The sequence below is a fragment of the Xanthomonas albilineans genome (assembly GCF_009931595.1).
GTDB classification, from domain to species: domain Bacteria; phylum Pseudomonadota; class Gammaproteobacteria; order Xanthomonadales; family Xanthomonadaceae; genus Xanthomonas_A; species Xanthomonas_A albilineans.
In genome coordinates this window covers 1-57671 of sequence record NZ_CP046570.1, presented here as the reverse complement: position 1 = coordinate 57671, position 57671 = coordinate 1, and the positions used below count along the sequence as shown (strand labels likewise).

General features: G+C 63.3%; 44 protein-coding genes, 1 other RNA gene and 1 pseudogene (1 of these 46 running past the window's edge). 21 read left to right on the top strand and 25 right to left on the bottom strand.

Going from position 1 to position 57671, the window contains the following annotated elements; all coding sequences use genetic code 11:
- On the bottom strand, window positions 1–598 hold the beginning of the coding sequence (locus XaFJ1_RS00230) for a TonB-dependent receptor (protein ID WP_012914610.1). Its footprint begins 2459 nt before the window's first position; the window shows 598 of its 3057 coding nt (coding positions 1–598); its start codon is at window positions 596–598; its stop codon lies beyond the left edge, outside the window.
- A 95-nt stretch (window positions 599–693) separates the two neighbouring features.
- The gene (locus XaFJ1_RS00225; RefSeq protein WP_012914609.1) at window positions 694–1752 is read right to left on the bottom strand and encodes a LacI family DNA-binding transcriptional regulator; all 1059 of its coding nucleotides are present in this window, start codon (window positions 1750–1752) and stop codon (window positions 694–696) included.
- Window positions 1753–2279: 527 nt separating this feature from the next.
- Between XaFJ1_RS00225 and XaFJ1_RS00220 the strand changes: the two genes are divergently transcribed.
- Both XaFJ1_RS00220 and plsB read left to right on the top strand, forming a co-directional pair.
- The gene (locus tag XaFJ1_RS00220) at window positions 2280–3215 is read left to right on the top strand and encodes a hypothetical protein (RefSeq protein ID WP_012914608.1); all 936 of its coding nucleotides are present in this window, start codon (window positions 2280–2282) and stop codon (window positions 3213–3215) included.
- A gap of 161 nt (window positions 3216–3376) precedes the next feature.
- Window positions 3377–5863, top strand: a pseudogene (plsB, locus tag XaFJ1_RS00215) (glycerol-3-phosphate 1-O-acyltransferase PlsB); the annotation flags it as partial.
- A gap of 268 nt (window positions 5864–6131) precedes the next feature.
- Here plsB and XaFJ1_RS00210 read toward each other — a convergent pair.
- From XaFJ1_RS00210 to XaFJ1_RS00195, 4 genes are all read right to left on the bottom strand, one after another.
- Window positions 6132–6335 carry a YdcH family protein gene (locus XaFJ1_RS00210; protein WP_045757125.1) on the bottom strand — a complete coding sequence of 68 codons (204 nt, stop codon included), beginning with the start codon at window positions 6333–6335 and terminating at the stop codon, window positions 6132–6134.
- A 91-nt stretch (window positions 6336–6426) separates the two neighbouring features.
- Window positions 6427–7440, bottom strand: a complete 1014-nt coding sequence (locus XaFJ1_RS00205) for a glycoside hydrolase family 43 protein (RefSeq protein ID WP_012914605.1) — start codon at window positions 7438–7440, stop codon at window positions 6427–6429.
- A 27-nt stretch (window positions 7441–7467) separates the two neighbouring features.
- Complete coding sequence (locus XaFJ1_RS00200) at window positions 7468–8949, bottom strand: MFS transporter (RefSeq protein ID WP_012914604.1); 1482 nt, start codon at window positions 8947–8949, stop codon at window positions 7468–7470.
- An 80-nt stretch (window positions 8950–9029) separates the two neighbouring features.
- The gene (locus XaFJ1_RS00195) at window positions 9030–11891 is read right to left on the bottom strand and encodes a TonB-dependent receptor (RefSeq protein WP_301272194.1); all 2862 of its coding nucleotides are present in this window, start codon (window positions 11889–11891) and stop codon (window positions 9030–9032) included.
- Between the two features lie 562 nt (window positions 11892–12453).
- Here XaFJ1_RS00195 and XaFJ1_RS00190 point away from each other — a divergent pair.
- The 6 genes from XaFJ1_RS00190 to XaFJ1_RS00165 all read left to right on the top strand — a co-directional run bounded on the left by XaFJ1_RS00190 (window position 12454) and on the right by XaFJ1_RS00165 (window position 18871).
- Complete coding sequence (locus tag XaFJ1_RS00190; protein ID WP_012914602.1) at window positions 12454–13749, top strand: MFS transporter; 1296 nt, start codon at window positions 12454–12456, stop codon at window positions 13747–13749.
- Window positions 13750–13848: 99 nt separating this feature from the next.
- On the top strand, window positions 13849–14832 hold the full coding sequence (locus XaFJ1_RS00185; protein WP_012914601.1) for an endo-1,4-beta-xylanase: 984 nt from the start codon (window positions 13849–13851) through the stop codon (window positions 14830–14832).
- Between the two features lie 41 nt (window positions 14833–14873).
- Window positions 14874–16292 carry a glucuronate isomerase gene (gene uxaC, locus XaFJ1_RS00180; RefSeq protein ID WP_012914600.1) on the top strand — a complete coding sequence of 473 codons (1419 nt, stop codon included), beginning with the start codon at window positions 14874–14876 and terminating at the stop codon, window positions 16290–16292.
- Window positions 16293–16471: 179 nt separating this feature from the next.
- Window positions 16472–18061: a DNA recombination protein RmuC gene (locus XaFJ1_RS00175; protein WP_045757123.1), complete on the top strand. Its 1590-nt coding sequence runs from the start codon at window positions 16472–16474 to the stop codon at window positions 18059–18061.
- Window positions 18062–18122: 61 nt separating this feature from the next.
- Window positions 18123–18200, top strand: a non-coding RNA gene (locus XaFJ1_RS00170) — sX9 sRNA.
- Window positions 18201–18328: 128 nt separating this feature from the next.
- Entirely contained in the window at window positions 18329–18871 is a 543-nt protein-coding gene (locus tag XaFJ1_RS00165; protein WP_012914598.1) for a glutathione peroxidase, read from the top strand.
- 248 nt (window positions 18872–19119) lie between these two features.
- On the opposite strand, the gene XaFJ1_RS00160 is transcribed toward XaFJ1_RS00165, so the two are convergent.
- From XaFJ1_RS00160 to XaFJ1_RS00135, 6 genes are all read right to left on the bottom strand, one after another.
- Entirely contained in the window at window positions 19120–20184 is a 1065-nt protein-coding gene (locus XaFJ1_RS00160) for an MlaA family lipoprotein (RefSeq protein ID WP_012914597.1), read from the bottom strand.
- A 3-nt stretch (window positions 20185–20187) separates the two neighbouring features.
- Window positions 20188–20502, bottom strand: coding sequence for an STAS domain-containing protein (locus tag XaFJ1_RS00155; RefSeq protein ID WP_012914596.1), 315 nt, complete (start codon window positions 20500–20502; stop codon window positions 20188–20190).
- A complete protein-coding gene (locus XaFJ1_RS00150) occupies window positions 20492–21154 on the bottom strand; it encodes an MlaC/ttg2D family ABC transporter substrate-binding protein (protein ID WP_012914595.1) in 663 nt (220 codons plus the stop codon). Before XaFJ1_RS00150 ends, XaFJ1_RS00155 begins: the two co-directional genes overlap by 11 nt.
- Complete coding sequence (gene mlaD / locus XaFJ1_RS00145) at window positions 21151–21693, bottom strand: outer membrane lipid asymmetry maintenance protein MlaD (RefSeq protein ID WP_012914594.1); 543 nt, start codon at window positions 21691–21693, stop codon at window positions 21151–21153. Before mlaD ends, XaFJ1_RS00150 begins: the two co-directional genes overlap by 4 nt.
- Before the next feature lie 69 nt (window positions 21694–21762).
- Window positions 21763–22512 (bottom strand): MlaE family lipid ABC transporter permease subunit, encoded by a 750-nt coding sequence (locus XaFJ1_RS00140; RefSeq protein ID WP_012914593.1) that lies wholly within the window; start codon window positions 22510–22512, stop codon window positions 21763–21765.
- Entirely contained in the window at window positions 22512–23303 is a 792-nt protein-coding gene (locus XaFJ1_RS00135) for an ABC transporter ATP-binding protein (RefSeq protein ID WP_012914592.1), read from the bottom strand. Before XaFJ1_RS00135 ends, XaFJ1_RS00140 begins: the two co-directional genes overlap by 1 nt.
- A 218-nt stretch (window positions 23304–23521) precedes the next feature.
- On the opposite strand from XaFJ1_RS00135, the gene recC reads away from it, so the two are divergent.
- The 5 genes from recC to XaFJ1_RS00110 all read left to right on the top strand — a co-directional run bounded on the left by recC (window position 23522) and on the right by XaFJ1_RS00110 (window position 34705).
- Window positions 23522–26932 carry an exodeoxyribonuclease V subunit gamma gene (gene recC / locus XaFJ1_RS00130; protein WP_045757122.1) on the top strand — a complete coding sequence of 1137 codons (3411 nt, stop codon included), beginning with the start codon at window positions 23522–23524 and terminating at the stop codon, window positions 26930–26932.
- The gene (recB, locus tag XaFJ1_RS00125) at window positions 26929–30594 is read left to right on the top strand and encodes an exodeoxyribonuclease V subunit beta (RefSeq protein WP_012914590.1); all 3666 of its coding nucleotides are present in this window, start codon (window positions 26929–26931) and stop codon (window positions 30592–30594) included. The genes recC and recB overlap by 4 nt, the downstream gene beginning before the upstream one ends.
- The gene (gene recD / locus XaFJ1_RS00120; protein ID WP_012914589.1) at window positions 30591–32534 is read left to right on the top strand and encodes an exodeoxyribonuclease V subunit alpha; all 1944 of its coding nucleotides are present in this window, start codon (window positions 30591–30593) and stop codon (window positions 32532–32534) included. The genes recB and recD overlap by 4 nt, the downstream gene beginning before the upstream one ends.
- Before the next feature lie 70 nt (window positions 32535–32604).
- Window positions 32605–33270: a hypothetical protein gene (locus tag XaFJ1_RS00115; protein WP_155393844.1), complete on the top strand. Its 666-nt coding sequence runs from the start codon at window positions 32605–32607 to the stop codon at window positions 33268–33270.
- Between the two features lie 412 nt (window positions 33271–33682).
- Window positions 33683–34705 carry a sugar kinase gene (locus tag XaFJ1_RS00110; RefSeq protein ID WP_045756637.1) on the top strand — a complete coding sequence of 341 codons (1023 nt, stop codon included), beginning with the start codon at window positions 33683–33685 and terminating at the stop codon, window positions 34703–34705.
- A 119-nt stretch (window positions 34706–34824) separates the two neighbouring features.
- Here XaFJ1_RS00110 and fabV read toward each other — a convergent pair whose 3' ends face one another.
- On the bottom strand, window positions 34825–36030 hold the full coding sequence (fabV, locus tag XaFJ1_RS00105) for an enoyl-ACP reductase FabV (RefSeq protein WP_012914586.1): 1206 nt from the start codon (window positions 36028–36030) through the stop codon (window positions 34825–34827).
- 249 nt (window positions 36031–36279) lie between these two features.
- Here fabV and XaFJ1_RS00100 point away from each other — a divergent pair, with 249 nt between their 5' ends.
- The 4 genes from XaFJ1_RS00100 (at window position 36280) to XaFJ1_RS00085 (ending at window position 40563) form a co-directional block, all read left to right on the top strand.
- Window positions 36280–36861 carry a methyltransferase family protein gene (locus XaFJ1_RS00100; RefSeq protein WP_012914585.1) on the top strand — a complete coding sequence of 194 codons (582 nt, stop codon included), beginning with the start codon at window positions 36280–36282 and terminating at the stop codon, window positions 36859–36861.
- A gap of 224 nt (window positions 36862–37085) precedes the next feature.
- Window positions 37086–38246, top strand: coding sequence for an FMN-dependent L-lactate dehydrogenase LldD (gene lldD / locus XaFJ1_RS00095; protein WP_045757121.1), 1161 nt, complete (start codon window positions 37086–37088; stop codon window positions 38244–38246).
- A 251-nt stretch (window positions 38247–38497) separates the two neighbouring features.
- Window positions 38498–39700 carry an amino acid aminotransferase gene (locus tag XaFJ1_RS00090; protein WP_012914583.1) on the top strand — a complete coding sequence of 401 codons (1203 nt, stop codon included), beginning with the start codon at window positions 38498–38500 and terminating at the stop codon, window positions 39698–39700.
- Between the two features lie 155 nt (window positions 39701–39855).
- The gene (locus XaFJ1_RS00085) at window positions 39856–40563 is read left to right on the top strand and encodes a 2OG-Fe(II) oxygenase (protein WP_012914582.1); all 708 of its coding nucleotides are present in this window, start codon (window positions 39856–39858) and stop codon (window positions 40561–40563) included.
- Between the two features lie 131 nt (window positions 40564–40694).
- Here XaFJ1_RS00085 and XaFJ1_RS00080 read toward each other — a convergent pair whose 3' ends face one another.
- A complete protein-coding gene (locus XaFJ1_RS00080) occupies window positions 40695–41780 on the bottom strand; it encodes a PA0069 family radical SAM protein (RefSeq protein ID WP_012914581.1) in 1086 nt (361 codons plus the stop codon).
- 107 nt (window positions 41781–41887) lie between these two features.
- On the opposite strand from XaFJ1_RS00080, the gene cls reads away from it, so the two are divergent.
- From cls to XaFJ1_RS00060, 4 genes are all read left to right on the top strand, one after another.
- Window positions 41888–43357, top strand: a complete 1470-nt coding sequence (gene cls, locus XaFJ1_RS00075) for a cardiolipin synthase (protein WP_012914580.1) — start codon at window positions 41888–41890, stop codon at window positions 43355–43357.
- Window positions 43358–43481: 124 nt separating this feature from the next.
- Window positions 43482–43751 carry a hypothetical protein gene (locus XaFJ1_RS00070; RefSeq protein ID WP_045756635.1) on the top strand — a complete coding sequence of 90 codons (270 nt, stop codon included), beginning with the start codon at window positions 43482–43484 and terminating at the stop codon, window positions 43749–43751.
- Window positions 43752–43764: 13 nt separating this feature from the next.
- Window positions 43765–44532 carry a pyridoxine 5'-phosphate synthase gene (locus tag XaFJ1_RS00065; protein ID WP_012914578.1) on the top strand — a complete coding sequence of 256 codons (768 nt, stop codon included), beginning with the start codon at window positions 43765–43767 and terminating at the stop codon, window positions 44530–44532.
- Between the two features lie 152 nt (window positions 44533–44684).
- Window positions 44685–45110, top strand: coding sequence for a response regulator (locus tag XaFJ1_RS00060; RefSeq protein WP_012914577.1), 426 nt, complete (start codon window positions 44685–44687; stop codon window positions 45108–45110).
- 186 nt (window positions 45111–45296) lie between these two features.
- Here the strand turns inward: XaFJ1_RS00060 and XaFJ1_RS00055 are convergent, their stop codons facing one another.
- The 11 genes from XaFJ1_RS00055 to dnaA form a co-directional block, all read right to left on the bottom strand.
- A complete protein-coding gene (locus XaFJ1_RS00055; RefSeq protein ID WP_012914576.1) occupies window positions 45297–45710 on the bottom strand; it encodes an ExbD/TolR family protein in 414 nt (137 codons plus the stop codon).
- Window positions 45711–45713: 3 nt separating this feature from the next.
- Window positions 45714–46139, bottom strand: coding sequence for an ExbD/TolR family protein (locus tag XaFJ1_RS00050; RefSeq protein ID WP_012914575.1), 426 nt, complete (start codon window positions 46137–46139; stop codon window positions 45714–45716).
- Between the two features lie 42 nt (window positions 46140–46181).
- On the bottom strand, window positions 46182–46943 hold the full coding sequence (gene exbB, locus XaFJ1_RS00045) for a TonB-system energizer ExbB (protein WP_012914574.1): 762 nt from the start codon (window positions 46941–46943) through the stop codon (window positions 46182–46184).
- Window positions 46944–47042: 99 nt separating this feature from the next.
- Window positions 47043–47717: an energy transducer TonB gene (locus XaFJ1_RS00040; protein ID WP_012914573.1), complete on the bottom strand. Its 675-nt coding sequence runs from the start codon at window positions 47715–47717 to the stop codon at window positions 47043–47045.
- Between the two features lie 150 nt (window positions 47718–47867).
- Window positions 47868–49061 (bottom strand): heme biosynthesis protein HemY, encoded by a 1194-nt coding sequence (locus XaFJ1_RS00035; RefSeq protein ID WP_012914572.1) that lies wholly within the window; start codon window positions 49059–49061, stop codon window positions 47868–47870.
- Window positions 49062–49219: 158 nt separating this feature from the next.
- Window positions 49220–50026: a M48 family metallopeptidase gene (locus tag XaFJ1_RS00030; RefSeq protein ID WP_012914571.1), complete on the bottom strand. Its 807-nt coding sequence runs from the start codon at window positions 50024–50026 to the stop codon at window positions 49220–49222.
- Window positions 50027–50093: 67 nt separating this feature from the next.
- Window positions 50094–50936, bottom strand: coding sequence for a CPBP family intramembrane glutamic endopeptidase (locus XaFJ1_RS00025; RefSeq protein ID WP_012914570.1), 843 nt, complete (start codon window positions 50934–50936; stop codon window positions 50094–50096).
- An 84-nt stretch (window positions 50937–51020) separates the two neighbouring features.
- Window positions 51021–53483 carry a DNA topoisomerase (ATP-hydrolyzing) subunit B gene (gene gyrB / locus XaFJ1_RS00020; RefSeq protein ID WP_012914569.1) on the bottom strand — a complete coding sequence of 821 codons (2463 nt, stop codon included), beginning with the start codon at window positions 53481–53483 and terminating at the stop codon, window positions 51021–51023.
- A 113-nt stretch (window positions 53484–53596) separates the two neighbouring features.
- Window positions 53597–54697, bottom strand: coding sequence for a DNA replication/repair protein RecF (recF, locus tag XaFJ1_RS00015; RefSeq protein ID WP_012914568.1), 1101 nt, complete (start codon window positions 54695–54697; stop codon window positions 53597–53599).
- Window positions 54698–54970: 273 nt separating this feature from the next.
- Window positions 54971–56071, bottom strand: coding sequence for a DNA polymerase III subunit beta (gene dnaN / locus XaFJ1_RS00010; protein ID WP_012914567.1), 1101 nt, complete (start codon window positions 56069–56071; stop codon window positions 54971–54973).
- Window positions 56072–56333: 262 nt separating this feature from the next.
- Window positions 56334–57671 carry a chromosomal replication initiator protein DnaA gene (gene dnaA, locus XaFJ1_RS00005; protein ID WP_012914566.1) on the bottom strand — a complete coding sequence of 446 codons (1338 nt, stop codon included), beginning with the start codon at window positions 57669–57671 and terminating at the stop codon, window positions 56334–56336.

Below are 57671 nucleotides of genomic sequence, written 5' to 3'. Positions count from 1 at the left end.
TCTGGCCAACACCGTCGATGTACAAGTTGCCCGCGCTGGCATTGGAAGCACCGCCGCGCAGCTTGGTATTACCGTTGCCATCCACTTGGAACACCATGCCCGGCACGGTGTCGGCGAACTCGAGGAAGTTGCGCGTGGCCTGCGGCAATTGCTCGATCTGGTGCAGCGACACCACGTTGCCCACTTCCGAGGTCTTGACGTCCTTGAGCATCGGCGCGCTGACGTTGATGGTGTCCAGCGTTTTGGCGTTGCCAGCGCCAGCCGGCTGGGTGCCGGCGTCCAGGTCCACGGTGGAGGAGGACGCCACCTGCAAGGTCACCATGCGACTGATGCCGTTGGCCTCGACCTTATAGGTCCCCGGCGGCAGGCCGACCACGGTGTAGTTGCCGTTGGCGGCGACCGGCGCGCGGCGCACCGCGCCGGTGGCGATGTTGGTGACGGTGACTTCGCTGCCAGCCTGAGCCGCCGCGACTTGACCGCGCAGTGTCGCGTTGCTGGATTGCGCCAACGCCGGCAACGCGACGAACAGACAGGTCGCCAGCGCGCAGCACAGCATGCTGCGTGCGGGCAGGGTAGAAGTAGAACGCATTTTGCTCATGACAAAAGCCCCTCCAAGGGCGGTCAACGGAATCGTGCGACGTGGTTCTTTTAGTATTCAGGCAAGAACGTGATCGATACCGCGTGACGTTCATGTCAATCCATCGCGACTCCTCCCCGCGCACAGGACGCACGCACGATGAGTTGCGGGACAATCGCTGCGTCCGCTGGAGTTGGAGCGGGCATGCCATGCGGCTCCAGCGCGGCGAGCAGCAATTGCATCGCGCGTGCGCCGAAACCGACGATGTCCACGCGCATGGTGGTCAATGCCGGATGCACGTAACGCGCCATCGGCAGGTCGTCGAAACCGGCCAGCGCAATGTCCTCGGGCACGCGCACGCCGGCATGGGTGAAGGCAAACAGGCAACCCAGCGCCATCATGTCGTTGGCCGCAAACACCACATCCGGACGCTGGCCCTGCAATAGCGCCTCCCCGGCCCGATAACCGGACGCCTCATCGAACGCGCCCTGCACCACCTGCGCCGATACCTGCGGGCAATGGGCCTGCAATTCGTCGCGGTAACCACGCAGGCGCTCGCTCGCATCGAAGTTGTCCTGCGGCCCGGCGATGAAGGCGATGCGGCGGTGACCAAGGCCCAACAGGTGGCGCGTCATCACTCGCGCACCGCCATAGTTGTCGATGTTGAGCGCTGGCGCATCGCCCAGCCGCTCGGCGGAGTTCATCAACACCGCCGGTAACCCGCCGAGCGGTATCTCGTCAGGGTCCCCGGCAACACCGGCTAGGTACGGTGCCATGATCAACAGCCCGTCCACGCGCCCAGGCATGCGCTGCACCGCGCGCCGCTGTTCTTCCTGCGCGCCACGGTAGCTGGACACCAACAGATGCAGGCCACGCGTGTGCGCCACCATATCGATGCCGCGGATCACCTCGGAGAAGAACTCGCCGTGCAGGTCCGGCAGCACCACGCCGATGGTGTGAGTACGGCGGCTGCTGAGACTGCGCGCGGCATGATGCGGTACGTAGTGCAGGCTGCGCGCGGCCTCCAGCACGCGCGCGCGCACCGGCTCGGCCACATGCTGATGGCCATTCATGGTGCGCGAGACCGTCGCCACCGAGACATTGGCCAGGCGTGCCACATCCTTGATGGTGATGTTGGCGCGCTGTTCCGGAGCGGATACGAAACGAGGCCTCACCAGCGTGTCCCCAGGAAACCGGATGGTTTGCGCAACGAGGGACCAGCTGCGGCATACGCGATCCAGCACGCATCTGCGATTCCCTGCGTGGGCCGTACACGCAGGCGGCAGACCATGGGCGTCACGCGGTCGATCGGCACCGCGACCGCTTGCACCTGGACATGCCAGGGCTTGGCACATCGGCACAGAACAACGAACCGCCAGCAGAGCCAGCGGCAAGCGCCAACGTCACCGAACACCCGGACGATGTCAGACCAATAGCGCATCAGGCCTCCCCGGCCAACCCGCGCCTCAATCGAGGTGGGCGGACGGTAACAGCAACTGCAAGCGGTTACATGATGCATTGCAACACGGTGAAATTGACCACGTGTCCATCGATGCGCCGTCATCACTATCGCCCTACCATGGCAACCGCGATATGGAATATCCTGGATCGAAACCGCGACAAGCGACACAGACGGACCGCTTGCCGGAATCGTCCGCGCCCAGCAAGATGCAGGACGTTTTGGGGAACGAGCCCGTCGCTAATGTCGTCCTACCCGACCCGGGGCTTCTCCTCGCGCGCCTTGTCATCGCTGCTGCTGGCGGCGCTTGCCCTGTCCGTCTCTGGGTGCAAACCCACGCCTACCGAACTACCGGGCGCCCGTGCCGAACCACCCACCGCGGTGCGCGCCTTGGCGCATGCGTTGCAGCGCAACGACCTCGTCGGCTATGCCCGCACCGCCGTGCCCCCGGCCCAGTACCGAGGCCTGCAACAGGCCTGGAGCAAGGACCGAAGCCGATGGCCGCTGACCGAGTTGCCACTGGCCAAACGCCTACCCGAAGTGCTCGCCACGCTGGCCGCACCGGACGCCGAGCGCCAGTTGCAACACGCCTTCGACACCCAATTCGGTGGCCAGGCGGAGAGCCTGAAACAGGCGGCGCATTCGCTGGGCCTGTTCGGCGTGCAATATCTGCGCAACGAAAATGACTACACCCCCGAGCAGCGCGATCATTACGTCCAGTTGGTACAGGCGCTTAGCGCCTGGGCCGCACGGGCACCGCTGTCCGAGCGCAACCGCGCGCATGCAGCAATCGCCCGATTGTGCGCGGCGGCGCGGCGCACCGGAATACGCAGCGATGCCGATCTGCACACCCTGGGCATGGACGAGAGCCTGGGCCGGCTTGGGCCATTCCTGGCCGACCTCAAAGCGGTACTGGCCGACTACGGGCTGGACCTGGGCGCCACTGCCGGCGCGCTGCGCACCGGCCTGGTCAGTCAGCAGGGCGACCTGGCCGTAGTGCGGATCCAGTATCCGCTGGACGGCGAACAGATCGACACCAGCGCCGTGCTGGTGAACCGTGAAGGGCACTGGTACCTGCGCAACATCCTGGATCAGGTGCAGACGCTGCTGGCCGCCACGGCAGGCCCCCAAGCCGCCACAGCCGCAGCCCCTCATCACGCGACACCAGCTAAGCGATAATGGCGCCGATGCCAGAACACAATCCTCTCCCCTTTCCCGAGGACACCGCCGCCGCAGGCGGCGCGTTCCCCCCAGGGCATACGCCTACCACCGCCCAGACGTCCAATGCCGGCGAGCGCCCGGCTTCGGCACCCACTACGGCGACCCCGTCCATGGCACACGCAGGCGCGCGACAAGCCAAACGGCCGCTGTGGGCACGCCTGCTCGGCCGTCTGGCCGATCCCTGGCTGGGCCTGAAGATCGAGCCGGACGAACCCGGCCAATACGACGACGGCCGCCCCGTGGTTTACGTGCTGGAGGACTACGGCCTGTCCAACGCGCTGATCCTGGACAAGGCCTGTCGGGAATCCGGTTTGCCCTCGCCGCTGGTACCGCTGCCGGGCGACCCGCTGGGCCGCAAACGGGCCTACCTGGCGCTGTCCAGGCGCAGCAGCAACCACGCCTTGATCCCGGAGCAGCGCGGCGCCAAGACCCACTCCGATTCGCTGGCTAAGCTACTGCACGCGCATCGCGTGCGCGCAGAGCTGGACATCCATCTGGTGCCCGTGTCGATCTTCGTCGGCCGCGCCCCGGATAAACAGAGCGGTTGGTTCGCGGTGCTGTTCTCCGAGAACTGGGCGCTGGTGGGCAGTTTCCGCCGCCTGCTCGGCGTGCTGCTCAACGGTCGCAGCACCATCGTGCGCTTCGCCACACCGGTATCGATACGGCAAACGCTGCAAGAGGGCCTGCCGCCCGAACGCACCGTGCGCAAGCTGCAACGGGTGCTGCGTACCCATTTTCGCCGCATCCGCGAAACGGTGATCGGCCCGGATCTGTCGACCCGACGCCTGCTGGTGGATCAGGTCCTGGCCGTCGATCCGGTGCGCGAGGCCATCGCGGTGCAGGCCAAGCGCGACAACAGCAAGATCTTGGACGCCTGGCGCAAGGCTCACTCCTACGCCTGGGAGATCGCGGCCGATTACTCCAGCCCAGTGGTGCGCTCGGCCGGTGTCCTGCTCACCCACGTATGGAACCGGATCTATGCCGGCGTGCTGGTGCACCACCTGGACAAGCTCAAGGATGCCGCGCCAGGGCACGAGGTGATCTACGTCCCCAGCCATCGCAGCCACATGGACTACCTGTTGCTGTCCTATGTGCTGTACGAACGCGGCATCGTGCCACCGCATATCGTGGCCGGTATCAATCTCGACTTGCCGGTGGTCGGTACGCTGCTGCGCAAGTGCGGCGCGTTCTTCATCCGCCGCTCGATCAAGGGCAACGCGCTGTATTCGGCGGTACTCAGCGAATACGTGGCGCAACTGGTGGCCGGCGGCTATTCGATCGAGTACTTTGTCGAAGGCGGACGCTCGCGCACCGGCCGACTGCTGCAACCCAAAGGCGGCATGATCGCGATGACGTTGCGCGCGTTCTTGCGCCAGCCGCGCAAGCCGGTGCTGTTCCAGCCCGTCTACATCGGCTACGAAAAGCTGATGGAGGGCAACAGCTATCTGGACGAACTCAGCGGCCGGCAGAAGGAAAAAGAATCGATCTGGGCCCTGTTGTGGGGCATCCCCAAAGTGCTCAAGCAGAACTTCGGCCAGGTCGTGGTGAACTTCGGCGAACCGATCGCGTTGAGCCAAATGCTGGCGCAGCGCGCACCGGAATGGGACGGCCAGCCACTGAGCGAGGACGAGAAACCGGCCTGGTTGAGCGGCACCGTCGATGCGTTGGCACAGCAGATCCAAGTCCACATCAACGCCGCCGCCGACGTCAATCCGATCAACCTGCTGGCGCTGGCGCTGCTGTCCACGCCCAAGCATGCGATGGGCGAAGCCGACCTGATCGCGCAGATCGAACTGTGCAAAAAACTACTGGCCGAATTGCCATATTCGGACCGGGTCACCGTGACCCCGCATTCGCCCGAGCGGATCATCGCCCATGCCGAGGACATCAACGTCCTCACGCGTATCCCGCATCCGCTGGGCGACGTACTCAGCGTCAACGGCGATAACGCGGTGTTGCTGAGTTACTTCCGCAACAATGTGCTGCATCTGTTCACCGCCTCCTCGTGGGTGGCGTGCTGCTTCCAGAACAACCGCCGCATGAGCCGTGCCGGCCTGCTGCGGCTAGGCCGTACCGTGTATCCATTCCTGCAGAGCGAACTGTTCCTGCCATGGAGCGAAGACCAGTTCGCCGAGCGCATCGAGCGCACGATCGAAGTCTTCGTGCGCGAGGGCTTGCTGCAGCAGATCGACGAGGACGAAGGCAGCGTCGTGCTGGCGCGCAATACCGGGCAGACCGACGAAGTCTTCCGCCTGCGCGCGATCGGCCATTCGTTGCAACAAGCATTCGAGCGCTACTACATCGCCATCTCGGTGCTGGTGAAGAACGGCCCCGGCAAGCTCGGTGCCGGCGAGCTGGAAAGCCTGTGCCAGCAGGCCGCACAGCGCCTGAGCCTGCTGTACGCGCCAGCCGCGCCCGAGTTCTTCGACAAGGCCCTGTTCCGCGGCTTCATCCAGAAACTGCGCGAACTGAAACTGGTGTGGCCGGACGACAACGGCAAATTGCTGTTCGATGAGCATTTGGATGTCTGGGCCAAGGACGCCAAATTCATCCTCGGCCGCGAACTACGCCACACCATCGAGCGGATCAGTCCCGAAGCGATCTAAGGCTGGGGGGACACTCCTGGCACAAGAGTAAGTCCGTCGCTCACAGCGATGCGGCAATATCTGGGCGCGTGGCGACGCGCCCGATACCACGGCGCCGACAGGTCATCGCGGTGCGGGCCAAGGAAGCGACATTCATCCTCGGCCACGAACTGCGACATACCATCGGGCGGATCAGCCGAGGGACGACTAAAGCTGAAGAAGCACTGGTTTTTGAATGAAACCGCGCGCACTGGCAACATCAAAGGCACCACGAAAACCGTGGTCGCGCTCAGGCCGGCTCGTCGGGGATCAACAGCTGCTCCAGGTGCAGGATGCAATCTTTCAACTGCAGCTTGCGCTTCTTCAGCCGCTTGGCTTCCAACTCGTCTTCGAAATTAGCCGGGATACGCTGCAATTGTTCGTCGAGCGCACGGTGTTCGCGACGCAGGGCGTCGATGCGCAGGGAAATTTCGGCGGGCGTCAGAGTGTCCACGTGCTTGAGCATACACAGACGGTAGGGCCGCCGTCACGGGGCGCGGCAGCGTTGTGCCTGCTTCGGGCAGCAGTAAATGCCACGCGTATGCTCAATCGCCGTATGGATGCACCTGCACGATGTGACCCTGCGCATCGTGATGCAGTTCGGTGACCTTGATCGAGCGTAGATGGGTGACCCCGCCCGAAAGCAGGGCATCGTGGTAGAACAGATACCAGCGGTCCTGGAACGCGCAGATCGAATGATGCGTGGTCCATCCCACCACCGGGCTCAGCAACGGCCCCTGGTAGGTGAACGGGCCATAGGGCGAATCGCCGATCGCATAGCACAGCAGATGGGTATCGCCAGTCGAGTACGACAGATAGTAACGGCCAGCATGGACGTGCAGCCATGGCGCTTCGAAATAGCGGCGTGCGTGGTCGCCGGCAAGCAACGGGTGGCCATCGGCATCGACAATGGCGATCTCGCGCGGGGCTTCGGCCAGACTCAGCATGTCCGTGCACAATCGCGCCACCCGTGGCCCCAACGCCGGCGCATAGTCGGCGGGCTCGCCGTTGTCGGCCGCGTAGACGTTGTCGCGGTAGCGTTCCAGTTGCCCGCCCCACAGTCCACCGAAATACAGATAGTGGCTGCCGTCGCGGTCGGCGAACACCGCCGGATCGATCGAGTAAGCGCCGTCGATCGGCTGCGGCTGCGCGACGAACGGGCCGTGCGGACGTTCGCCGACCGCGACGCCGATCTGAAACAGGCCATCGGCACGCTTGGCCGGAAAATACAGGTAATAGCGACCGTCGCGGCAGGCCGCATCCGGCGCCCATAATTGACGCTCGGCCCAGGGAATATCCTGCAAATGCAGCGCTAAACCACAATCGACGGCGGGACCATCCGGTGTCTGCATGCGGAACACATGGTAGTCCTGCATGCCGAAATGATCGCCGTTGTCGTTGAACGCCACGCCGGTCTCGATGTCGTGCGAGGTGTAGATGTACAGGGCTTCCTCGAAGACATGCGCCGACGGATCGGCGGTGTACATGTGGGTCACCAGCGGCGGCGAGATAGCCTTGCAGGCCAGCGCCTGCAGATCTGCGGGGGAATCGACGGACATGGCGGACCTGTGAGCGGGAAGGAAACGTCAGTGGGTGGAGGCGATTTGCAGGCGGCGCGCGTCCAGCTCGCGCTCGATACGAGATTCCAGTGACTTATCGATCGCGTAACAGCGCAACAGCAGCACACCGAGCAAGAACGGAATCGCGCTGTACACGCTGATGGTCAAACGAATCCCATTGCTCACCGCTGCGCTCTGCTGCGGCGCAGCCGCGTCGTAGCCATAGAAGGCGAGCAGGCCGGCGACCAGCGCCCCACCAATGCTCAAGCCGACCTTGAGCCCGCATAGCATCGCCGAGAACACGATGGCGGTGGCGCGGCGATGGTTCTTCCATTCGGAGTAATCGGCGACATCGGCAATCATCGCCCACAGCAATGGAATGGTCATGCCGTAGAAGAACCCGTGCAGCACGTAGGAGCCGAACACCAGACCGATGGCCTGCGGTGGATACATCGAAAATGCTAGCAGAAACAAGGTGGACGCCAGTAGCGCGGCACCGAACGCATTGCGCTTGCCGTAGCGGTCGGCCAGGCGTTTGGAGAAGGTAATGCCGATGATCATCGCCAGAATGCCACCCGCACTGAACATACTGAAAGCGGAGGTCGGCGCATCCTGCGGCCAATGCAGCACGCCCAATCCGGTACTGGCCAGTAGCCGGTTGAGTATCGCGATCAACGTATTGAAGCCGCTGCGATCGAGAAACCCGGTCAGTGCCTGCGCATCCAGATAATTCTTGAAGTAGTACACATACATGCCGCCCTTCAACGCCAGGTTGACGAATACCAAGATGGTCACCGCCAGCATCACCAGCCACGGCGTATTGCGAACCAGGTCGCCCAGGTCCTGACGCACACTCGATGGTTGTGCGGCGATCGGCAACACGCGCTCGCGGGTAGTGGCGAAAGCGATCAAAAAACACAGCGTACCGACGCCGGCAAACAGACCCATGGCGGTCTGGAAACCGCGCGCCTTATCGCCATCGCCGAGCATCAGCACCAACGGCAGCAATAGCACTTGGATCACGAACTGCGCCAGCGTCACCGCAAAGAAGCGATAGGCCGAGAGACTGTTGCGTTGCTCCATGCTGCCGGTGAGCACCCCGCTGAGCGCCGAGTAAGGCAGGTTATTGGCGACATAAATCAGCATCAGCAAGGCGTAGGTCGCAAACGCGTAGACGATCTTGCCCTGCTCGCTCAGCATCGGGGTGCTGAAGGCCAGGAGCGAGAACCCGCCGAAGGGCAGCGCCGTCCACAGGATCCAGGGCCGGAACTTGCCCCAGCGCGAGCGCGTGCGATCGGCCAGCACGCCCACCAAAGGCGTGAACACGAACGCGCCAAGCAGGCCGACCACAAAGATCAACGTGGCGGCAACGCCAGCCGGGATCCGGTAGACGTCGGTATAGAAGAACGCCAAGAAACTGACCAGGGTCTGGAAAATCAGATTCGCGGCGAGGTCGCCCAGGCTGTAGCCGATCTTTTCGCCGAGCGAGAGGGAATGCGTAGAGGTCATGGGCGACGATCGTAAGGAAGAAGGGAGTATCGCGCGGCAAGGCCGCCAGTGCAGTGCAAGATCGCACGTCGCCGTGCGGCTCAGAACGTACCGCGAATGCCCAGCATGATGGTCCGCCCAGGCTTGTATAGATCGTAGGTGGCGTTGGGATATTCGAAGGTGGTGCGCAACGGTGCGTTGGTGAGGTTGGTGATGTTGAGGGTGATCTGTGGCGCCGAGGGCAAATGCGCCAACGTATAGCTGGCCGACAGATCCAGTTGCCCGCGCGCATCGGCCATCAGCCGCGCGTCGGGAATGCCGTTCTGATTGGCGCCGGAGATGATCATGTCGTCATTCCAGGCATAGGACAAGCGCACCGATGTGTTGTTTTTCTCCCAGTACACGGTGCCGTTCCACAGGTTCGGCGCCACACCCACAGCGACTGCCGGCACGCCACCGCCATTGGACTGCTGCGCGACGTGGGTGTAATTAAGGCTGAAACCGAGGCCGTCCAGCAAGCGGTCCAGCGGTTGCACCCAGATCGCTTCCAGGCCACGGATGTCGAGCACACCATCGGCGTTGACCTGGGTCTGCACGTCCACCGTGGCCACGTTGGGGCCGCCGCGCTGTTGAAGCGCAGCCTGCTGGGTTGCGCTCAACGTCGCGTAGTCGACGCCCAGGTCGAGGAAGGGAATGCGGCGCACGCCGTTGACGGTGAAGCCATCGATCCGCTTGCCAAACAGAGTCAAGCCAACGAATCCTTCGCCGCCGGTGTACCACTCGCCGCCGATGTCCAGGTTGGTGGATCGATACGGCGCGAGCTTGGAATTGCCCTGGGTCGCGGTCTGCGCCGATGGGTCGCTGAAGTTGGTGTTGGGCAACATCGCGCTGGGATCGGGCCGGGTCAGGGTGCGCGAAGCGGACAGCCGCACCACCACATCCTTGGCGATGTCCCAGGCCAGGTTGAACGAAGGCAGCAATTCGCTGTAATTCGAATTCAGCACTTGGTAGCGGCGCACGCCACCGACCGTGACCGGACCGCTGATAGTTTGGTCGGTGGTCACATAGCGCACGCCGGCGTTGAAACGCAGCGTGCGGTTCCATACATCGGTTTCGGCATTGGTTTCGACGTAGAAACCCCAGTTTTTCTCCAGAATGCCGCCGGTCGCAGCGCCGGTATTGGCCGCATTGGTCTCCGGCGCCGCATCGCGTAGGGCGTAGTAACCGCTATCGCGCAGGAAGCGGTTGAAGTCCACGGTAATGAAACCGCCAGGACCAGGCTTCAAATACGAGGCCAACGCCGCCTGCGGAATCAACGAACCAGGGCCCCCGGTGCAGGTATTACCACCACCGCGGCAGACCAAGGTTTCCCACGCAGCACTGTTGTCGAAGCCGCGGATGCGCCGCTCGGCCTGATCATAGGCGACACCGACCTTGATATTGCGACGGTCTTCGCCGAATTGCAGATCGGCGTGCGCGCCACGAGTTTCGGTGTCGCGCTTTTCGTTGGCGATGTTGAGCCGGCCGCCGGTCCAGCTCCAACCCAGGTTGGGATTGTCCAGATCCAGCGGACTGGAAATCGACGGAATGTCCCCGCCGGCGTTGCGATAATCCACGGTGGTGAATGGCGATGTTACCAACACGCTCGGCGATTCGCGGAACATCCAGCTACGCGTAGCGTTGGCTTGTACGTTGAGCTTGATGTCCTGTGCCTGGCCGAACAACAATTCGGCGCCCGGATTCACGCTCCAGAACTTGACCTGCTCGCGATACGGACGTGCTTCGAGAAAATACTGCGCATTGGCGAACGTCGCCGCGGTGACCACGTTGTTGGCATCGAGCTGCATGTTCAACGGAATCATGTTTCCGTTGCGCCCGATCAGGTTCATGCTGGTCCGGTCGGTGGTGCGTTTGGCCTTGGAAAACAGGCTATCCAGGTAGAAATGGGCACTGTCGCTGGGTCGCCATTCCAACGACAGCACCGAGGCGTCGCGATCGCGATCGCCCTGCATCTGCACGCGCCGGCCCAGGCGCGGAATCAGCGCTTCGGTGATCTGCGCGGTGCTCAGTCCGGGGTTATGCGCCAGCAACCATGCCGCGTCGATGCTCTGGCCTGGAGTCAGGCCGGCACCGGCGGTGACCGGCACAGTATCGGGAATCCGCCAGTTACCGCCGCCGTTGGCATTGCATGCCACCGGCTGGTTGGTCGACGGGACACCGGCCGGCGGGGTCAGACCGCACTGTGCGTAGGTCAGACCGGGATTAGTCCAGCCGATGCTCTCGAACCCATCCACTCCGATCTTGCTGCGCACCGAGGACACACCGAACAGCGCACCGAAGGTACCGGCTTGATTGGTCCAACTGCCCATCAATGCCCCACGCGGGGTGGTCTTTTTGCTGGTGCTGTTCCAGTCGCCCTGCAATTGGTAGGTCACATGCGTCCCCGGGTGATCGAACGGACGCGCACTACGCATGTCGACCACGCCGGACACACCACCTTCGAGCATGCTCGCGGTCGGCGTCTTGTTCACCGTCAGCTGGGTGAAGAACTCGGTCGGGAACAGGTTGAGGTCCACCTCGCGGTTCTGATTCTGCGCATTGAGGCCAATCGAGGCGGTGGCGATGTTGGCGCCATTCAAGGTGGTCTTGGTGAAGCTGCTGCCCAGGCCGCGAATGGCGATATTCAGTCCTTCGCCATTCACGTCGCGCGCCAGCTGCACGCCGGGAATGCGATTGAGCGATTCGGCGATGTTCATGTCCGGAAACTTACCGATATCTTCGGCGAAGACGGTATCGCTGAATGTCACCGCATCGCGTTTGGCATCGGTCGAGAATTGAATACTGTGGCGGTAACCGGAAACGTTCACGGCATCCAACTGCTTCACCTTCTCGCCGCTGGCGGCAAGCGCAGCTTGCGCATCCGCTGGAGGCGCAGCTTGCGCTCGAACCGTTTCTGCGCTCATCCCGGATAACACCAGAGCCAGTGCATATGCCAACGTGGTACGCGCATAACCGTTGTTCACCGTAATCCTCTCACGAAGCAGATATCCCGCATCCCGCACTTTGCGGGACAATGGCTGGCCAACGAATCACTGGCCGACGAATAACTTGAATGACGGAAAAACTGCAGCGAACGCTCACCCCATCCACTGGCCATGGTCGCGGATGGTAGCGCTATCAACCACACTGTCACGCTGCATGGCACCATAGCCTGCCTGTCGCTAACGCATGCATGTGCAGTAATGCATGTAAAGGCACACGCTCTGCGCATGCGACTGCTTTGCGCCGTGGCATCGTGTATTTGCAGCATGTTGCTATGCACGATGGAAGCCGGGCAGCTGACATGCTATTGATAGCGCTATCAGGGTTGCATACGTCATGCACTGAAGGAGCCGAAGGCATGCACCAAACCGGGAAGCCTCCTGGCTGCGTAATGTGCTTTCTCCATGCATTCGATACGCCCGCTGTCGTGTTCCACTACCGAGTGCAACGCGGCAAAGCCGGCGTGGGCAGGAAATTGCTCGCATGATGTTGCCTACCCGCACGCAGAACACGACAGCTATCGCATCCCTGGGCCGCCTGCGATGGCGCATCTGCGCACTGCTGCTGGCCGCCACCACCATCAACTATGTCGATCGCCAGGTGCTGGGGGTGCTGGCACCGTTTCTACAAGAGCACATCGGCTGGAACGAAATCGAATACGGTTATATCGTCACCGCATTTCAGGCCGCGTATGCGCTGGGCTTGTTGTGCAGCGGTGCGGTCATCGACCGCTTCGGCACCCGGGTCGGTTACGCACTGGCGATCGGAGTGTGGAGTCTGGCATCGATGGGCCATGCACTGACCAGCGGGGTGATCGGTTTCGCGGTAGCACGCTTCTTCCTTGGCCTGGGCGAATCGGGCAATTTTCCCGCCGCAATCAAAACTGTCGCCGAATGGTTTCCGCGTCGCGAGCGGGCGTTGGCGACTGGCATTTTCAATTCCGGGTCCAACATCGGCGCCATCGTCGCGCCGTTGTCTGTACCGTTCATCGCCAACGCCTGGGGCTGGCAGTGGGCCTTTATATTCACTGGCGTGCTCGGCGCGATCTGGCTGACCGTGTGGTGGTTGAGCTACCGCCCACCGGAACACCATCCGCATCTGAGCGCTGCGGAACTGACGCATATCCGCAGCGATCCCTCGGAATCGATCCGGCCACTGTCCTGGACGCAGTTGCTGCGCCACCGCCAGGCGTGGGCGTTCGTGGTGGGAAAGTTCCTGACCGATCCGGTCTGGTGGTTCTTTCTGTTCTGGCTGCCTAAGTTCCTGCACGATAAATACGGGCTGGGATTGCTGCAACTGGGTGCACCATTGATCGTGATTTTCCTGCTCGCCGACGTCGGCAGCATCGCCGGCGGCTGGCTGGCCGGGCGTTTGCTCGCGCGTGGCTGGAGCGTCAACCGCGCGCGCAAGGTCGCGATGCTGGTCTGTGCCCTGGCCGTGATGCCAATCGTGCTCGCCGCACGCGCCGATCACCTATGGCTGGCGGTGGCGCTGATCGGCCTGGCGACAGCCGCACACCAAGGCTGGTCGGCGAACTTATTCACGTTGACATCGGACATGTTCCCGCGCCACGCGGTGGCTAGTCTGGTCGGCATCGGCGGTTTTGCCGGCGCGGTCGGCGGCATGTTGATCGCCAACTTCATTGGATTTTTGCTGCAGTCCACCGGAAGCTATCTACCGGTATTCCTGCTGGCCGGTTCAGCCTACGTGCTAGCGCTCGGCATGGTGCATTTACTGACACCGAGATTGCAGCCGGCACAGATGCAAGGAAATGCTTAGCACGTCACAACCATGGCTTGGTTGATTTGGCTGGTTCATGACAAACACCATGCGTATGCTCGTATGCCTGCATTACTCAATTGCACATGGGGAAACGTCATGAAAACCATCGCATCGCTTTTATTTGCATTATTGCTGATCTCTTCCACCGCCAGCGTCGATGCCGCACCGCTAGCCGCCGGCAAAAAACGTTTCCTGGGCTGCGCCTATAGCGCGCCGCAGATGCTGGATTTCGGCAAGTACTGGAACAAGCTCACGTCAGAAAACGGCGGCAAGTGGGCCAGCGTGGAAGCGGTGCGCGGACAAATGGACTGGAGTGAGTTCGATAAAGCTTACAATTTTGCCCAAGACAACAACATAATAATGTTTGACCATGTCATGGCATGGGGTAGCCAGCAACCGGAGTGGATGCGGACACTGCCACCGGCCGAGCAGCTCGCCGCCATCAGACATTGGTTCGCCGCAGTGGCCGAGCGTTACCCCAATATCGCCATGTTGGAAGTCGCCAACGAAACGTTGCCCAATCACAATCAACCGGACAATCGCTACAGCGACAGCGGCAACTACATGCAAGCACTGGGAGGTCCCGGCGTCACTGGGGTGGATTGGGTCATTAATTTATTCCGCCTGGCCCGGCAGTATTTCCCGAATACCAAGCTAATGATCAACGACTACGGCATCACCGCCAGCGACGACGCCACGAAACAGTATTTGAGAACCATCCAATTGTTGCAGCGTGAAAATCTGATCGACGCGATCGGCTTGCAGGAGCATGCCTTCGAAACCTCATCGGCGTCCTGGTGGACACATTTCTTCAACCTCAACACGTTGGGCTCCACCACAGGCTTACCGATCTACATCACCGAGTTCGACATCGACGGCCCGACCGATGCCCAGCAGTTGGATGGCTACAAGAAATTCTTTCCACTGTTCTGGGAAAATCAATACGTAAAGGGCGTGACGCTTTGGGGCTTCCGCCCTGGCCTGTGGCGCGACCAGGAGGGCGCCTACTTGGTCAATAAAGACGGCAGCGAACGTCCGGCATTAAAATGGTTGCGCGATTTCGTGGCGATTACACCATAACCGGCAGACTGCCCTGCCAACTGCTACGCACGGTCTCAGCCATGCCCTCCACCACGCTCTTTCTGCATCCTAACCGCTTGTTTCCCGCGGATCCGACCATCCAGGCGATCGCACGTCGCCTGTATGCTCAGATCGCGGCTCTGCCGATCATCAGCCCGCATGGGCACACCGATCCGGCCTGGTTTGCCGAGGATGCGCCATTCGCCAACGCCACCGAACTGCTGTTGATCCCGGATCACTACGTGTTCCGCATGCTCTACAGCCAAGGCGTGGATCTGGACACGCTGGGCATCCCGCGCGCCGATGGCAGCCGCGCCGCAGTGAACCCGCGCAGCGCCTGGCGGATGTTCGCCGAACACTTTCACCTGCTGCGCGGCACGCCCTCGGCGCTGTGGCTGAACCATGTCTTCCACGCGGTCTTCGGTTTGCGTGTGCGGCTGGACGCGGACAGTGCAGATCTGTACTACGACTGTATCGGCGAAGCACTGCAGACCCCTGCATTTCAGCCGCGCGCGTTGTTCGAACGCTTCGGTATCGAAGTGATCGCCACCACCGAATCGCCGTTGGATCCGCTACACCATCACGCCACGATTCGCGCCAGCGGCTGGGGCGGGCGGGTCATCACCACCTACCGGCCCGACCCGGTGATCGACCCGGAGCACGAACAGTTCCCTGCGGCGCTGCGGCGCTTCGGCGAATTGACCGGCGAGGACGTCTACACCTGGGACGGCTATCTGCGCGCGCACCGCCAACGCCGCGCGTTCTTCGCGCAGATGGGCGCGACGTCTACCGATCACGGTCATCCCAGCGCCGCCACAGCCAATCTGCCGGCTGTCGAGGCGGCACGCCTGTTCGCACGCGTGGTCGGTGGCACCGCCAGTGCTGCCGATGCGGAACTGTTCCGCGCACATATGCTGACCGAGATGGCGGCCATGAGCGTGGACGATGGCCTGGTCATGCAATTGCACCCAGGCTGCTTCCGCAACCACAACCGCACACTGTTCGCGCGCTACGGCCGCGACAAAGGCGCCGACTTGCCTCTGCGCACCGACTACGTCCACGCACTCAAACCGCTGCTGGACCGCTTCGGCAACACACCAGGCTTCACCCTGATCCTGTTCACTCTGGACGAGAGTACCTATGCGCGCGAACTGGCGCCCTTGGCCGGGCACTATCCGGCGTTGCTGCTCGGACCGGCATGGTGGTTTCACGATGCGCCAGAGGGGATGTGGCGTTTCCGCGAGCAGACCCTGAGCAGCGCTGGCTTCTACAACACGGTCGGCTTCAACGACGACACCCGCGCATTCTTGTCGATCCCCGCCCGGCACGACGTCGCTCGCCGCATCGACTGCGCATTCCTGGCCAAACTGGTCGCCGAGCACCGACTCGACGAGGACGAAGCGGTGGAAGTCGGCATCGACCTGGCCTACCGGCTGCCGAAGCGGGCCTATCGGCTGTGAATATCGCTATACAGGTCCGGAATTCTCAGCGTCTGGACACTGAGCGATGAACTAGCAAGGCAAAGCGAAAGCGTTTACTGCGCATGCGCCACCGGCGCATCCTATCGTTCGTGTCGTCATCGTAGCGCCACGCACGCGGAGAGCGCCGTCTTTGCGATGTGGCCGGCTACACTGCCGACATGCAAAACGATGCCCATTTCTTGATCCTCGCCGGCCTGCTGTGTGCCGCCATCGCCTTACTGTTGGTTGTGTTGTTGCGCCGGAGCACGCATACCGGACTGGAAGCAACCCTGCGCGAAGAACAGCGCAATGGTCGCAGCGAACTGCGCGAGCAACTCGACAGCCTGGCGCGGCAGCAGGACGCACGCAGCGAGGGCTTCGCGCGTCATCTGGCCGAGCTTTCCACCCGCACCGACCAGCGCCTGGACCTGCTGCGCGAAACCCTGACCGAAGAGGCGCGGCGTGGCCGCGTCGAGGCGGGCGAAGCGCAGCAGCGCCTGGCCGAATCGCTCAACCAACGTCTGATGGAGATGCGCAGCCAGCTCGATGGATTCGGCCAACAGCAGGATGCACGGATGCAACAATTCGGCCAGCAGCAAGCCGAGCTGATCGCCCGCATCGACACGCACCTGACCGCGCTGCGCGAGACCCTGATCGATGAGGCGCGCAAGGGCCGCCAGGAGGGCGCGGATGCACAGCAACGTTTTGCCGACGCGCTGGGCCTGCGCCTAGGTGAACTGGTCCAACGCAACGAGCAACGCCTGGGCGAGATGCGCGGCACCCTGGAGGAACGGCTGAAGGAACTGCAGGCAGACAACGCCCTCAAGCTGGAGCAGATGCGCGGCACCGTCGACGAAAAACTACAGACCACCCTCAACACCCGCCTGGATGCCTCGTTCAAGCTGGTTTCCGAGCGGCTGGAGCAGGTCCAGCGCGGGCTCGGCGAGATGCAGCAATTGGCCACCGGCGTCGGCGACCTCAAGCGCGTGCTGAGCAACGTCAAAGACCGTGGCGGCTGGGGCGAGGTGCAACTGGACAACATCCTCGAGCAAACCCTGACCCAGGAACAATACGCGCGCAACGTGCGGATCCGGCCCGAGCGCAACGAAGCAGTCGACTTCGCCGTGCGCCTGCCCGGCCGTGGGCACGAGGACACGCCGGTGTGGTTACCGATGGACGCGAAGTTTCCGCGCGAGGACTATGAGCGGCTGCTCGATGCGCAAGAACGCGGCGACGCGGAACAGGCGCAACTGATGGGCGCGCAACTGGAACGCGCGATCCGGGTGCAGGCCAAGTCAATTGGCGACAAGTACATCGCGCCGCCACATACCACCGATTTCGCGGTGATGTTCCTGCCGACCGAGGGCCTGTATGCGGAAACCCTGCGCCGGCCCGGGCTAGCCGATGCGTTACAGCGCGAGCACCGCATCGTCATCGCCGGTCCGACCACGGTGACCGCACTGCTCAACAGCCTGCAGATGGGCTTTCGCACACTGGCCATCGAGAAGCGCTCCAGCGAAGTCTGGGGAGTGCTGGCGGCGGTCAAGAGCGAGTTCGGGAAGTTCGCCGGCATCCTGGAAAAAGCCGAGAAGCAGATCAACACCGTCGGCAAGAGCCTGGGCGAAGCCAGCCGCAAGACCCGCACCATCGAGCGTCGCCTGCGCGGTGTGGAGACGCTGAGCGACGCGCAGGCCACGTCGTTGCTGGAGCTGTCCCTGCCGCTGGACGAGACCGATGCGGAGGAGGCCGCACCCGACGCGCCGGAGTAAGAGTCGCTAACAAAACAACTGCATCGCCGCCGGACGGGCGCGGGCAGCGCTGGGAATCCTGATTTACCGCCTCTGTACACTGCGGTTCCTGCGCGGTGTCCGCACCCGCCCGACAGCGACTGGCGACGTTTTGTTGGCCACTCTAAGCCACCGCCGCAGTTTGCCCGGATCGGATGCGAGGGTTGCCGCCAGATCGGTAGGAGCGACCCGACACGCCCGCCACTGGCAGCGACTATGCTGGCGCTCCCTATCGCCCGAGGCGTTCCCATGTCTTTCTCGCTCTACGACATCCCGCTGATCCGCATCGATGGCCAACCCACCACGCTCGCCGAGCATCGCGGCAAGGTGCTGCTGATCGTCAACGTCGCTTCCAAATGCGGGTTGACCCCGCAGTACGCCGGCCTGGAAGCGCTGTACCGCGACAAGCGCGCCGCCGGCCTGGAAGTCCTCGGCTTCCCGGCCAATGACTTCAAGGGCCAGGAACCGGGCGATGAAGCGCAGATCCAGCAGTTCTGCCAGCTCACCTACGACGTCACCTTTCCGATGTTCGCCAAGATCACCGTCACCGGCGAGGCCACGCATCCGTTGTATCGCGCGTTGATCCAGGCGCAACCGCAAGCCGAAGGCGAAGGTCCGATGCGCGAGAAACTGGCCGGCTACGGCATCGAACCGAATCCGGCGCCGGGCGTGCTGTGGAACTTTGAAAAATTCCTGGTCGGGCGTGATGGTCAGGTCTGCGCGCGTTTCGCCCCCGATGTAACCGCCGACGCTCCACGCCTGGGTGCGGCGATCGACGCGGCATTGTCATAGCACGGCGCGTGCTGCCTCGAATCAGGGCAGGGGAGACGAGCGCGTCGGGTAGTCGGAAGGTGAGTGCGGCAATATCCGGAACGATTGCAACCACTACGCAGCGGGATTGAACACGACGCCCAAGCAGGTCCACGGATCGCACCCCTGCCGATTTGGCAAGCACCCCATCGGCGCGGGAAAACCGTTCTATTGCATGCATAAAACCCCAGGCGAACCTGGGGTTTTATGCTGGCGCACTTGCGCTGAAGTCAGCGGGTGCCGCCGCGCCATTGCAACATCGGCATCGCATCCGCCGGCACCGTCGGATTCGCGTCTTCCTCGCGCAGGTAGTTGGGCAGATCCTTGTCCTCGCCCTGGTGACCACGACGCAGGTTGTTTTCGATCTGATAGTTGCGGCGCTGCAACCAGGCGTCGCGGGTGAGCTGATACTCGTCCGGAGCCTGATCGCGCATGCTGTCGAACGGCAGCAATTGCGCCCGGATGTCAACCAGTTGCAGACCCTGCAATCCGATCCGCACGCGGTCGTCTTCGATCTGCTGCAATGGCGACAGCGACGTGTCAGCAGCCAGGCCGAGGACGTCGCGCACCGTGCGCGGGCCGAAAAAGGGCAACTCCACGTAACGCGAACGGCGCCAGCCCCAGACGCCAAGCGTCTTGCCGAAATCCTCGGTACGGCGCGGCAACTTGGCGTCGGTGGCCGGATCGAGAACGCCGCCGATACCCAACGTGCTGTTGATGACGAACCGGCTCAGGGTCTGCCCAGCTTGTAGCGGATGTCCTTGTAGCACCTGGTTGACCATGGTCAGCGGCGAGCCAAGGTTGTTGAAGAAGTTGGTCACGCCCAAGCGCGCCGGGCGTGGCACCACATTCACGTATGTCCGCGCCAGCGGCCGCGCCAGCGCGTGGTCCACCACGTTGTTGAACGCATGCACCTTGCGGTTGAACTTTTCCCACGGATCGTAGCTTTGCGGCACGGATACGCCAGCGGGCAGGGTCGCGTCGGCTCCCAGATTGTTGGGATCGCTGGCATACAACGCAGCGTAGTCGTCCTCGGCGGACGTGGGCGCACTCCTCTGCGTGCCCGTCGAAACACCACCGCTGGCAACGGCCCCGGGACGGGCTGCTGCCGTGCTATCCGGCGCCGCTGGCATGGTGGACGCCGCAGTGCTGCTATCCGTGGCCATGGGGGGCGTGGATGGGTCCGGCGATGCGGCGACCGGTGGCGTCGCCGGGGGCTTGGGAGTGCTGGCGTAGGCACTGAGCGCAACAACCAGGGTCAGTATCAAAGAAGTGAGGATACGCAGCACGTTCATGTGTCAGCTTGCAGCCGGTGGTGAATGGAAATCCAGGGTCGAAGCCAGCCGGTAGGCCGCGCTTAGTTCGGTCAGGCCGGCAGGGTCGCCGTGGATGGCGACCTCGGCCTGACCTTGGGTGCGGATGCACGCGGCGAGTTCGGCCAATAGCGCCAGGCCGGCGCTATCCACCCGCGACACGGCGCGCAGATCCAGCGCACGCACGCCAGCGAGCTGGCGCAACGCGGCCGGCCACAGCGTGGTGGCCGCGGCGCGGTCGAGCACGCCGCTCAACGCGAGCGTATCGCCGTCGCGCCGCAGTTGCGGCTCACTTGCCACTGCTGCTCGCCGGGGCCGCCTGCAGCGTGCCGTTGCGCAGTTCGGCTGCGACTTCGGCGATCGACTTGTTACTCAGCGGAGTATCGAATTGGTTGCGGAAGGTTTGCACGTAGGACACACCTTCCACCATCACATCGAAGATCTTCCAAGTGCCGCCCGTATTGCGCATCAGATAGTCCACCGGCACCGGATCGCCGCTGCTGCGCACCAGTTCGGTGGAGACTTTGACGCCACGACCCCCCGGCAGCGGCGCTTCGGACTTGACATGCACCTGCGGTTTGCCTTCGAAGGTCAGCAGCGCGCTACCGTAGCGCTGCATCAGGTTGTCGGCCATCGCATCGGCGAACAGCTTGACGTCGGCATCGGAGGCGCCGCGGCCATGCACGCCCAACACCAGGCGTGCGGCGTAATCGCGATCGAAGGACTTGTTCAATTCGCTGTCGATGAACTGGCGCAGCGCGCTGCTGTTGCTTTTGAACTCGGCACGGCGCTGTTCCAGCGTACTCAGGATGCGAGTGCTGTTCTCGAGCACGACCTTGCTGGCGGTCGAGGCGCTCGGGGCGGTGGCACCGGCTGTCTGGGCCAGCACGGCGGTCGGCACGGCCAGGGCAAGCGCGGTGGCGAGAGCGACGGGAAGCAGTTTGATCGTCATGGCTTGTGTGGTTCCTTAGAGGGCGGGACGGGGCCGGCAGCGGAGGATGCGGCAGCGGGCGTCACGGTCTTGTCTCCGCCACTGCCACCGCCGAACATGTATTTACCCACCAATTGAATCAGGTCCACCGCCGGCTGGGTGAAGGCGATTTCCTGGCCAGGCTTGAGCGTGTCCGGGTCGCCACCGGGTTGCAAGCCGACGTAGCTCTCGCCCAGCAGGCCGCTGGTGAGAATGGCGGCGGAGGTATCGGCAGGCAGATCCTTGTACTTGCCGTCGATGGACAGGGTCACCACCGAGTCGAACTTGGTCGGGTCCAGATCGATCTTGGCAACCTGACCGATGATGACACCACCGATCTTCACTGGCGCCTGCGCGCGCAGTTGGCCGATCTGGGAGAAGCGGGCGATCAGCGCATAGCGGTCGCCGCCGAACCCCCATTGCCGGTTGGTGGAGGCGATCGCCAGCACCAGCAGCGAGGCCAGGCCCAGCAGCAGGAAGGCGCCGACGGCGAACTCGAGACGGGGACCACGCAGAGCCATAACGTATCTACCTCATTGATTCGATCTGACCGCGACGACAGTGCCGCGACCGGTGGACTGCCGCGCCGCCTAACGGAACAGCAGCGCCGACATGACGAAATTGAACATCAGCACCAGCAGCGAGGCGTTGACCACCGCACGGGTGGTGGCCACCGAAGTGCCTTCGATGGTCGGCTCCGCATGGAACCCCACGTAGGCCGCCACCAGCGCCGCCGTGCCGCCGAATACCGCCGACTTGAGCATCGCCACGCCGAAGTCGGCCCAGAAATCCACACTGCTCGACAGCGCCGACCAGAACGTGCCGCGATCCAGCCCGAGCGCCCCGATCGCCTCGAAGTAGCTGGCGCTGATCGCCAGCGAGCAGAAGATGCCCGTCAACAGCGGTACCGTCAGCACCGCCGCCCAGAAGCGCGGCGCCACCGCCTTGGCCACCGGGTCGATCGCCATCAGCTCCAGCGCCTTGATCTGGTCGGTGGCGCGCATCAGCCCCAATTCCGCGGCAATCGAACTGCCGGCACGGCCGATGAACAGCAGCGCGGTGAGCACCGGCGCCAGTTCGCGGTAGAGCGACAGCCCGAGCAAGGTGGACAAGGCATCGGAGGCGCCATAGGTGGTCAGGGTGCGGTAACCCTGCAGCGTCAGCACCAAGCCGACGAAGGCACCGCCGACGGCGATGATCGGCAACGAGCGCGCGCCGACCTTGTAGATTTCGCGAATCAACTCGGCGAGCAGATCGCGGCTCGGCAGCGAGCCGCGCAGCACGGTCAGGAAGAACAGCCCGGCACGGCCCAGGGCGCGGATCGAGGCGGCCATGGCCATCAGGCGGCACTCCGCGCACGCTGCGGCGCATCGAACGGGATCGGGCCATCGGGGCGACCGTGCAGGAACTGTTGCAACAGCGGATCGGCGCTGGCCTGCAACGCCTGTGGCGTGCCGGCGAAGACCACGCCGCCATTGGCGATGGCCACCGCCTGGTCGCAGATCGGCAGGGTCTCGTGGACGTGATGGCTGACGATAATGCTGGTCAGGCCGAGCGTGGCATTGAGCCGCTGGATCAGGCTCATGATGACACCGGAGGCGATCGGGTCCAGCCCGGTCAGTGGTTCGTCGTAGATCATCAGCGGCGGGTCCAGCGCCAGCGCCCGCGCCAACGCCACGCGTCGCGCCATGCCCCCGGACAACTCGCGCGGCCACGCCTCGGCGGCGGCACGCAGGCCCACCGCATGCAGCTTCAACGCCACTAGGCGTTGCAGGACCGGCTCGGGCAGGCGGGTGTGGGCGCGCAACGGCAGCGCCACGTTCTCGGCCACGCTGAGGTCGCTCAGCAGGCCGTTGCCCTGGAGCAGCACGCCGATGCTTTTTCGCGTTTCGCGCAGCGCGCGGCTGCCGCGCGGCAGGGGGCGACCGAATACCTGGAGCGTCCCGGCCATCGGCACCAATTCACCGGTCAGCGCCGCCAGCAGGGTCGACTTGCCGCTGCCCGACGGGCCCAGCACAGCAGTGATGCTGCCCTGCGGCACCGTGAGCGATACGTCACGCAGGATCGCCCGACCACCGCGGTCGATCCGCACGCCCGACAACTGCACCAGATTGGGTTCGGAAGACGCCATCGCAACCTTTAACGAAAATACAACGTAGGATTGATCCGCTCGGCTGAACTTAACCGGACTGGCGCGTGCAGTATTGTGGCATCGCCTACACTCGGCGCGGCGCGGCAGCCCTGTACATGCGGCAGCAGGGATCGGCCCAGCTGACCGCGATGGATCTGTCGCCACCGCTGCGGTCGCACGCGGCGTTGCCGCAACGCATCCGGCACAATGCCGGGAACATGCACGTGACGTCCGCGCCCGATTTCCGGCTGTATCCCTCCAACGCGCTGGATACCCTGGCCGCTCTGCTCGCCGAAGAGCTGCGTCGGCCACTGCCAGAGCAACCGCTACTGGCGCCTGAAGTGGTGTTGATCCCGCAGGTGGCGATGCGGCGTTGGCTGCAGTCCACGCTGGCCGCCACACACGGGGTCGCGGCGAATCTGCAATTCCTGACACCCGGCGAGTTCGTCGCGCACGCGCTGGAGCGCAATCTCGGCGCCGCAGACGACGACCTGGACATGACCAGCCTGCACTGGCGCCTGTATGCGGCGCTGCGCAGCGATCTCGGCGCCGACCCGACGCTGGCACCGCTGGCCGCTTACTTGGCCGACGACGATCCGCTCAAACCATGGACCCTGGCCGGCGAACTGGGCAACGTATTCGAGAAATACCAGGCTTGGCGCCGCGACTGGTTGCTGCGCTGGGAAGCCGGTGCCGATCCGGACGACGTACAGGCACGACTGTGGCGCCGCATCGCCAGCGGCCGCGCCTACCGCGCACGGCGTATCGGCCACTATCTGGACCGCTACGCACGGCCCGACGGTCCGCTGCCGCAGGGCTTGCCACCACGGCTGTTCGCCTTCGCCGTGCTCAATATCTCTCCCGACGTGCTGCGCGTGCTGGCCACCCAGGCTCGGGTCGGCACACTGCACTTCTATCTGCCGACACCGACGCAGGGTTACTGGGGCGACCTGCAAACACTGTGGCAGCGCCGCCGCGCGGGCACCGCGGTGGACCTGTTCGCCGAACAAATACAGGAAAATCCGCTGCTGCAAGCCTGGGGCGCCGCCGGGCGCGACTTCATGGCCTTGATCGGCGACTACGAGGTGGTGCATCCGCTGGCCGAGATCGCGGTCTACGCCGATCCGCTCGAATCGGGCCAGCGTCCGCTCGCCGACGGCGGCCTCGGCGACAGCCTGCTGCGGCGGATGCAAAGCGACCTGTTCCAGCGCCGCGCACCGAGATCACCGGCCGCGTTGCCGACGGTGGACAAGCACGATCCAAGCCTGCAGGTGCACGCCTGCCATACCCGTCTGCGCGAACTGCAGGTGCTGCACGACCAATTGCGCGCATTGCTGGACGACCCGCGCTTGGATCCCCCGCTGCAACCGCGCGAAATCGCGGTGCTTTCCCCGAACATCGATCCATACGTCCCATACCTGGACGCGGTGTTCGGCAGCCACGGCAACGACGACGCCTTGCCCTACGCCCTGGCCGACGCCAGCCCGCTGGCCAGCGAGCCGCTGGCCGAGGTATTCCTGGCCTTGCTCGGCTTGCCGATCGCGCGCTTCGGCCTGCACGAAATCCTCGACCTGATCGCCAGCGCGCCAATCGCCGAAGCCGCCGGGCTGGACACCGCCGGATTGGACCGCCTGCGCGGCTGGCTGCACGCGGCCGGCGCGCGTTGGGGCCTGGACGCGGCACACCGGCGCCAACACCAGGCGCCGGCCGACGACGCCTACACCTGGCGCTTCGCCCTGGACCGGCTGCTGCTCGGCCACGCCAGCGGCGCCGAGGACGACATCGACGGCGTCGCCCCATGGCCACAGTTGGAAGGCAGCGCACTCGCAGCGCTGGACACGCTGCTGCGGCTGCTGCGCGTCCTCGACCGCCACCAGGCCGCGCTGGCCGAGCCGATGCCGCCGGCGCAATGGCGCGAATGCCTGCTCGCCCTGCTCGACGCCTTACTGCCGCAAACGCCATCGGCGCCACGCGCGCAGCGCGCCCTGGAACGGCTGCGCACACTGATCGACCAGTTCGCGCGCGACGCAGCGCGCGCCGAGTACACCGCCGCAGTGCCAGCCGAGGTGGTGCGCGCGCATTTCACCGCCGTGCTGGGCGAGTCGGACACCCGCGCACCGTTGCTCACTGGCGGCATCAGCTTCGGGCGTATGGTGCCGATGCGATTGCTGCCGTTCCGCGCGATCTGCCTGCTCGGCATGAACGACGGCGATTTCCCGCGCCGCGATCCAGCCGCCGGGCTCAACCGGCTCACCGCCGAACTGGGAACCGCACGCCGCCGCCACGGCGACCGCTCCACCCGCGAAGACGACCGTTTCCTGTTCCTGCAATTGTTCGCCTCGGCGCAGGACGTGTTCTATCTGAGCTATCTCGGTGCCGATGCGCGCGATGGCAGCGTCCGTGAACCTTCGCCGCTGGTCGGCGAACTGCTGGCCTGCGCAGCGCAGTACCACGCCGAACCGGCGGCAGCCACCACGCTGGTGGTGCGCCATCCACTGCAACCCTTCGCCGCGGCCGCCTTCGGCGCCATCGGTGCGGAAGCGGCCGACCCACGCCGTTTCAGCTATCGTCGGCAATGGCGACCAGCGGTGGACAGCCTGATCGGGCAGCGCCAGCCGCTGCCACCGTGGATTCCCGAAACACTGCCCGCCATGGCCGATGACGCGCTGCCGACGTCACTGTCCATCGACGAACTGCGGCGTTTCTTGCTCGATCCCGCCGAACAGTTCCTGCGCCAGCGCCTGGGCTTGCGCCTGCCCGATCCGGCGCAGGCCGACAGCGACCTGGAACCGCTGGTGGCTCCGACGCGCGGGCTGGACAAGTATGGTTTGCAGCAACAAGTGTTCGAGGCGCTACTGCGCGAAGAAACCGACGGCTTGTACGAACGCTTGCGTGCCCGCGCGTTGCTGCCATCCGGGCCACTGGGGCGGCACCAGCTCGATCAGCACCTGCGCCAGTTGCGCCCCTATGCGGACGCGTTCGGACACTGGTGCGGCGCGACACCGGCACCGCCAGCGGCGCGTCTGCACGTCCACATCGACGGCACCGAACTGCATGGCCGCCTCTCGGATTGGTACGCCGCAGGGGTGGGGCGGGTCAAGATCGGCGCATTGAGCGGGCGCAGCGCGATCCGCCACGGCCTGGAGTGGCTGTTGCTGCGTGCCGCCGGCGAAGGCGCGCCATTCGTGCGTTTCTTCGAGCACGAGGACGGTCTCGGCCCGCATCCGCTGGACCCCGAACGGTTGTCGTCAACGCAGGCGCAACAGGCACTGACCGACTTATTGCGACTGTATCGCCAAGGCCAGCAGACACCGCTGGCGTTCGTGCCTTACAGCAGTTGGGCGTATTACCAGGCCGCACGCGGCGGCGATCTGGATAAAGCGATCAAGAACGCCGCCGCGCAATGGCAGGCAGGCTTCAGCTGGAGGGAGGCGGATCGCCCACAATTGCGCCTGGTCTGTCGTGGTCGCGATCCGTTCGCCGACCCGCAGCGCTTCGCCGCCTTCGCCAGCACCAGCCAGCACATCTTCGGCCTGCTCGAACGCGGCGATCCCGGCGCGGCGCTCGACCCCGAGCATCTGCTCGAAAGCTGGCAGCGCTGGCACGGTACGCAGGAGGATGCCGAATGAGCACCGCGTCCGATCGCGATCCTTACCTGCATCTACCGCTGCACGGCGTGCGCCTGATCGAGGCCAGCGCCGGCACCGGCAAGACCTTCACCCTGGCGACGCTGTTCACCCGCTTGGTGGTCGAACGCGGCCTGCGCCTGGGCCAGATCCTCGCCGTCACCTTCACCGAAGCCGCCACTCAGGAACTGCGCCGACGCATCCGCGAGCGCCTCACGCTTGCCGCCACATTGGTGCCGGAGACCGACGCGGCGGCGTGGCAGATGCCAGCGTCAGCAGAATCGCCTGACGTGAGCCTCACCCGGCAATTGCTCCAGGCGCACCTCGCCGCCGCGCAGGAAACGCCCGCCGCGCTACGCCGGCGATTGCAGCAGGCGGCCGAGGACATCGACCTGGCCGCGATCTTCACCATCCACGGCTTCTGCGCGCGGGCGCTGCGCGAGTACGCACTGGAAAGCGGCCAGCCCTTCGCCACGCCACAGTTGTTGACAGACGAGCGCGAACTCCTGCGCGATGTGGCCGCCGACCTGTGGCGCGCGCACGCCGTCGATGCCAGCGTCGCCGAGGATCTGGAAGCGCTGTGGAAAGGTGGCCCGCACGAGCTCGCTGCCGATCTGCACGCATTGATCCACATTCCGCATCTATTGCCATTGCCATCTGCGCAGGCATCGGCAGATCCATCCGCAACGCGCGCGCAGGCGGCGCAGGTACTGATCGCCGCGATGCAAACGCATGCCGACGACGCTTATGCCGCGATCATCGCGGCATTCGACAATAAAGTTTTCAACGGTAAATTGGTCAAACGGCCAAGCTTCGATAAGGCATTCGAGCAATTGTGGCAGGGTAGGGCAGACGCCCAATGGACACTCGATGCCCCAGGCAGCCATCTCGACAAACTGCTGCCCGCGCGGTTGAGCACATTCTGTCGGGAAGACGCGCGCGATCGCGTCCCGCGTTCTCCACTCTTCGATGCATTCGATGCATGGCAACAGGCCGATGCGCAGGTACGGCAATGGCAGACCGAGCGGCGCATCCGATTCCTGCACACGCTGCGCGAGGCCGCCATCGCACGCATCGCGGCGATCAAGCGGCAGCGGCGCGTGCAGACCTACGACGATTTCATCGATGCTGTTGCACAAGCGCTGCGCGGTCCGCATGCAGAGGCGTTGGTCCGTGGCTTGCGCGCGCAATACGCCGTCGCGCTGGTGGACGAATTCCAAGATACCGACGAACGCCAATGGGCGATCTTTTCCACGCTCTTCGGCACCAGCGACCTCGTGCGCGCCATCGGGGTTGAACCGGGGTTATTCCTGATCGGCGATCCCAAGCAAGCCATCTATGGCTTTCGCGGCGGCGACGTGCACACGTATCTGTCTGCGGTCACCAATGCCGAACAGGCACCACCGCTGGATCACAACTTCCGCTCGCGCCCAGCGCTGCTGGCGGCAATCGATGCACTCTACGCGCAGGCAGGTTACACGCAGGCATTCTTCATCGATGGCATCGACTTTCACCCAGTGCAGCCGGGTGGACGACGTGCCGACAGCGACCTGCAACGCGATGATCGTTGCGCGCCGGCACTCACCCTCTGGCGTGCACCGGATCCGCCTTTGCCCGCCAAAGGCAAACCGCGCCCCTGGAGTGCAGGCCGCGCGCGCGAGCTGTGTACTGCGGCCTGCGTCGCGGCGATTGGCGATTGGCTCGGCGCCGGTCGTGCTGGCACCGCGTTGGTGGATGGACGTGCGGTGCAGCCCGCCGACATCGCCGTGCTGGTCCGCAGCCACAGCGATGCCACCCGCATCCAGCAGGCACTCGCGGCGGTCGGCATTCCCGCGGTCGCGGCAGGAAAACCGAGCCTGTTTGCGAGCGAAGAAGCATTGGAGCTGATGGCACTGCTGCACAGCCTGCTCGACCCAGGCGACGACAGCCGCCTGCGCGCCGCACTCGCCACTGTGCTGATCGGCGAGGATGCGGCGGCAATCGCCGCGCTCGACCACGACGGCGAACGGCATCGCCGTTGGCAACAGCAAGCATTGGACTGGCGCGAGCGCTGGCAACGCGGCGGCCCGCTGGCGCTGATCGAACATCTCGGGTCCACCAACGCGCAGCGCCTGTTGGCCCTGGTCGATGGCGAGCGCCGTCTGAGCAACTATCTGCAACTCGCCGAACTGCTGCAAGAAGCGCACACCCATGCACTCGGCCCACACGGTTTGGTCGACTGGCTCGCGCGCCGGATCGCCGCGTCCAATGCCAATGACGACACCCAACTGCTGCGACTGGAATCGGATGCGCGGCGTGTGCAGATCATCACCTTGCACAAATCCAAGGGGTTGGAATATCCCCTGGTATTTCTGCCTTACGTCGGCATCGGCCAAAAGCCATTGACGCAAAAACCGGGCGAACGGGTCATCGTGCATCGCCAGGGCAAACGCTGCCTGCATTGGCCCTTACACGTCGATGCAGTGGAATGGGAAGCCAGCAAACGCGCATGGGAACATGCACAACGTGCCGAAGACGCGCGCCTGCTTTACGTCGGCCTGACCCGTGCCGAACACGCACTGTGGATCGCCACCGGCCCATTCTTCCGGCACGACACGACCGCGCTGGCGCCGATGCTCAGCGACATCGACGCGTTGCAATCACGCATCAGCGCCGAAATCCTCATGTTCGATACGCGCCCGCCGCCGCATCCGCCGCGCCTGCCACCGGCCGAAGCACTGCACGTACCGCCGGCACGCACGCCAACGCGCAAGCTCGTGGCAGAGTGGTGGGTCTACAGCTTCACCCAATTGGCCAATGCCGACGCCGGCACCGATCCAATGGCAAGCACCACCGTCGCCAGCCGTGGCGGTCGCGACGAACCTACCGCCGCCGACACGGTCAACGCAGCGGCAGAGGTGGAGATCATCGACCGGCGCTTCGTCGGCAATCGCTTCGGCGTCGCCATGCACGAGGTGTTCGAACGCTGCGATTTCGCCGCCTGGCGCGATTGGCGACCAGGGCAACCCGCTCCGGTCGGGCAGCACAACGCCATCGTCGAAGCACTGCAACGCGGTGGCTATGCCGAGGACGAACTGACCGACGGCAGCGCGCTCCTTACCAGCCTGGTCGGCCATACGCTGACCGTGCCGCTACCCGAAAGCATCTGTCTGGCCGTGTTGCCGCAGACGCAGCGACGCAACGAAATGGAATTCCACTTCGCCATGCGTCCGACCCGGGTCGATGCGTTGCTGACGCTTTTGCATCGCTTCGGCGTGGCCGGCGAGCGCCAGGCGTTTGGCGCACGACAACGGCTGGAAGGGCTGATGACCGGGCTGATCGACCTCACCTACCACCACGCTGGGCGCTGGTACGTGCTCGATTACAAATCCAACCGCCTGCCAAGCTACGACCCCGACGCGCTGGCAACGGCGATGGCGCACAGCGAATACACCCTGCAAGCGTTGATCTATACCGTCGCACTGCACCGCTGGCTACGTTTCCGCCTCGGCGCCAACTACGCCTATGCGCGCGATTTCGGCGGCGTGCGCTACCTGTTCTGTCGCGGCCTGGACGCCACGCGCGATCCATCGCCGGGGGTGCATGCTTGGCGCTTCGACCCGGCACTGGTCGAAGGCGTGGATGCGTTGTTCGCCGGCACCGATGCGGTGGAGAACCCGCGATGAACCTTTTCGATGCCCTGCAACGTGCCGGCACGCTGCGCACCCTCGACCTGGCCTTCGCGCAGAGCCTGCAACGGCTGGACCCGACCACCGCGCCAGCGGTGCTGGCCGCTGCCGCTCTGGCCTCGTTGGCGGTGGCCAGTGGTCATGCCGGGTTGGACCCGGCCCGCGCCAACGCGTTGCTCGACAGCCGCGATAGCACCGCGCCGCCGCTGCCCACAACGGACGACTGGATGCGCGCACTGGCCGCCTCGCGCTGGGTCGCCCAGCCGGTGGCCGAGGACGCCGCCTCCGCCGATTGCCCACTGGTGCTGGAACGCGGCCTGCTGTATCTGCGCCGCTACCGCGAGTACGAACGACGCCTGGCCCTTGGCCTGCGCCGCCTCGCCGCGCCATCGCCACCCCAGGGCGACCTGGCCGCGCTGGCGCCGCTGTTCGCGCAGTTGTTTCCCCGCGCAGGGCGGCAGGCAACCCTGGACGATTCCTTTCCCGACCGTCAGGCCCGGGCCGCCGCGCTCGCCCTGCGCCGCGCGCTACTGCTGGTCACCGGCGGCCCCGGGACCGGCAAGACCACCACCATCGCCCGCCTGCTGCTACTGCGCATCGCCCAGTCGCACACCCTGTCCATGCCCGCACCACGCATCGCCCTGGCCGCGCCCACTGGCCGCGCCGCTGAACGCATGGCCGAGAGCCTGCGTGCTGCCGTGGCGCATGCGTGCGCCGATGGCGTCGATCCGGCCCTGGCCGAAGCCTTGCCAGCCAGCGCGAGCACCTTGCATCGCCTGCTCGGCGTCATCCGCGAATCGCCGCGCTTCCGCCATGACCCGGACAACCCACTGCCATTCGAGGTGATCGTGGTGGACGAAGCCTCGATGGTCGATTTGCCACTGATGTGCAAGCTGGTCGAGGCCGTCGCCGATGGCGCACAACTGATCCTGCTCGGCGACGCCGACCAGTTGCCGTCGGTGGAAGCCGGCGACGTGCTCGCCGCGATCCTGCAAGCCGCCGGCCCGGGCGACGCCTTGCAGCCCGCCGACGCGCACGCGTTGCGGCCGCTGCTCGGCCACAGTGCAGTGGCCACGCAGAGTGGGGGATTGATCGGACATCGCGTGCAGTTGCTGCGCAGCTACCGCCAGGCGCAGGACTTTACTCTAGCCCCACTGGCCGAGGCCGTGCGCACGGGTGAGGCCGACACCACCATGCAGTTGCTGCGCAAGGGCGAGTTGGCCGGTGTGCATTTTCACGACGGTGTCGACGACCCGCTCGTCGCCGGCGGCGACGCCCTGTTCGCGCACTGGCGCGCGCTGGGCGAGGCCGCCAACCCCAGCGAGGCATTGCACGCCGCCGCGCGCCTGCGCCTGCTCACTGCCGTGCGCGCCGGCCCGCAGGGCGCGCACACGCTCAACGCACGCATCGAACAGCGGCTCGCCGGCCCCACCAGCGGCCACCGTCGCCTGGGGAGCGCCACGCCCTGGTTCCATGGCCGCCTGCTGTTGATCGTCGAGAACAGCTACCGGCACGGCCTGTTCAACGGCGATGTCGGGATTTGCTTACGCGACGCGCAGGGCACCTTGGTGGCTTGGTTTAGCGGTGCTGGCGACGGCCATGTGCGCGGCTTCCACCCCGCCGCCTTGCCCGCGCACGAGAGCGCCTTCGCCATGACCGTGCACAAGGCCCAGGGCAGCGAATTCGATACCGTATGGTTGCAACTGCCCAGCCGCGACGCGCGCGTAATCAGCCGCGAGCTGGTCTACACCGGCCTCACCCGCGCCCGCCGCGCGTTGCATCTGGCCGCCAGCGAACCGCTGCTGCGCGCCGCGTTGGCGCGGCGCGCAGCGCGGATTTCCGGATTGGCATGGCGGCTGGGTGGGGAACCGGCATTGTCAGCACATCCTGAGTCGCTGATCGAAACAGGCCCACCAGTGCAGCGCGGACTGTTCTAAGCACAGCGCCAAACGATCGCCATGACCGACATGCCTCCTCGCGCTACGTTTCGCGTGCGGCATCATGCACATGCACCGACGCCAGCTCAGTGACCGGAAGTCGCCCGGCACAGCGACACAAGGCACGAGCATTCAGGATTCACCATCCTATCTTTTTAAATATTTCAGTTGTACTGGATTCGCCGAGACAAAATCCTTTTCCGTGCGCAAAATCGCAAATTTTTTCTCGAAATTGCGCTTTCCCCGTAGACAGGATGACGATTCTTTAACCAATATGGATTTTCCCATCCCAACACTTCATCGCAGAAAAATCATCATGGCCATTACTGATCTGAAATTGCGTCGCTTCCGCAAAACCACTCTATGTGCCATGTTCGCGCTGGCAATCGGCGCCACCACATCGGCACACGCGGGATACAAAGATGTGGCCATCTTCGTAAAAAACTCTAACTACAACGCCAAGGCCATCCTGCTAAAAAACGGTACGGATGGGAGCACTGTATGTTCGGGTATAGTAATGCCGAAATACCAAGGTGGCTACGCAAACGGTCCGGACGTCAACAGCGAAACCTGGTACAGCGTGATCGCAATGTCAACGCCTAACTGCCTTGATGGTACTGCGATGGCCGGGATGTTTAACATATTCAAAATGGGTCATCCAAGTAACCCTCAAGATGTTAGACGTTTAGAAATCGATGTCAACGCGACCAACATTACCTTCCAAACCAATGAATAATGGTTGATTTCTACGCGGCGGACCATTTTCCATGGCCGCCGCGTTGCCGATGTTGCCGTCGCATGTACGATGCATGCGACAACGGTACCATCGCGGATCGTCTCCCCGAGTCGATTAGAGCGCTTTATAAAATTTATAAACTTTGAGCGGTTGCAGTGATCGTAACGAGATCAAGTTTCCTAACGTACCCTTAAGGTAGTTGATCGGGTTGAAGGCTGCTGGTCACACCCCGCCACGTTTGGCACGATTGCGGCCTATATAAACCTGCCAATAGGTCTTGCGTAGACATTTTCAACGACGGCACCGCATCGATCGCGCGGTTTTCGCGTTGCCATGCCATCACGTTCTCTGGCCGTCATGGAGATTCCCCGGCATGCTTGGCATTCCCTCGACTGTTCAGGATTCCACCACCATGGCCATCTCCCACATCGTCTGCTTCGGCGAATTGTTGCTGCGCTTGGCCGCGCCTGGGCACGAACGCCTGCTGCAAACGCCGCGGCTGGAGGTAAAAGTGGGTGGGGCCGAAGCCAATGTCGGCGTGGCGCTGGCGCATTTCGGCCATGCGGTGACGATGGTGAGCGTGTTGCCGGACAATCCACTCGGCGCCGCCGCCGTCGGCGAGTTGCGCCGCCACGGCGTGGACACCGGCCGCATCCGTTTCGCTCCCGGGCGCATGGGCCTGTATTTCCTCAGCACCGGTGCCGGACACCTGCCCAGCGCGATCACCTACGACCGCGCCGGCTCGACCTTCGCCACAGTCGCGCCGGAGACCTACGACTGGCCGGCGTTGCTACAGGGTGCGCAGTGGCTGCACCTGTCCGGGGTGACGCCGGCGCTTGGCGAACGCGGCGCCGCCGCGGCGTTGGCGGCAGCACAGGCCGCACGTGCTGCTGGAATGCGGGTGTCGTTCGACGGCAATTATCGGCCCTCGTTGTGGGAGGCATGGGACGGCGACGCGCCAAGCATTCTGCGTCCGCTGATGGCCCAAGCCGATGTGCTCTTCGCCGACTACCGCGATCTGGAAGTGGTACTCGGTCACCGCTATCCACAGGACAGCGCCCAGGCACGCGTGGAAGCCGGTGCACGCGATGCGTTCGCCGCGTTCTCGCAGCTACAGCTCATGGCCTGTACGCAGCGCGTGGCGCACAGCGCGGAGTGGCACAGCCTGGGCGCGATGTTGCTGCGACGCGATGGCAGCGTGGCGCAAGCCCCCGCCGAAGAGTTGACCGGTATCGTCGACCGCATCGGCGGCGGCGACGCGTTCGCCGCTGGCGTGCTGCACGGCCTGTGCCGCAGCTGGGACGATACCGCGACGGTCCGTTTCGGCCTGGCCGCCGGTTGCCTCAAGCATTCGGTGCCGGGCGATATGCTGACGCTGAGCGAGGCCGAGGTACAGGCCAGCGTGGGTGCGACGCGCTTCGATGTGAAGCGGTGAGGAAATGACCGTTGCGCCACCTGCACACGGTGACGCAACGCTGGACATGGCGCGGGCGCCATGTCGCTTGCGAGGCAGGCCGACGCGGGCCCGCCATGGCTGCGATCGCGACGGATGCGCTAGAGCTCGATGCAATCGAAGGTCACGTTCGGATCGACCTCGGCATCGTAATCGATGTCCTTGCGGTCGAAGCCGAACAGTTTGAGGAACTCGTGCTTGTAGCCGGCGTAGTCGGTGAGCTGGGACAGATTCTCGGTGGTGACCTGCGGCCACAGCGCCTTGCAGGCATTCTGCACGTCGTCGCGCAGTTCCCAGTCGTCCAGACGCAGGCGATGCTCGGTGTCGGTCGCCGCCGGTTCGCCGTCCTGACGATATAGGCGCTCGCGGAACAGGCGGTCGGCCTGAGCGATGGTGCCTTCGTGCAGGCCTTTCTCCTTCATGATCTTGTAGACAATGGAGATGTACAGCGGCATCACCGGGATCGCCGCGCTGGCCTGGGTGACCACCGATTTGAGCACCGCCACGTTCGCCGTGCCACCGTGACGCTGCAAGGGTGCATGCAAACGCTGCGCGGTCTGGTCCAAATCGACCTTGGCCTTGCCCAAGGTGCCATGCCAGTAGATCGGCCAGGTGATCTCGGTGCCGATGTAGCTGAACGCCACGGTGCGTGCGCCTGGGGCAAGCACGCCGGCGGCGTCCAGCGCCTGGATCCACAGTTCCCAATCCTGGCCGCCCATCACGGTGACGGTGTCTTCGATCTCCTGCTCGGTCGCCGGTTCGACCGACGCCTCGATGATGGCGTCCCTGTTGGTATCGATCGCGGTGGCGGTGTAAGTCTTGCCGATCGGCTTGAGCGCCGAACGCTTCACTTCGTCGGTGCCGGGCAGCTTGCGCGCCGGGGAGGCGAGCGAATAGACCACCAGATCGATCTGCCCGCCCATCTCGGTCTTGATCCGTTCGATGACCTGCGCGCGCGTTGCGTCGGAGAACGCATCGCCGTTGATCGACTTGCTGTACAAACCGGCGGCCTTGGCATGTTTATCGAATGCGGCGCTGTTGTACCAGCCGGCGCTGCCGAGCTTCTTGTCGCTGCTGGGCTTTTCGAAGAACACACCCAGCGTGGCCGCGCCGAAGCCGAACGCGGCGGTGATGCGCGAGGCCAGGCCATAGCCGGTGGAAGCACCGATCACCAGCACGTTCTTCGGGCCATCGTGACGCACGCCGCGCGCGCGCGTGGCTTCGATCTGTTCGAGCACATTGCGCTCGCAGCCGAGCGGATGCGCAGTGATACAGATGAAACCACGGACTTTCGGATGGATGATCACGGTGAATTCCTCGTCGGCAAAATGCGCGGAGCATCTTAATGTGTGTGGCTGGCGCGCAGAAGTCCCGGCGCCAGCACACGGCATCGTATGGTTTGCGATCGCGCGCCTAGCGCGGGTGCGGCGCCAGCATACTTGCGTCATGCTCACTGGATGGCAGACGATCCAGGCGCACCGCACCAGGTCGGAAGCGATTGGCCAACGGCGCGATCACCATGGCGTCATCTCCGCACTTTCCACCAGAACACGGTCATGCTCACAACGCTACAACCTCCCGATCTTTTGTTCCTGATACTGGGACTGTGCTGGTGCGGCTGCGAACTGCTGCTCGGCCATCGCCGCCGCGCCGCCGACGGCGGCACCCACGATCAGGGCACGCTACGGCTCCTGTGGCGCGTGCTGTACGCCGCAGTCACGGTGGCGGTGCTGTTGTCGATGTTGAATGTGTGGCGCGATGCACCGGCGCTCCGTGCGCCTGCACGCTGGCTGGGCTGCGCGCTGTTGATCGGCGGTCTGGCGCTGCGGCTGTGGGCGATCCGGGTGCTGGCGCGCTGGTTCACCGTGGATCTCACCATTCAGCACGGCCAACGCCTGGTCGGCCATGGGCCGTACCGTTATCTGCGCCATCCCTCGTATACCGGCGCCCTGTTGGCCTTCTACGGGTTGGCGGTCGGAATGGGCAATGTGCTGTCGCTGCTGGCCATCGTGCTGCCGGTGACTTGGGTGTTCGTGCACCGCATCCGTATCGAGGAAACCATGCTGACCGAGGCGTTTCCCCTGGACTATCCGGCGTATGCCGCGCATCGCTGGCGGCTGTTGCCGTGGGTCTGGTGAGGCAGCAGGACCGCATTGGAATACTCGTGGGGCAACCGAACGACATCGTGCTTTGGGTAGAACGAAATCAGCATCTGTCACCGCGCACAACGCCAGCGGTTTAATCGGCGACATTCGCTCGCACCGATGTGGTTCTGGTGCGACCATTGCGTGGTGACATGCGACGGAGACGACGCCCGATGCGCGCGCCTCACGCCTCCCTTCCGCCAGCCGACACCCTGCCCATGATCATCTCCGCCGCCACCGATTACCGTGCTGCCGCGCAGCGCCGGCTGCCGCCGTTCCTGTTTCATTACATCGATGGTGGCGCCTATGCCGAGCACACCCTGCGGCGCAATGTCGCCGACTTGGCCGACATCGCGCTGCGTCAGCGGGTGCTGCGCGACATGTCTGCGCTGGACCTGCACACCGAACTGTTCGGCGAGCGTCTGGCACTGCCGGTGGCGTTGGCGCCGGTCGGCCTGACCGGGATGTACGCGCGCCGTGGGGAAGTCCAGGCGGCGCGCGCGGCGGCAGCCAAAGGCGTGCCGTTCACCTTGTCCACGGTGTCGGTCTGCCCGATCGAGGAAGTCGCGCCGGCCATCGACCGGCCGATGTGGTTCCAGCTCTATGTGCTCAAGGACCGCGGCTTCATGCGCAACGCGCTGGAGCGGGCGAAGGCTGTCGGCGTCACCACCTTGGTGTTCACCGTGGACATGCCCACTCCCGGCGCGCGCTATCGCGACGCACATTCGGGCATGAGCGGTCCGAACGCCGCACTGCGGCGCATGCTGCAAGCGGTTGCGCATCCGCGTTGGGCGTGGGACGTGGGCGTGTGGGGGAAACCACACGATCTGGGCAATATCTCCGCCTATCGCGGTCACCCGACCGGATTGGCCGATTACATCGGCTGGCTGGGCGCTAATTTCGATCCGTCGATTTCGTGGAAGGATCTGGAATGGATCCGCGAATTCTGGACCGGGCCGATGGTCATCAAAGGTATCCTCGACCCGGACGATGCCCGCGACGCCGTGCGCTTTGGCGCCGACGGCATCATCGTGTCCAACCACGGCGGGCGTCAGCTCGACGGCGTGCTGTCCAGCACACGTGCATTGCCGGCCATTGCCGATGCCGTCAAAGGCAAGTTGAAGATCCTGGCCGATTCCGGCATCCGTAGCGGATTGGACGTCGTGCGCATGCTCGCGCTCGGCGCCGATGCGGTCCTGCTCGGTCGCGCCTTCGTGTATGCGCTGGCCGCCGGCGGCCAGGCAGGGGTGGAGAATCTGCTGTCGCTGATCGAGAAGGAGATGCGGGTGGCGATGACCCTGACCGGCGCCAAATCCATCGACGCGATCACCCGCGATTCTCTCGCGCAGGTCGCCGACGCGACGACGGGTGCGGGGTAACGCAGCAACACGCTTTGCCTGAAAGCACACGATCGGCAAACAAGGCGACATGACACCGACGCTCGCACTCCTGCCGAACACGGCGGCGCGATGGAGCCGGATGCGCCATGACCGCGCGATGTCGTGAGGCGCACGCCGCCGCGTCGAGCCAAGCCATACCACGTCTGCGTTTGTTAGGATGGGGTGTTTGACCGCGCCGGCTCCGGTTCCTCCCGGCACCATCATCACTTCGCCACCGAACGAGTAACGCCGTGTCCTTCTTTGCAAACGTGGAACAGGTTCCAGGCGACCCGATCCTGGGCCTGACCGAGGCTTACAACGCCGACTCCCGCCCGACCAAGGTCAATCTGGGCGTGGGCATCTATTACGACGAAAGCGGTCGCATCCCACTGCTGCGCGCCGTGCGCCAGATCGAACAGCAATTGGCGCAGGAGGCCAAGCCGCGCGGCTATCTGCCGATCGACGGATTGCCCGCCTACGACCTGGCGACGCAAAAACTTCTGTTCGGCGCCGAGTCGCCGCTGCTGGCCGCTGGCCGCGTCGCCACCTCGCAGACCGTCGGCGGCAGCGGCGCGCTGCGCGTGGGCGCGGACCTGCTGAAAAAGCTGCTATCCACCTCGACCATCGCCATCAGTCACCCGAGTTGGGAGAACCACCGTGCGGTGTTCACCGCCGCTGGTTTCGACGTCGTCGATTACACCTATTTCGATCCGGCCACGCACGGCCTGGATTTCGATGGCATGCTCGCCGACCTGCAAAAACTCGCGCCCGGCAGCGTCGTGCTGTTGCACGCCTGCTGCCACAACCCGACCGGCGCCGACCTGAACCATGCGCAGTGGCGCAGTGTGGCCGCGCTGTTGAAGGAGCGTGGCCTGTTCCCGTTTGTGGATATCGCCTATCAAGGCTTCGACAAGGGGATCGAGGAAGACGCCTATGCGGTGCGCCTGCTGGCCGAAGCCGGCATCGACACCTATGTGGTCGCCAGCTCGTACTCCAAATCGTTCTCGCTGTATGGCGAGCGCGTCGGCGCGCTGTCGGTGGTGTCGGCCACTGCCGCGCAAAGCAAGGCGGTGCAGTCGCAGGTCAAGCGCATCATCCGCACGATCTATTCCAGCCCGTCCACGCATGGCGCGGCCTTGGTCGCCGGGGTACTCAACAGCCCCGAATTGCGCGCGATGTGGGAGCAGGAACTGACCGAGATGCGCGAGCGCATTCACGCCCTGCGCGCCGGCATGGTGCAGAAACTGGCGGCTCTGGGTGCGCCGGAATTCGGTTTCATCCAACAACAGGCCGGCATGTTTTCCTACTCCGGGCTGAGCAAGACGCAAGTGGACCGGCTGCGCGAGGAGTTCGGCATCTACGCCGTCGGCACCGGCCGTATCTGCGTGGCTGCACTGAGTCAGAGCAACCTGGACTATGTGACGAACGCGGTTGCAACCGTCGCCAATGGCTGAACCACCACGCGACGCGCAAGCATTGAATGCCCCCCGGTATCGTGACGATGCCGGGGGTTTTTATTTCGCGTGCGGGCCGGAAGAGCAGCACACGCGCTGTGCGAATCGGCTTGGCTCTCGCTGCGGTTGTGCGGAATCGCTGCTAAGGTCGCGTCATGTCCGATCTGTCTGCCGATTTCATCGAAGTATTCGATGGCGCCATGTCCCGCGAGGACTGCGCCACGATCCTGCGCCGTCTGCGCGCCAGCACACCGTTGCGGCCCGGCGAGATCGACGGCAGCGTATTCCCGGAACTCAAACATAGCCAGGACCTACGCATCAGTGGCCTGGAACCGTGGCGCGAGGTGGAACAGCGGCTACAACAGGTCGTGTTGGCCGGGCTGCTCGGTTATTTGCGCAAGTATCCGCAGACACTGATCTCGCCGCTGATACTGCAGGTACCCGGTGCCGATGGCCAAGCGCACTGGCTCAAGGCCGAAGATTTCGCGCTGCTGGACGACACTGCTTTGTCCAATCTGGCACGCACCTGTCTACGCCCAGGGACGATCACCTTACAGTGGTACGCGGCAGGCGTGGGGGGATATCCGTACTGGCACTGCGAGCTATCACCGCGCGATCCCAATGCCGAAACGTTGCACCGGCATTTGTTGTGGACTCTGTATCTCAACGACGATTTCCAGGATGGGGAAACCGAGTTCCTGTTCCAGCGACGCAAGATCGCGCCGCGCGCCGGGAGTCTGCTGATCGCCCCGACCGCATTCACCCACACCCATCGCGGCAACCGTCCGCGCGGCGGCGATCAGTTCGTCGCCACCAGCTGGATCCTGTTCCAATCGGCACAGACGCTGTACCGTCAGGAATAAGCCTGGCAGGTTCATCAAGACGCATGATGCCTTGTCTGGGAACCAGCATGTTCACCGTCATGCGAGCGTCAGGCTCCGCTGTTTGCCGCCAGATCGACCGTGTGAACACCATCTTCCAGGAGAAAATTGCTTCAGAACAATTCGCCCTGCGGCGATGGCGCACACGGCAGGCTGGGCTTGACGAAACGGCTGCAATCCAGCTTTGGCCACGGCGCGACAGCGTAGCCCAGGCGTTTGTGCGCCAGCGCAAAGCGCCGCGCAAGTAACTCGGCGTAAATCCCTTCGCCACACATGCGCTTACCGAACACGCTGTCGTAATCCTTGCCGCCATGCAACTGCTGTACGCTGCTCATCACGTGCGCAGCGCGGTCTGGGTAGTGCAGCTGCAACCAGTCGCGGAACAATGGCGACACTTCATGCGGCAGACGCAGCAGCACATAACCAGCGGACTCGGCACCGGCATCGCGCGCCGCCTCCAGCACCGCTTCCAAGGCGTGGTCGTTGATCCACGGGATCACCGGCGCGACCATCACACCGACCGGCACACCGGCCTCATGCAAGGTCCGCATCGCGCACAATCTGGCGTGTGGCGCCGATGCCCGCGGCTCCAGCCGCGCCGACAGCCGCCGATCCAATGACGTCACCGAGAAGTACACGCTGACCAGATTCTCGCGCGCCAACGGCACCAACAAATCCAGATCGCGTTCGACCAACGCATTCTTGGTGATCAACGAAAACGGATGTCGGGCCTCCCACAGCACTTCGATCAGCCGCCGGGTGAGCCGCAACCTGCGCTCGATCGGCTGATAGGCGTCGGTGTTGATGCCCAAAGCGATCGGGCTGGGGACATAACCGGGCTTGCCCAGTTCGCGGCGTAGCAGTTCAGGCGCATTGGTCTTGGCGAACAGGCGAGTCTCGAAATCCAGCCCAGGGGACAAGTTCAGGTAGGCGTGACTGGGACGGGCGAAACAATAACTGCAACCGTGCTCGCAACCGCGATAGGGATTGACCGACTGCGCGAAGCCGACATCCGGCGATTGATTCCGGCTGATGATGCTGCGCGCGGTCTCTTCGCTCACCCGAGTGCGCAGCCGTGGCGCGGCAAATTCCACGCTATCGTCGAGCGGCCAGCCGTCGTCCTCGGCTTGGCTGACGGTACGTTCGAAGCGGCCGGGCAGGCGGCTGCCTGCACCACGGCCCTTGATGGGAGTGTTCATCGACACAGCCTATGTGTTCGCCGTCTCGAGCATTGCGACAGTCTGCGCGCCGTGCCGGATCTTTCAGCCCTGTCACCGCATCACACGCCGGGCCGTAGAATCCCCCGATGCTCGTCACGACATTACACAACGCTTGGGGCCGCCTGACCGGCATCCCGCACATCGGCGCCTACAGCACGGCAGCCTATCTGCTTTACATCCTGTGGCTGAGCGGCTGGATCGTGCTGCAAAAACGCGAGCCTGCGGCGACGTTGAGCTGGGTGCTATCGCTGGCGGCGTTGCCCTATCTGGGCTTCGTCATCTATTACCTGCTCGGACCACAGAAAGTGAAGCGGCAGCGCCTGCGCCGCGGTCGCGCACGCTCGGGCATAGAGTACGAGCATCGCGTGTACCCGGCAGATATTCACTGCACCGAACTGGCCAACATGGCCCAGGCCACGACCGGTCTGGCGCCGAGCTCGGCAACCGCAGTGCAGTGGCTGGTGGACGGCGTGGCAACTTATGACACGATCGTGCGCGACATCGGCGCCGCGCAACACCATGTGCATCTGGAGTACTTCATCTTCAACCCCGACCGCACCGGTACGCGCATCCGCGACGCACTGATTGAGCGCGCGCATGCTGGCGTGCGCGTGCGCCTGCTATTGGATGCGGTCGGCTCATCGCAAGTGGGCAAGCGCTTTCTGCGGCCGCTCCTGGACGCTGGTGGCGAAGTGGCCTGGTTCCATCCCAACCGGTTGTTGGATCCGTTCAAGTTCAAGCGGCCCTGGGTCAACCTGCGCACTCACCGCAAGATCGTGGTGATCGATGGTCGCATCGCCTTCACTGGCGGCATCAACATCACCGACGAGGAGAACGAGGCGCTGCGTGCCGACGCCTACCGCGACTTGCACCTGCGCTGCGAAGGGCATGTCGTGCGCAGCCTGCAACTGGTGTTTATGGAAGACTGGCTGTACGCCACCGAGCAAAGCCGGGATGCTTTCAACATGGCGCGGATCTGGCCCAACGACATGCCCAGCCGCGACGCTGGCACGATCCAGGCCCAGTTGCTGGTCTCCGGGCCGGATTCATCGTGGGAAAGCATTCACCGCCTGCAAGTCGCGGCGATCCACGAGGCACAACGGCGGGTGTGGTTGGTGACGCCGTACTTCGTCCCTGGCGAGGCCGCACGCATGGCATTGACCTCGGCCGCACTGGGTGGATTGGACGTGCGCTTGCTGGTGCCCAAGCGCAGCGATTCGCGATTGGTCACGCTGGCTGCGCGCTCGTATTTCGACGAGTTGTTGCTGGCCGGGGTGAAAGTCTACGAGTACGGCCCGCGCATGCTGCACACCAAGGCACTGATTGCCGACGAGGATCTATGCCTTGTCGGCAGCGCCAATTTCGACAACCGCAGTTTCCGGCTCAATTTCGAGGTGGCCATGCTCTTGCGCGATCGTTCGCTCACCGAGCAGTTGGCCGAACTGATCGGCGGCGAGATCGCGGTGGCCGTACGCGTGCGCGAAGACCGCAAACGCTCGCTGTGGCGCCACCGGCTGCCCGAAGCCATCGCACGACTGACCTCCCCGCTGTTATAGAGCGAACCAGCAGGATACCGAGCAGGTGTCCACATCCTGCAACCGCGGCGCAACTCCCCGGCATGGGACGTGGAACCGAACCACCTTGCGGCGCTACACTGCCGCTATCCTTGGGGAGGTTGTCATGTATTGGCTCTTTCTGCCGCTTGCATTAGGTGCTTTCGTTTTGGCGTTTTCGACGCCGCACATCTGGTTGCTGGTCCTGAGCCTGCTCGCGGCGCTCGGCCTCATGCTCGCCTGGGCACGAGGCTGGTACGTGACCAAGATCGGGGATGCCAACCAGCGCGATGCGATACCCATGATCGATCCAGTCGAATTGCGCCGTCTACGCGAGCAAGCCGAAGCGCGCCGCGCGGCGGCGGCGGCCGCCAGCAACGATACCAGTACACCCTGATTCATCGATCGGGATGACCAAGCTCAGCGTCAACGTGAACAAAATCGCGGTGTTGCGTAATTCCCGCGGGGGCGAGCTGCCCAGCGTGTTGGACGCCGCCCGTGCCTGTTTGGATGCCGGCGCGCATGGCATTACCGTGCATCCGCGCCCAGATCGGCGCCACATCCATGCCGAGGATGCGCTGGCACTGGCGGAGTTGACCCAGGCACACGGCGTCGAATTCAACATCGAAGGCAATCCCTTCGCACCGCTGCGCCCCGGTTACCCGGGCCTGATCGCATTATGCGCACAGGCGCGGCCAACGCAGGCAACCCTGGTACCGGATGGCGACAGCCAACTCACTTCGGACCACGGCTTCGATTTCGGCCGTGACAGTGACCGGCTACGGCCGCTGATCGCCGAACTGAAGGCACTGGGTTGCAGGGTCAGCTTGTTCGTGGATGCCGACAATCCCGATCTGGCCATCGCAGCCGAATTGGGAGCCGACCGGATCGAGCTGTACACGGGTCCTTATGCTGCCGCGTTCGAGCGGGGCGATGGAGCGGCGGCCACGATGGCGGCTAGGTTCGCTGCCGCCGCACGTCGCGCGCAGACCTTGGGGCTCGGTGTCAACGCCGGCCACGATCTCAGCCAAGCCAATCTGGACATGTTCCTGGCGCAGGTGCCACAGGTGCTGGAGGTATCGATCGGCCACGCACTGATCGGCGAAGCGCTATACGCCGGGCTCGACGCGACGGTGAAAGCTTATTTGGCTGTTCTCGCCGGCCGTTCCCGGCGCTAGCTCAGGCTTCCCGCTAGGCGCGCAGCCTACTCCAGAGCGCCGGGCAAGCTGCTGGTACTCGGGACCGTCATCCCCCTCTACACGCGGACTTCACTTCCGGATTGACGATACTTATGCGTTTTTTGCCGCCTGTTGTCCGGAGTCACCGCGTTATGCTGTTGTCCAAGCGCCATGTTGAACCGCGCGTCCTAATGATCGAGGATGCCGAAGACATCAAGGAACTCAGCCGCTTGACGCTGGAGAGTCAGGCGTGTGACGTCGTCGCCGTGGAGACTGCAGAAGCGGCGTTGGCGCTGCTCGATGCCGGCAGATGTTTCGACCTGTTATTCACCGACGTGCACCTAGAGGGCCTGGATGGCATCGCCGCGGCCAACCATGTACGTGACTGGCAGCCACAGCTGCCGATTCTGGTGACCTCCGGCATGGACGAGCACGCGGTGCTGTCGCGGCTGCGCGAGGGCATCCACTTCTTGCCCAAGCCATACGATATGAGCCAACTTTTGGATGCAATCCGGCTGTGCTTCCACCACGCTGACGACGCCTCCTTGGTCACGTCCCCCGCTATCTCTATGGCCTAACCTAGCTGCCGCTATCCAGCCATGTTCCCGGGAACATGTGCACTGGACCGCATCACTTTGGCTTGGCTGCGCGTTTTCTGCATTGAAGCGCGGCGAAAAGCATGTAGCGTCGCAACACTTAAGAAAAACGCCACCGTTGCCGGTGGCGTTTACAGTCGCGTCATGACTGAGGCGTTGCGATGAAACTTATTGCTGCACGAAGCCGATCTTTTTCATGCCCGAGTTTTTCGCGGCGGCCAGTACCTTGGCCATCACTTCGTATTCGGAATCCGGATTGGCATCGATACGCAATTCCGGCTGATTCGTCGGATCGCGCTGTACTTCGTTTTCCATCATCTGCGGAAGCGCACTCACCGCCACTGGGCCGTCGTTCCAGAAGATCTGGTTCGACGCATCGATCCGCAAATCGATCGGCGGCGGTGGATCGCGCAACTGCGGGGGAGGGTTGATGACCTTCTGCGGCAGATCCACGTCGATCGGATAGGTCATGATCGGCGCGGTCACGATGAAGATGATCAACAGCACCAGCATCACGTCGACCAGCGGCGTGACGTTGATGTCGGCCATCGGGCCACGGCTATTTCCCGAGCTGAATGCCATGGCTCAGTTCCCCTTGTCTTTGGTCGCGATGAAACCGACATCCAGCATGCCCTGACCCTGCGCGATCTTGGTGATCTCGTTGATCGTGCGCATCTTGGTGGTGCGGTCGCCACGCAGGTTGAGCGGCGGCTGCGGAGTCTGCTGGGCTGCAGTGGAGAAGTGCGATTCCAAGGCTTCCTTGGTGATCGGTTCGTCGTTCCAATACAGCGAGCCGTCTTCCTTGACCGACACCGTGATCGGATTCGGACGTTTGTCGTCCTTGTCCGGATCCTGGTTCAAGTTGGCTTTGGGCAGTTCCACCTTGACCTTGTGGGACATCAGCGGTGCCGTGATGATGAAGATGATCAGCAGCACCAGCATCACGTCCACGAGGGGCGTGACGTTGATGTCGGCCATGGGGCCGCCGCTGTTACCACTACTGAAAGCCATAACGCGCTCCGTTAGTCATTGCGTGGACGACTTGACCAGGGATCAGCGAACGCGCGAACCGGTGGCGAAGAAGTCGTGCAGGTCGTGAGCGAAGGTGTCGAACTTGGCGATCACCGAGCTGTTGACCTTGCTGAAGAAGTTGAAGGCGAACACGGCCGGGATGGCGACGAACAGACCGATCGCGGTCATGATCAACGCTTCACCCACCGGACCGGCAACCGCATCGATCGAGGCAGAGCCGGTGGCACCGATCTTGATCAACGCGCCGTAAATACCCCACACCGTGCCCAACAGACCGACGAACGGCGCGCACGCACCGACCGTGGCCAGCAGGGTCATGCCCGACTGCAGCTTGGTGCTTTCGCGGGTCACCGCCTGACGCAGGGCGCGGTCGACGAATTCCGAACGGCTCAGGGTCTCACCCAAACCGGCACCGGTGCCTTCCGAACGCTGGTGGTGCGCAGCGGCCTGGGCGGCATCCAGTGCGATCTTCGAGAACGGCTCGCTGGCCGGTTGCTCTTCCATCGCACGGATGGCGTCCTGTGCATTCGGCGTGTCCCAGAACAGGCTGGTAACACGGTCGGCCTGACTCTTCAGCCGGGTGGCACGGAAGATATTGATGACCGTCCAGTACCAGGACGAAGCGGACATGGTGATCAGGGTGACAAGCACCACCCAGGAGACGGCGAAGTCACCCGGCTTGGAAGTCATTTCGGTGATCAGGTGCTCGAAGCCCATCTGCGACAAGGCGTTCGATGCATTGTTGCCCCCCGCAGCAGCGGCGATGAAAATTTCCTGCAGCATGACGCTTACCTTTGTTGTGTGTGGTGGTGGTGGTGAGGATGGTGCAAAGAGTAGACAGAGTTTGCGAACCGACAAAGCGCCAGTTCGTAGACCGTTGTATCAGTTGTTCAGGGCGAAGTTGACCGGGACACGGACGCGACCGGCGCTCTTCTGTCCATTGACGACAGCGGCATTGAACCGCCACTTACGCGCCGCGTCCATTGCAGCACGGTCCAAGTCACGATTGCGGCTGGATTTTTCGACAGAAACGTTCGTGACATTACCGCTTGCATCGACATCGATGATCAGGATCACCTCGCCTTGGGCACCTGCGCGGAATGCGGCCGGCGGGTACTTGGGCGGGTTCATGTTCTTCGACGAGATGTCGACGCTGGCGCTGATTTCGGACGGCGGAGCCGGTGGCGCTGGCGGCGACGGCGGCGTGGCGATGTCGTCCGGGCGCGGCTCAGGTACGTCCACCACAGGGGCTTGCGGCGGCGGCGGCACCGGAGTCGGCTTCGGCGGTGCCAGGTTCTTGACCGGCGGTGGCGGCTTCTCCTGCTTCGGCGGCGGCGGCGGCGGCGGGGGAGGCGGCGGGGGAACATCCACCATGGTGACAACGATGTTGCGCTCCTTTTCCGCAGGGGCCTTGGGCGCCACGGCGGGGATGAGCAGCAACATCAACGCTGCAAGATGCAGGGCGATTACGAAGGCAATACCAATGATGCGCGGCCAGCTGAGGCCGGAGGCGTCATCTTTGTCGTAATGCCGATGAATGACCAGTTGTTCCGTCATGCGCCAATGACTCAATTAGGGGGGCGGATTTCGCAATGATGCGTCATCTTTGTTCATGCGGCACTCAGACCGCACGAACCTCCAAGCTTATACCAATCCCTGTTACCTGCACTATCTTTCAGCACTGGTCTTCGGGGGCTTTTGTTTGTGTTACTTCAGGTTGATGATTTTCTTCGCTTCTTCGGGCTTCTTGACGCCCTTGGCCAACGCCTGCTGCGCTGCCTGTTTGGCTTCGGCGATACGGCCTTCCGAATGCAGCACCTTGGCCAGGTTGAGATAGGTCTCGCCATCCTTGGACAGTGGCGCGGCCTTCTGCCAGTTCTCGATCGCCTTCGGCACCTGATCGGTGTAGTAGTAGGACTGCGCCAGCGCGAGATAGGTCTGATAGTCGGGCTTGAGGATGCCCTTCTGTACGCCCTCGTTGATGACCGCGATGACGTCCTTTTCCTTGTGCTCGGTGTTGGCGTAGATCGAGTACAGCTGTTTGTATTCCTTCTCGTCGGTCAGCTGTCCGGCCGCACGCAGCTTATCCATGACCGCAGCGGCTTTGTCCATCTGATCGGCCTGCATGTACATGCTGGCCAGGTTGAGCTGGGCCTTCTTGTCGTTGGGTGATTTTGCCGCCAACGCTTCGGCGGCCTTGATCGCTTCGCCGGTCTGACCCGCTTCGGCGTAGCAGGCCATCAGTAACTGGTTCCAGCTGTCCTTGGGTTCGGGCGAAGCGGCGATGGCCTGCTTCAATACCGGGATCGCTTCCTGATAATGCTGCGTCTGGTACAGCGCCTGGCCTTTGAGAATCAGGTCTTCCGGACGGTTCGACTTGGACTCGGCAAAATATTTGTCCAGTGTGGCCAGGCCTTCGGCTGTTTGTTCGTCCTGCAGTTGCAACTGGGCCAGCATCAGCATCGACTGAAAATGACCGTTGTTGTCCAGGCCATTGAATTGGATCGCCTGCTGCAGGTATTGCTTGGCAGCCTTGGTGTCGTTGAGGTTATAGGCCGCTTGTGCGGCAAGCTGTGCGGCAAGCGACTTGTCGTAGTCATTGGCAGCGCTGTTGGCCAGGATCTCGTCGGCCTGTGTGCGCACCGCGGCGTAGTCTTCGCCCTTGTTGTAGATGTCGATCAGCTTCTGCAACTTGCTGCCGAGCTTGGAAGAAGGCTTGCCAGCCGGCTCCTTGCGCTCGGCGTTGGGGAACATCACCGTCGCCTTGTCGTTTTTGGATCTGTGTGAAGAGCGCTGTTCGGAATGATCGCTCTGCGCGACGGCGTCGTTCACCATCACACCACCAAGGGCAGCAGCGATCAGCAGGGACAACAGCGCTTGCTTGCGATTACGGGATTTCATGAGTCACCTCGGTGGAAACCGCCCTGAGCGGCACGGAAGACGAAGCGGCCAGTCACGGCCGGGCCGGCAAACCTATCAGAAAGCTGTACGTCGTGAAAACGTTTTTAGATGCGTTTTTGTGCCGATGCGGATGTCAAGCACAGCGACTACAACAGACCTCAACCGCATTGGGGCGTCCGCCCACTACTGCGCGCTTGCGCGTACACCGGCTCGAGCCCGGGGACATCGCGCTGTAATTCGCTGATACGGGCGCTTGGGTCGGGGTGAGTGGATAGCCATTGTGGTGGATGCTGGCTGCCAGCGGCCATCATGTTTTTCCACAAATCCACCGCCTGCGCCGGATCGAAACCAGCCTGCGCCATCAGCCGTTGGCCGACCACGTCCGCCTCGGTTTCCTGTTCGCGCGAACCAGGGAGCAGGAACAAGGTCTGAGCGGTCATGCCACCGAACTGATTGACCGTATCGGCAGCACCTTGGCCATAACGCGCGCCAGCCAGCGCACCGATCACGCTCACGCCTGCCTGAGCGCCGAGTTGGCGGGTAATGCGTTCCTCATGATGGCGCGAAATCACATGACCGATCTCATGGCCAAGCACAGCTGCCAACTGATCCTGATTTTTTGCGACGGCGAAAATGCCGTTGTTCACCCCGACCTTGCCTCCTGGCAAGGCGAACGCGTTCGCCTCCTTGTCATTGAACAGCGCGGTCTCCCACGGTGTGTTGCGCCAATGGTCGGGCAACTGCGCAACCAGCGTATTGACCACACAACGCACGTAAGCGTTGTGTTTGGGATCGGCATCGAGGGTCTCTTTGGCCTTGGCCTGAGCGAAAGCCTGCACACCCATCTGATCGAGTTGTTGCTGCGAGATACCGCCCACCACTTGGGTGCGCCCGGTTGGCGACGTGGTGGTCGCGCATGCAGCGAGGAGCATCGCGATCGACGCGCCGAGTACAACTTGTTTCATACAGCTCCCCTCTTGACACGCTGCACAGTTTCGTCGGAAGCGTCTTAACTTTTCGTCAAACTAACCTTCAAGTTATGCCAAACCAGTACAGGCTGGCGACAGCGATTGCGTTGTTGAGACCATGCGCGGCGATCGACGCCCACAGGGTGCCGGTACGCTTGTACAACCAAGCGAACGCAATGCCCATGCCCGCGTATACCAGCCATAACTGCGTAGTCGCGGCCAATCCATTGCCGCTGGTACCCGGCACTTCATGCGACAACGCAAAGGCAGCGCCGCTGAGCAGCATCCCCAATCGCGGCTTGCCCGCATCCCATAGACGCCCGAACAGCACGCGACGGAACAACAGTTCCTCGTAGGCCGGCGCGATCAGCACCGCAAACACGCACAGGAAAACCGGCGCATGCGCCATTGCCCCCTGCATCAGCGATAGGTTGCTCGGCACAGCCTTGATGGCGGTCTGGGTGGCCAGCGCGGAGATCGCGCTGGTACCCAAGAACACTCCGACAACCACCAGTACCACCCACCCCCAGGTCGAAGATGTGCGTGCCGCCTGCCAGGAGGCGCGACGTTCGGCGACGCTGGCCGGACGCCGCAGGAAGTAAAGCAACAGCGCGGCGGACAATGTACTGACCAAGGCGATCAACATTTGCGCCAGTGCGCCTGGCTGGCCGATCCGGTGCGTGACCAACGCACCCAGTCGGTCACTGGCGACGCCTTGGGCTCTGAGGTCCATGGCAAGCTGAAAACCACGCCATACGCCCCAAACCAAGCCGGACAACACGCTCACCGTCACCAGCACGACCGCTCCCAGCATGACATCCAGGAAAAAACCCAGAACCGGCCAACGTTGGCGAGGTCTGACAGGCAGAGGCAGCGGCGGCACGGCGGGGGATGGCAACGCAGTCATCGCAATCCTGGACAAAAGCGGGCGAAAGACATGGCAAGACCTCCCTCCGTCCCGGCATAGGCCAGGAGCGGGGGACAGCCGCGGTCAAATGTCGAGGTTGGCGACCTTTAGCGCGTTTTCCTCGATGAAATCACGACGCGGCTCGACCACATCGCCCATCAAGGTGCTGAAAATCTGATCGGCTGCCACGGCGTCCTCGATGCGCACCTGCAACAAGCGGCGGGTGTCGGGGTTGACCGTGGTTTCCCACAGCTGTTCGGCATTCATTTCGCCCAGACCCTTGAAGCGCTGGATCTGACGGCCTTTTTTGGCTTCTTCGAACAGCCAGGCATGCGCCTGGGCAAAGCTGGAGATGGCTTGGGTCTTGTTGCCGCGCACGATCTGCGCGCCCTCGCGGACCAGACCGTGCAGCGCCAGCGCGACCTCGCGCAACGCCCGCAGTTCGCCGCTTTCGAACACCGCCATCGGCACCACCTGGGTCATTTCCTCGCCCATGTGGCGACGCACCAACAGCAAGGTGGCCGAACGCTGCTCGTTGGCGGGCTGAAAGCGCAAGGTGTAGCGGGCCGAACCGAGGTTACCACGATTGAGAACCATTTGCAGCGCATCCAGGCTTGGATGCCGTTCGCCCTCCGCTTCGAGCTGGGCCACGTCCAGTGGCGGCAAGTCGATCAATGCGGTCAGCAGTGCAGGATCGTAGCGATGGGCGTTGCGTACCACGGTTTCATTGGCGCTGGCGAACAGCAGCAACAACTTCTCCAGTGCCGCGCCGGTGATCGGCGGCTCGCCGCTCGCCGGGATCAACGCCGCACCCTCGACCGCGCTGCTGGCCAGATAGACGTTGAGCGCGTTGTCGTCCTTCAGGTAAAGCTCCTGCTTACCTTGCTTGAGCCGGTAGAGCGGGGGCAAGCCGATGTAGACGTAGCCGCGTTCGATCAGCTCAGGCATCTGCCGGTAGAAGAAGGTCAGCAGCAAGGTGCGGATGTGGGCGCCGTCGACGTCGGCGTCGGTCATGATGATGATGCGGTGGTAACGCAGTTTGTCCGGGTTGTACTCGTCGCGACCGATGCCGGTACCCAATGCGGTGATCAGCGTCCCGACCTGGTCGGAGGCCAGCATGCGATCGAAACGGGCACGCTCGACGTTGAGGATCTTGCCGCGCAAGGGCAGTACCGCCTGATTCCTGCGATTCCGACCCTGCTTGGCCGAGCCGCCCGCTGAATCACCCTCAACAATGAACAATTCAGATAGTGCTGGATCTTTTTCCTGGCAGTCGGCGAGCTTGCCCGGCAGGCCCGCGATATCCAAGGCGCCCTTGCGGCGGGTCAGGTCGCGCGCCTTGCGCGCGGCCTCGCGTGCGCGCGCGGCATCGACGATCTTGCCGGCGATGGCCTTGGCCTCGTTGGGGTTCTCCTGCAGGAACTCTTCCAGACGGGCACCGAACGCATTTTCCACCGCCGGGCGCACGTCGGAACTGACCAGCTTTTCCTTGGTCTGGCTGGAAAAACTCGGGTCCGGCACCTTCACCGAGAGCACCGCAATCATGCCTTCGCGCATGTCATCGCCGGTCAGGTTGATCTTGGCCTGCTTGGCAATGCCATTCTGCTCGATGTAGTTGTTGAGCACGCGGGTCAGGGCACCGCGGAAACCTGCCAGGTGGGTGCCACCGTCTTTTTGCGGGATATTGTTGGTGAAACAGTACATCGTCTCCTGATAGGAGTCGGTCCACTGCAGCGCCACTTCCACGGTGATGCCGTTATGTTCGCCGCTCACCGAAATCACGTTCGGATGCAGTGGGGTTTTCAGGTGCGCCAAGTGCTCGACGAAGCTGCGGATGCCGCCTTCGTAGTGGAAATCGTCGCGACGGCCTTCCCCACGTTCGTCGGCTAGGACGATCTTGACCCCGGAGTTGAGGAAGGACAGCTCACGCAGGCGGCGGGCCAGGATGTCGTAGTGGAACTCGACGTTGTTATTGAACGCCTTCACCGACGGCCAGAAGCGTAACGTGGTACCACGCTTGGCGCTGGTTTCCAGCTGCTTCAGCGGCGCCAAGGCGGCGCCGTGGCTATATTCCTGCTGGTAATGGAAGCCGCCCTGGAAAATATCCAGCAGCAGCTTTTCCGACAGCGCGTTGACCACACTGACACCAACGCCATGCAGGCCACCAGAAACCTTGTAGCTGTTGTCGTCGAACTTACCGCCTGCATGCAGGACGGTCATCACGACTTCGGCCGCCGAGACCTCGCGATCGAGCTTCTTGCTCATCTGCGCATGCTTGCCGACCGGAATGCCACGTCCGTTATCCGATACCGACACCGAACCATCGGCATGGATCGTAACCGCGACATGGTCCGCATGACCGGCCAGCGCCTCGTCGATGGAGTTATCGACAACCTCGAACACCATGTGATGCAGGCCAGTGCCGTCATGGACGTCACCGATGTACATCCCTGGACGCTTGCGGACCGCTTCCAACCCTTCCAGGGCCGTGATGCTATTCGCGTCGTAATTGCCGTTGTTTGCGTGGGTGTTCTGTTCGTCGGTCATTGCGCGCGCCGTAGGCTCCACGAGGCGGCGAGGACAGGCGGGAGCCTGCTCGCACCGCTGGATAGGGGATTAGGAGGAATTATAGCAGTCCTAGACGGTCGACCCGATGCGCGCTAGGAAGATGACAGAATTTGTCCATGTTCCACGTGGAACCGCGCGATTGGCAGACCTGCATCGCTCAGTGCCTGCGGCGTCTCGGTCGCGGTCAGGAAGACCTGTGCCGGCCCGGCGCGCAGACGTTGCAACACCCGAGCTTGATGATGCTGATCGAGTTCCGAGGCCAGATCATCCAGCGCGATCACCGGCCATTCGCCGCGCTGCTCGGCATAATCTTCGGCCTGGGCTAATAGACAGGCGAGCGCGGTGAGCTTGGCCTGTCCTCGCGACAAGGCGTCGCGGCCTGGGATCGCGGCAAAACTCAGGCTCCAGTCCGCACGATGCGGGCCAACGGTGGTGTAACCAAGTTGACGGTCGCGGTCGCGATTGAGCAACAACGCGTCGGCCAGCGAAATCTCATGGCGCCGCCACCCTGGTGAAAATTGCAACTGTTCGATCCCCAGCGCTGGCGCCAACTCCGGGGCGAGGATCAGCAGTCGTCGCAAGAGTCGGTCCAAATAATGCTGACGACGCGATGTCAACGGCTCGCCAGCCTCGGCCAGTTCGTGGTCCCAGGCATCCAACGCCGCACCGGCACCTCCACTCTTCAACAGTGCATTGCGCTGTTTGAGTGCCCTGGCATAGCGCCGCCAGAGCGACAGGAAATCTGGTTCCACGTGGAACAAACCCCAGTCGACGAAACGCCGACGCGCTTCGCCACCACCGCTGACCAGGACATGGCTCCCTGGTTCGAAGGTGACCACCGCCAGAGCCGCGCACAAGGTACCCAGATAAGGAACGTCCTGACCATCCAGACGACCGCGCCAATCCTGCCCGCTGTGCTGGAGTCCAGCCCGCCGACGGCGGGTCTGCCCCGTATCCGCGGCCTGTTCATGCCATTCCACGAATACATCCAGCCCAGCCTGACCCTGACGGATCAAGCCATCGCGAACGCGACAACGAAAGCTGCGGCCATACGCCATCAGGTGCATGGCTTCTAGAATCGTGGTCTTACCGGCGCCGTTGTCGCCGGTGATGAGATTCATGCCTGGCGCCGGTGTCAATTCAATCGATGGGAAACGACGCAGATGATGGAAATCGAGACGGAAAAGGTGCATGCGGAATCAGGGGCAAGCGCTTGCGCCAGGCGCACTCGGATCGTCGAAGGGCAGATTGCCAGCATACCCAAACATGCAGCAAACGTTTGATCGAGCCGGTTTCCCTACGCGTGGATACGGTGTGGTCACAACAGGACGTTTGTGTCGTCGTAGCAGCCTCGGACAGAAAATTGCGGGGTACGGTGTTTCACAGTGAGATAAAAGAAAACCCGGCGGGAGGCCGGGTCGTTCCTTTGTACTTGTTCCACGTGGAACACTAAAGGGCCCTGGAAGTCAGAGACGCAGTGGCATGACCACGTGGCGTGATCGGGCACTACTGGCCTCACGGACCAATGCAGAGGAATTGGCATCGCGCAGTTGGATCACCACGAACTCCTCCCGCAACGCGGACAGGGCATCCAGCAAATAGTTCACATTGAAGCCAATCGCCAGATCGCTGACTTTGGTATCGGCTTCAACTTCTTCCTGTGCCTCCTCCTGCTCAGGGTTATGTGCGCTGATTTTCAACTGTCCTGGGGACACTTCCACGCGCACACCGCGATACTTCTCATTGGATAGGATTGCCGCGCGTTGCAGTGCTGCACGCAGGATTTCCCGATCCAGTTTGACCTCGCGGTCGGCCCCGATGGGGATCACCGTTTCGTAATCGGGGAAACGACCATCGATCAACTTCGAGGTGAAGGTGACATCGTTACGCTTGACCCGCACATGACTCCGGCCAACTTCCAGCTCCACTTCGCGATCACCGCCTTCCAACAGCCGTTGCAACTCCGTCACGCCTTTCCGCGGCACGATGATCTGGCGCTTGGCGCCGCCAGCATTTTCCAGTTCTGTCTCGCACAACGCCAACCGATGACCGTCGGTGGCAACGCAGCGCAATGTCTTGTCGTGCAGATCGAACAATAGGCCATTGAGGTAATAACGGACATCCTGTTGCGCCATCGCGAACGCGGTCCGCTCGATCAACTCCTTCAGTGCAGCTTCCTGCACCACGACGCGCTCGGTGGTTTCGACTTCATCCACTGACGGGAAATCATTGGCGGGGAGGGTCGCCAAGGTAAAGCGGCTGCGTCCGGTTTGCACCGTGATCTTATCGTTCGAAAGGGAGACAGTCACTTTGCTGCCGTCTGGCAGAGCACGGACGATTTCGAAAAGTTTGCGCGCGGGAATCGTGGTTTCACCGTCCTGGGCGTCATCGACCGCGATGCGCGAAACCATTTCCACTTCCAGGTCGGTACCCGTCAACGAAAGCTGACCGCCGTGGACCTGGACCAGGAAATTGGCCAGCACCGGTAAGGTCTGACGACGTTCGACCACATTGACGACTTGCGCCAATGGCTTCAGGAAGGCTTCGCGCTGCAGTGTGAAACGCATTTGGTTCCGTGCCCCTATGCTTTAAAAGATGTGGAATAAATCAAAAGCGTGGTGGTGATGGTAGAGCGAAATTTGGTGCAAATGTAAGCCAAGCTATTGAAAATAAAGGATATTTTACGCTTTCAATCCCATGTATTACTCCCCCGGAACAGGTGGGGAAACCTGTGGATCGTTTTGCCGTCGCCGCTGCGTCGTGCTTTATCCACAGTTTCTCCCGGATTTGTCGCGAAGTCATGCACTGATTTATCACCTGCCTGTACCGCTACTCGCTGAGCTTGCGGATCAGCTTGTCCCAGTCCTCGCGTAGCTTGCCATCGGTCTCCATCAGGTGTTTGATCTGCCGGCAGGCATGCAGCACGGTGGTGTGGTCGCGCCCGGCGAAGGCGTCGCCGATTTCCGGCAAGCTGTGTTCGGTCAATTCCTTGGTCAGCGCCATCGCCATCTGCCGCGGGCGCGCTAATGAGCGCGTGCGCCGTTTCGATAGCAGATCCTTGATTTGCAGGCCATAGTAGTCGGCGACGGTCTTCTGGATGTTGGGAATGCCGATCGCCTGCTGCTGCGCGCGTAACAGGTCGCGCAAGGTTTCCTGGGCGAATTCGGTGGTGATCGCACGGCCGGTGAAGTTGGCACGGGCAGCCAGCGTGTTGAGCGCACCTTCTAGGTCCCTCACATTGGAGCGCATTTTCTTGGCGATCAGGAACGCCACCTCGTCCGGGATCTCGGCGCCGCGTTCGCGCGCCTTAGCCAGCACGATCGCCGCGCGCGTCTCGAAGTCGGGTGGGTCGATCGCGACCGACAGGCCCCAGGCCAGGCGCGATTTCAGTCGGGGCTCCAGGCCCTCGACCTCGCGCGGATAGCGGTCGCAGGTCAGGATGATCTGCTGACGGCCGTCGAACAGCGCATTGAAGGTGTGGAAGAACTCTTCCTGGGTGCGGTCCTTGCCGGCGAAGAACTGGATGTCGTCGATCAGCAGCGCGTCCACCTGCTGGAACTGGCGCTTGAACTGGTCCATGGTCTTCTCTTGCAGGGCGCGGATCATGGCACTGAAGAACTGCTCAGAGCGTAGGTACATCACCCGTGCGTTCGGATTCTGTTCGCGCATTGCATTGCCGGCAGCGAACATCAGGTGGGTCTTGCCTAGACCTGTGCTGCCGTAAAGCAGCAGCGGGTTGTGCGCACGATCGCCGGGTTTCTGCGCGGCTTGCACCGCTGCGGCCAGGCCGAGTTGGTTGCTGCGGCCCTCGACGAAGTTGGCGAAGGTGTAGTGCGAATCGAGGTTGCCAGCGAAAGGTTCCAACAACTGTGGGCTAGGCGTGCGCGCGGTCGTGCTATCGCTCGCGGCGGCCATGGGTTCCGGCGCGCGTGGGCGCGAACCGACCTGTAACAGCACATCTTCGCTGCCAGCAAAGTAATTCAGCAATTCGCGGATTCGCGACAGGTAGCGCGCATGCACCTGTTCCACGATGAAGGCATTCGGCGCATAGAGCACCATGCTGTTGTCGTGGCGCTGCTCGGCTTGCAGCGGTTTCAACCAAGTGTGAACGTCCTCGGCTGGAAATTCGGCTTCCAGACGTTCCAGGCAACGGGGCCAAGCATCCAT

What these genes read in the sequence shown, in the direction of transcription:
- XaFJ1_RS00220 (WP_012914608.1), top strand. Translation starts at nt 2,280, where the DNA reads ATGTCGTCCTACCCGACCCGGGGCTTCTCCTCGCGCGCCTTGTCATCG.
- XaFJ1_RS00205 (WP_012914605.1), bottom strand. Translation starts at nt 7,440, where the DNA reads ATGTCCGTCGATTCCCCCGCAGATCTGCAGGCGCTGGCCTGCAAGGCT.
- XaFJ1_RS00200 (WP_012914604.1), bottom strand. Translation starts at nt 8,949, where the DNA reads ATGACCTCTACGCATTCCCTCTCGCTCGGCGAAAAGATCGGCTACAGC.
- XaFJ1_RS00195 (WP_301272194.1), bottom strand. Translation starts at nt 11,891, where the DNA reads ATGAGCGCAGAAACGGTTCGAGCGCAAGCTGCGCCTCCAGCGGATGCG.
- XaFJ1_RS00190 (WP_012914602.1), top strand. Translation starts at nt 12,454, where the DNA reads ATGATGTTGCCTACCCGCACGCAGAACACGACAGCTATCGCATCCCTG.
- XaFJ1_RS00185 (WP_012914601.1), top strand. Translation starts at nt 13,849, where the DNA reads ATGAAAACCATCGCATCGCTTTTATTTGCATTATTGCTGATCTCTTCC.
- uxaC (WP_012914600.1), top strand. Translation starts at nt 14,874, where the DNA reads ATGCCCTCCACCACGCTCTTTCTGCATCCTAACCGCTTGTTTCCCGCG.
- XaFJ1_RS00175 (WP_045757123.1), top strand. Translation starts at nt 16,472, where the DNA reads ATGCAAAACGATGCCCATTTCTTGATCCTCGCCGGCCTGCTGTGTGCC.
- XaFJ1_RS00165 (WP_012914598.1), top strand. Translation starts at nt 18,329, where the DNA reads ATGTCTTTCTCGCTCTACGACATCCCGCTGATCCGCATCGATGGCCAA.
- XaFJ1_RS00160 (WP_012914597.1), bottom strand. Translation starts at nt 20,184, where the DNA reads ATGAACGTGCTGCGTATCCTCACTTCTTTGATACTGACCCTGGTTGTT.
- XaFJ1_RS00150 (WP_012914595.1), bottom strand. Translation starts at nt 21,154, where the DNA reads ATGACGATCAAACTGCTTCCCGTCGCTCTCGCCACCGCGCTTGCCCTG.
- mlaD (WP_012914594.1), bottom strand. Translation starts at nt 21,693, where the DNA reads ATGGCTCTGCGTGGTCCCCGTCTCGAGTTCGCCGTCGGCGCCTTCCTG.
- XaFJ1_RS00140 (WP_012914593.1), bottom strand. Translation starts at nt 22,512, where the DNA reads ATGGCCATGGCCGCCTCGATCCGCGCCCTGGGCCGTGCCGGGCTGTTC.
- XaFJ1_RS00135 (WP_012914592.1), bottom strand. Translation starts at nt 23,303, where the DNA reads ATGGCGTCTTCCGAACCCAATCTGGTGCAGTTGTCGGGCGTGCGGATC.
- recC (WP_045757122.1), top strand. Translation starts at nt 23,522, where the DNA reads ATGCACGTGACGTCCGCGCCCGATTTCCGGCTGTATCCCTCCAACGCG.
- recB (WP_012914590.1), top strand. Translation starts at nt 26,929, where the DNA reads ATGAGCACCGCGTCCGATCGCGATCCTTACCTGCATCTACCGCTGCAC.
- recD (WP_012914589.1), top strand. Translation starts at nt 30,591, where the DNA reads ATGAACCTTTTCGATGCCCTGCAACGTGCCGGCACGCTGCGCACCCTC.
- XaFJ1_RS00115 (WP_155393844.1), top strand. Translation starts at nt 32,605, where the DNA reads ATGCACCGACGCCAGCTCAGTGACCGGAAGTCGCCCGGCACAGCGACA.
- XaFJ1_RS00110 (WP_045756637.1), top strand. Translation starts at nt 33,683, where the DNA reads ATGGCCATCTCCCACATCGTCTGCTTCGGCGAATTGTTGCTGCGCTTG.
- XaFJ1_RS00100 (WP_012914585.1), top strand. Translation starts at nt 36,280, where the DNA reads ATGCTCACAACGCTACAACCTCCCGATCTTTTGTTCCTGATACTGGGA.
- lldD (WP_045757121.1), top strand. Translation starts at nt 37,086, where the DNA reads ATGATCATCTCCGCCGCCACCGATTACCGTGCTGCCGCGCAGCGCCGG.
- XaFJ1_RS00085 (WP_012914582.1), top strand. Translation starts at nt 39,856, where the DNA reads ATGTCCGATCTGTCTGCCGATTTCATCGAAGTATTCGATGGCGCCATG.
- XaFJ1_RS00080 (WP_012914581.1), bottom strand. Translation starts at nt 41,780, where the DNA reads ATGAACACTCCCATCAAGGGCCGTGGTGCAGGCAGCCGCCTGCCCGGC.
- cls (WP_012914580.1), top strand. Translation starts at nt 41,888, where the DNA reads ATGCTCGTCACGACATTACACAACGCTTGGGGCCGCCTGACCGGCATC.
- XaFJ1_RS00070 (WP_045756635.1), top strand. Translation starts at nt 43,482, where the DNA reads ATGTATTGGCTCTTTCTGCCGCTTGCATTAGGTGCTTTCGTTTTGGCG.
- XaFJ1_RS00065 (WP_012914578.1), top strand. Translation starts at nt 43,765, where the DNA reads ATGACCAAGCTCAGCGTCAACGTGAACAAAATCGCGGTGTTGCGTAAT.
- XaFJ1_RS00060 (WP_012914577.1), top strand. Translation starts at nt 44,685, where the DNA reads ATGCTGTTGTCCAAGCGCCATGTTGAACCGCGCGTCCTAATGATCGAG.
- XaFJ1_RS00055 (WP_012914576.1), bottom strand. Translation starts at nt 45,710, where the DNA reads ATGGCATTCAGCTCGGGAAATAGCCGTGGCCCGATGGCCGACATCAAC.
- XaFJ1_RS00050 (WP_012914575.1), bottom strand. Translation starts at nt 46,139, where the DNA reads ATGGCTTTCAGTAGTGGTAACAGCGGCGGCCCCATGGCCGACATCAAC.
- exbB (WP_012914574.1), bottom strand. Translation starts at nt 46,943, where the DNA reads ATGCTGCAGGAAATTTTCATCGCCGCTGCTGCGGGGGGCAACAATGCA.
- XaFJ1_RS00040 (WP_012914573.1), bottom strand. Translation starts at nt 47,717, where the DNA reads ATGACGGAACAACTGGTCATTCATCGGCATTACGACAAAGATGACGCC.
- XaFJ1_RS00035 (WP_012914572.1), bottom strand. Translation starts at nt 49,061, where the DNA reads ATGAAATCCCGTAATCGCAAGCAAGCGCTGTTGTCCCTGCTGATCGCT.
- XaFJ1_RS00030 (WP_012914571.1), bottom strand. Translation starts at nt 50,026, where the DNA reads ATGAAACAAGTTGTACTCGGCGCGTCGATCGCGATGCTCCTCGCTGCA.
- XaFJ1_RS00025 (WP_012914570.1), bottom strand. Translation starts at nt 50,936, where the DNA reads ATGACTGCGTTGCCATCCCCCGCCGTGCCGCCGCTGCCTCTGCCTGTC.
- gyrB (WP_012914569.1), bottom strand. Translation starts at nt 53,483, where the DNA reads ATGACCGACGAACAGAACACCCACGCAAACAACGGCAATTACGACGCG.
- recF (WP_012914568.1), bottom strand. Translation starts at nt 54,697, where the DNA reads ATGCACCTTTTCCGTCTCGATTTCCATCATCTGCGTCGTTTCCCATCG.
- dnaN (WP_012914567.1), bottom strand. Translation starts at nt 56,071, where the DNA reads ATGCGTTTCACACTGCAGCGCGAAGCCTTCCTGAAGCCATTGGCGCAA.
- dnaA (WP_012914566.1), bottom strand. Translation starts at nt 57,671, where the DNA reads ATGGATGCTTGGCCCCGTTGCCTGGAACGTCTGGAAGCCGAATTTCCA.